55 protein-coding genes and 3 tRNA genes (1 of these 58 only partly in view) are annotated in these 57,671 nt (G+C 38.9%); 28 read left to right on the top strand and 30 right to left on the bottom strand.

Features of this window, described 5'->3' with window-relative positions; genetic code table 11:
• The 14 genes from AA974_RS04960 to uvrB all read left to right on the top strand — a co-directional run.
• Positions 1–700: the 3' portion of an energy transducer TonB gene (locus AA974_RS04960; protein WP_064433668.1), read on the top strand. It extends 86 nt beyond the left edge of the window; the window shows 700 of its 786 coding nt (coding positions 87–786); its start codon lies beyond the left edge, outside the window; its stop codon occupies positions 698–700.
• Entirely contained in the window at positions 697–1,950 is a 1,254-nt protein-coding gene (gene tolB / locus AA974_RS04955; protein WP_064433667.1) for a Tol-Pal system protein TolB, read from the top strand. Before AA974_RS04960 ends, tolB begins: the two co-directional genes overlap by 4 nt.
• Before the next feature lie 65 nt (positions 1,951–2,015).
• Positions 2,016–2,555: an outer membrane protein Omp18 gene (locus AA974_RS04950; protein WP_064433666.1), complete on the top strand. Its 540-nt coding sequence runs from the start codon at positions 2,016–2,018 to the stop codon at positions 2,553–2,555.
• A 7-nt stretch (positions 2,556–2,562) separates the two neighbouring features.
• Positions 2,563–3,558, top strand: coding sequence for a hypothetical protein (locus AA974_RS04945; RefSeq protein ID WP_064433665.1), 996 nt, complete (start codon positions 2,563–2,565; stop codon positions 3,556–3,558).
• On the top strand, positions 3,545–4,102 hold the full coding sequence (locus tag AA974_RS04940) for an FKBP-type peptidyl-prolyl cis-trans isomerase (RefSeq protein ID WP_052920053.1): 558 nt from the start codon (positions 3,545–3,547) through the stop codon (positions 4,100–4,102). The genes AA974_RS04945 and AA974_RS04940 overlap by 14 nt, the downstream gene beginning before the upstream one ends.
• Positions 4,103–4,134: 32 nt before the next feature.
• Entirely contained in the window at positions 4,135–4,341 is a 207-nt protein-coding gene (locus AA974_RS04935; RefSeq protein WP_001088955.1) for a hypothetical protein, read from the top strand.
• A 63-nt stretch (positions 4,342–4,404) separates the two neighbouring features.
• On the top strand, positions 4,405–4,608 hold the full coding sequence (locus AA974_RS04930) for a flagellar biosynthesis anti-sigma factor FlgM (RefSeq protein ID WP_001895838.1): 204 nt from the start codon (positions 4,405–4,407) through the stop codon (positions 4,606–4,608).
• Positions 4,609–4,748: 140 nt separating this feature from the next.
• Entirely contained in the window at positions 4,749–5,705 is a 957-nt protein-coding gene (gene dcm / locus AA974_RS04925) for a DNA cytosine methyltransferase (protein WP_196207221.1), read from the top strand.
• Between the two features lie 131 nt (positions 5,706–5,836).
• The gene (locus tag AA974_RS04920) at positions 5,837–6,271 is read left to right on the top strand and encodes a hypothetical protein (RefSeq protein ID WP_064433664.1); all 435 of its coding nucleotides are present in this window, start codon (positions 5,837–5,839) and stop codon (positions 6,269–6,271) included.
• Position 6,272: 1 nt separating this feature from the next.
• Complete coding sequence (flgK, locus tag AA974_RS04915; protein WP_064433663.1) at positions 6,273–8,093, top strand: flagellar hook-associated protein FlgK; 1,821 nt, start codon at positions 6,273–6,275, stop codon at positions 8,091–8,093.
• Between the two features lie 199 nt (positions 8,094–8,292).
• Positions 8,293–9,996, top strand: coding sequence for a gamma-glutamyltransferase (ggt, locus tag AA974_RS04910; protein ID WP_064433662.1), 1,704 nt, complete (start codon positions 8,293–8,295; stop codon positions 9,994–9,996).
• A 268-nt stretch (positions 9,997–10,264) separates the two neighbouring features.
• Complete coding sequence (locus tag AA974_RS04905) at positions 10,265–11,035, top strand: tetratricopeptide repeat protein (RefSeq protein WP_064433661.1); 771 nt, start codon at positions 10,265–10,267, stop codon at positions 11,033–11,035.
• A gap of 376 nt (positions 11,036–11,411) precedes the next feature.
• The gene (locus AA974_RS08240; RefSeq protein WP_154815444.1) at positions 11,412–11,567 is read left to right on the top strand and encodes a hypothetical protein; all 156 of its coding nucleotides are present in this window, start codon (positions 11,412–11,414) and stop codon (positions 11,565–11,567) included.
• A 224-nt stretch (positions 11,568–11,791) separates the two neighbouring features.
• On the top strand, positions 11,792–13,768 hold the full coding sequence (uvrB, locus tag AA974_RS04900) for an excinuclease ABC subunit UvrB (RefSeq protein ID WP_064434071.1): 1,977 nt from the start codon (positions 11,792–11,794) through the stop codon (positions 13,766–13,768).
• A 10-nt stretch (positions 13,769–13,778) separates the two neighbouring features.
• Here uvrB and AA974_RS04895 read toward each other — a convergent pair whose 3' ends face one another.
• The 6 genes from AA974_RS04895 to AA974_RS04870 form a co-directional block, all read right to left on the bottom strand.
• Complete coding sequence (locus tag AA974_RS04895) at positions 13,779–14,612, bottom strand: outer membrane protein (RefSeq protein WP_064433660.1); 834 nt, start codon at positions 14,610–14,612, stop codon at positions 13,779–13,781.
• Positions 14,613–14,683: 71 nt separating this feature from the next.
• Positions 14,684–16,006 carry an adenylosuccinate lyase gene (gene purB / locus AA974_RS04890; RefSeq protein ID WP_064433659.1) on the bottom strand — a complete coding sequence of 441 codons (1,323 nt, stop codon included), beginning with the start codon at positions 16,004–16,006 and terminating at the stop codon, positions 14,684–14,686.
• A 108-nt stretch (positions 16,007–16,114) separates the two neighbouring features.
• Entirely contained in the window at positions 16,115–17,059 is a 945-nt protein-coding gene (locus AA974_RS04885; protein WP_064433658.1) for a thiamine pyrophosphate-dependent enzyme, read from the bottom strand.
• A gap of 12 nt (positions 17,060–17,071) precedes the next feature.
• Positions 17,072–18,295 carry a 2-oxoacid:ferredoxin oxidoreductase subunit alpha gene (locus AA974_RS04880; RefSeq protein ID WP_064433657.1) on the bottom strand — a complete coding sequence of 408 codons (1,224 nt, stop codon included), beginning with the start codon at positions 18,293–18,295 and terminating at the stop codon, positions 17,072–17,074.
• A gap of 9 nt (positions 18,296–18,304) precedes the next feature.
• Entirely contained in the window at positions 18,305–18,697 is a 393-nt protein-coding gene (locus AA974_RS04875; protein WP_000656174.1) for a 4Fe-4S dicluster-binding protein, read from the bottom strand.
• A gap of 15 nt (positions 18,698–18,712) precedes the next feature.
• Positions 18,713–19,273 carry a pyruvate flavodoxin oxidoreductase subunit gamma gene (locus tag AA974_RS04870; RefSeq protein ID WP_000486455.1) on the bottom strand — a complete coding sequence of 187 codons (561 nt, stop codon included), beginning with the start codon at positions 19,271–19,273 and terminating at the stop codon, positions 18,713–18,715.
• A 72-nt stretch (positions 19,274–19,345) separates the two neighbouring features.
• Between AA974_RS04870 and AA974_RS08190 the strand changes: the two genes are divergently transcribed.
• Positions 19,346–19,468: a hypothetical protein gene (locus AA974_RS08190; protein ID WP_268864594.1), complete on the top strand. Its 123-nt coding sequence runs from the start codon at positions 19,346–19,348 to the stop codon at positions 19,466–19,468.
• Between the two features lie 93 nt (positions 19,469–19,561).
• On the top strand, positions 19,562–20,224 hold the full coding sequence (locus AA974_RS04865; protein WP_064433656.1) for an outer membrane protein: 663 nt from the start codon (positions 19,562–19,564) through the stop codon (positions 20,222–20,224).
• A 6-nt stretch (positions 20,225–20,230) separates the two neighbouring features.
• Here the strand turns inward: AA974_RS04865 and AA974_RS04860 are convergent, their stop codons facing one another.
• Positions 20,231–21,538 carry a hypothetical protein gene (locus AA974_RS04860; protein WP_064433655.1) on the bottom strand — a complete coding sequence of 436 codons (1,308 nt, stop codon included), beginning with the start codon at positions 21,536–21,538 and terminating at the stop codon, positions 20,231–20,233.
• A gap of 186 nt (positions 21,539–21,724) precedes the next feature.
• Between AA974_RS04860 and AA974_RS04855 the strand changes: the two genes are divergently transcribed.
• Positions 21,725–23,020, top strand: coding sequence for a glycosyltransferase family 8 protein (locus tag AA974_RS04855; protein ID WP_064433654.1), 1,296 nt, complete (start codon positions 21,725–21,727; stop codon positions 23,018–23,020).
• 11 nt (positions 23,021–23,031) lie between these two features.
• On the opposite strand, the gene AA974_RS04850 is transcribed toward AA974_RS04855, so the two are convergent.
• From AA974_RS04850 to AA974_RS04835, 4 genes are all read right to left on the bottom strand, one after another.
• Positions 23,032–24,078 (bottom strand): NAD(P)-dependent alcohol dehydrogenase, encoded by a 1,047-nt coding sequence (locus tag AA974_RS04850; RefSeq protein WP_064433653.1) that lies wholly within the window; start codon positions 24,076–24,078, stop codon positions 23,032–23,034.
• A 161-nt stretch (positions 24,079–24,239) separates the two neighbouring features.
• Positions 24,240–25,250, bottom strand: coding sequence for a glucokinase (locus AA974_RS04845; RefSeq protein ID WP_064433652.1), 1,011 nt, complete (start codon positions 25,248–25,250; stop codon positions 24,240–24,242).
• Positions 25,237–25,920: a 6-phosphogluconolactonase gene (gene pgl, locus AA974_RS04840; protein ID WP_064433651.1), complete on the bottom strand. Its 684-nt coding sequence runs from the start codon at positions 25,918–25,920 to the stop codon at positions 25,237–25,239. The genes AA974_RS04845 and pgl overlap by 14 nt, the downstream gene beginning before the upstream one ends.
• 10 nt (positions 25,921–25,930) lie before the next feature.
• Complete coding sequence (locus AA974_RS04835; protein WP_064433650.1) at positions 25,931–27,208, bottom strand: glucose-6-phosphate dehydrogenase; 1,278 nt, start codon at positions 27,206–27,208, stop codon at positions 25,931–25,933.
• A gap of 65 nt (positions 27,209–27,273) precedes the next feature.
• Here AA974_RS04835 and edd point away from each other — a divergent pair, with 65 nt between their 5' ends.
• The 3 genes from edd (at position 27,274) to hcpC (ending at position 30,688) form a co-directional block, all read left to right on the top strand.
• Complete coding sequence (edd, locus tag AA974_RS04830) at positions 27,274–29,094, top strand: phosphogluconate dehydratase (protein ID WP_064433649.1); 1,821 nt, start codon at positions 27,274–27,276, stop codon at positions 29,092–29,094.
• A 25-nt stretch (positions 29,095–29,119) separates the two neighbouring features.
• The gene (locus tag AA974_RS04825) at positions 29,120–29,746 is read left to right on the top strand and encodes a bifunctional 4-hydroxy-2-oxoglutarate aldolase/2-dehydro-3-deoxy-phosphogluconate aldolase (RefSeq protein ID WP_064433648.1); all 627 of its coding nucleotides are present in this window, start codon (positions 29,120–29,122) and stop codon (positions 29,744–29,746) included.
• A gap of 69 nt (positions 29,747–29,815) precedes the next feature.
• Positions 29,816–30,688 carry a Sel1-like repeat protein HcpC gene (gene hcpC, locus AA974_RS04820; protein ID WP_064433647.1) on the top strand — a complete coding sequence of 291 codons (873 nt, stop codon included), beginning with the start codon at positions 29,816–29,818 and terminating at the stop codon, positions 30,686–30,688.
• Between the two features lie 189 nt (positions 30,689–30,877).
• Here the strand turns inward: hcpC and AA974_RS04815 are convergent, their stop codons facing one another.
• The 4 genes from AA974_RS04815 to AA974_RS04800 all read right to left on the bottom strand — a co-directional run bounded on the left by AA974_RS04815 (position 30,878) and on the right by AA974_RS04800 (position 33,786).
• Positions 30,878–31,630 carry an SDR family oxidoreductase gene (locus tag AA974_RS04815; protein ID WP_064433646.1) on the bottom strand — a complete coding sequence of 251 codons (753 nt, stop codon included), beginning with the start codon at positions 31,628–31,630 and terminating at the stop codon, positions 30,878–30,880.
• Between the two features lie 20 nt (positions 31,631–31,650).
• The gene (locus tag AA974_RS04810) at positions 31,651–33,186 is read right to left on the bottom strand and encodes a hypothetical protein (RefSeq protein ID WP_064433645.1); all 1,536 of its coding nucleotides are present in this window, start codon (positions 33,184–33,186) and stop codon (positions 31,651–31,653) included.
• Between the two features lie 432 nt (positions 33,187–33,618).
• A tRNA-Ala gene (locus AA974_RS04805) sits at positions 33,619–33,694 on the bottom strand.
• Positions 33,695–33,709: 15 nt separating this feature from the next.
• A tRNA-Ile gene (locus AA974_RS04800) sits at positions 33,710–33,786 on the bottom strand.
• Between the two features lie 121 nt (positions 33,787–33,907).
• On the opposite strand from AA974_RS04800, the gene galE reads away from it, so the two are divergent.
• A complete protein-coding gene (galE, locus tag AA974_RS04795; RefSeq protein WP_064433644.1) occupies positions 33,908–34,942 on the top strand; it encodes a UDP-glucose 4-epimerase GalE in 1,035 nt (344 codons plus the stop codon).
• Here galE and truA read toward each other — a convergent pair.
• The 4 genes from truA to AA974_RS04775 are packed head-to-tail and all read right to left on the bottom strand — an operon-like array spanning position 34,936 to position 38,377.
• Positions 34,936–35,664, bottom strand: coding sequence for a tRNA pseudouridine(38-40) synthase TruA (gene truA / locus AA974_RS04790; protein ID WP_064433643.1), 729 nt, complete (start codon positions 35,662–35,664; stop codon positions 34,936–34,938). The two genes, galE and truA, sit on opposite strands and share 7 nt — an antisense overlap.
• The gene (locus AA974_RS04785; RefSeq protein WP_064433642.1) at positions 35,665–36,702 is read right to left on the bottom strand and encodes an LptF/LptG family permease; all 1,038 of its coding nucleotides are present in this window, start codon (positions 36,700–36,702) and stop codon (positions 35,665–35,667) included.
• Positions 36,703–36,712: 10 nt separating this feature from the next.
• Positions 36,713–37,342 (bottom strand): protein-L-isoaspartate O-methyltransferase, encoded by a 630-nt coding sequence (gene pcm / locus AA974_RS04780; protein WP_064433641.1) that lies wholly within the window; start codon positions 37,340–37,342, stop codon positions 36,713–36,715.
• Positions 37,343–37,351: 9 nt separating this feature from the next.
• Entirely contained in the window at positions 37,352–38,377 is a 1,026-nt protein-coding gene (locus AA974_RS04775; protein ID WP_033599963.1) for a ribonucleotide-diphosphate reductase subunit beta, read from the bottom strand.
• A 197-nt stretch (positions 38,378–38,574) separates the two neighbouring features.
• On the opposite strand from AA974_RS04775, the gene AA974_RS04770 reads away from it, so the two are divergent.
• Positions 38,575–38,659, top strand: a tRNA-Leu gene (locus AA974_RS04770).
• Between the two features lie 36 nt (positions 38,660–38,695).
• Here the strand turns inward: AA974_RS04770 and pseC are convergent.
• From pseC to accB, 6 genes are all read right to left on the bottom strand, one after another.
• Positions 38,696–39,823 carry a UDP-4-amino-4,6-dideoxy-N-acetyl-beta-L-altrosamine transaminase gene (gene pseC, locus AA974_RS04765; RefSeq protein WP_064433640.1) on the bottom strand — a complete coding sequence of 376 codons (1,128 nt, stop codon included), beginning with the start codon at positions 39,821–39,823 and terminating at the stop codon, positions 38,696–38,698.
• Positions 39,820–40,419 (bottom strand): hypothetical protein, encoded by a 600-nt coding sequence (locus AA974_RS04760; protein WP_064434070.1) that lies wholly within the window; start codon positions 40,417–40,419, stop codon positions 39,820–39,822. The genes pseC and AA974_RS04760 overlap by 4 nt, the downstream gene beginning before the upstream one ends.
• 88 nt (positions 40,420–40,507) lie before the next feature.
• A complete protein-coding gene (locus tag AA974_RS04755; RefSeq protein ID WP_064433639.1) occupies positions 40,508–41,056 on the bottom strand; it encodes a hypothetical protein in 549 nt (182 codons plus the stop codon).
• On the bottom strand, positions 41,056–42,018 hold the full coding sequence (locus AA974_RS04750) for a hypothetical protein (protein ID WP_064433638.1): 963 nt from the start codon (positions 42,016–42,018) through the stop codon (positions 41,056–41,058). Before AA974_RS04750 ends, AA974_RS04755 begins: the two co-directional genes overlap by 1 nt.
• A gap of 91 nt (positions 42,019–42,109) precedes the next feature.
• Entirely contained in the window at positions 42,110–43,477 is a 1,368-nt protein-coding gene (locus AA974_RS04745) for an acetyl-CoA carboxylase biotin carboxylase subunit (RefSeq protein ID WP_064433637.1), read from the bottom strand.
• A gap of 5 nt (positions 43,478–43,482) precedes the next feature.
• Positions 43,483–43,956 carry an acetyl-CoA carboxylase biotin carboxyl carrier protein gene (gene accB / locus AA974_RS04740; protein WP_064433636.1) on the bottom strand — a complete coding sequence of 158 codons (474 nt, stop codon included), beginning with the start codon at positions 43,954–43,956 and terminating at the stop codon, positions 43,483–43,485.
• A 134-nt stretch (positions 43,957–44,090) separates the two neighbouring features.
• Between accB and dcd the strand changes: the two genes are divergently transcribed.
• Both dcd and AA974_RS04730 read left to right on the top strand, forming a co-directional pair.
• Entirely contained in the window at positions 44,091–44,657 is a 567-nt protein-coding gene (gene dcd, locus AA974_RS04735) for a dCTP deaminase (RefSeq protein ID WP_064433635.1), read from the top strand.
• Between the two features lie 159 nt (positions 44,658–44,816).
• Positions 44,817–47,033 carry an outer membrane beta-barrel protein gene (locus AA974_RS04730; RefSeq protein ID WP_064433634.1) on the top strand — a complete coding sequence of 739 codons (2,217 nt, stop codon included), beginning with the start codon at positions 44,817–44,819 and terminating at the stop codon, positions 47,031–47,033.
• Positions 47,034–47,125: 92 nt separating this feature from the next.
• Here AA974_RS04730 and AA974_RS04725 read toward each other — a convergent pair whose 3' ends face one another.
• Both AA974_RS04725 and AA974_RS04720 read right to left on the bottom strand, forming a co-directional pair.
• Positions 47,126–47,806: a 16S rRNA (uracil(1498)-N(3))-methyltransferase gene (locus AA974_RS04725; protein WP_064433633.1), complete on the bottom strand. Its 681-nt coding sequence runs from the start codon at positions 47,804–47,806 to the stop codon at positions 47,126–47,128.
• Positions 47,807–48,238 (bottom strand): hypothetical protein, encoded by a 432-nt coding sequence (locus AA974_RS04720; protein WP_064433632.1) that lies wholly within the window; start codon positions 48,236–48,238, stop codon positions 47,807–47,809.
• Positions 48,239–48,293: 55 nt separating this feature from the next.
• Between AA974_RS04720 and hemH the strand changes: the two genes are divergently transcribed.
• The 4 genes from hemH (at position 48,294) to AA974_RS04700 (ending at position 54,188) form a co-directional block, all read left to right on the top strand.
• A complete protein-coding gene (gene hemH, locus AA974_RS04715; RefSeq protein WP_064433631.1) occupies positions 48,294–49,301 on the top strand; it encodes a ferrochelatase in 1,008 nt (335 codons plus the stop codon).
• Positions 49,302–49,415: 114 nt separating this feature from the next.
• A complete protein-coding gene (locus AA974_RS04710; RefSeq protein WP_064433630.1) occupies positions 49,416–50,081 on the top strand; it encodes a SoxW family protein in 666 nt (221 codons plus the stop codon).
• A gap of 9 nt (positions 50,082–50,090) precedes the next feature.
• Entirely contained in the window at positions 50,091–52,901 is a 2,811-nt protein-coding gene (gene ccsA, locus AA974_RS04705) for a cytochrome c biogenesis protein CcsA (RefSeq protein WP_064433629.1), read from the top strand.
• A 9-nt stretch (positions 52,902–52,910) separates the two neighbouring features.
• Positions 52,911–54,188: a glycosyltransferase family 10 domain-containing protein gene (locus AA974_RS04700; protein ID WP_064433628.1), complete on the top strand. Its 1,278-nt coding sequence runs from the start codon at positions 52,911–52,913 to the stop codon at positions 54,186–54,188.
• Positions 54,189–54,206: 18 nt separating this feature from the next.
• Here the strand turns inward: AA974_RS04700 and gdhA are convergent, their stop codons facing one another.
• The 3 genes from gdhA to AA974_RS04685 form a co-directional block, all read right to left on the bottom strand.
• Entirely contained in the window at positions 54,207–55,553 is a 1,347-nt protein-coding gene (gene gdhA, locus AA974_RS04695; RefSeq protein ID WP_064433627.1) for an NADP-specific glutamate dehydrogenase, read from the bottom strand.
• Positions 55,554–55,619: 66 nt separating this feature from the next.
• Positions 55,620–56,450: a peptide chain release factor N(5)-glutamine methyltransferase gene (locus AA974_RS04690; protein ID WP_064433626.1), complete on the bottom strand. Its 831-nt coding sequence runs from the start codon at positions 56,448–56,450 to the stop codon at positions 55,620–55,622.
• Positions 56,447–57,670, bottom strand: coding sequence for a M48 family metallopeptidase (locus tag AA974_RS04685; protein ID WP_064433625.1), 1,224 nt, complete (start codon positions 57,668–57,670; stop codon positions 56,447–56,449). The genes AA974_RS04690 and AA974_RS04685 overlap by 4 nt, the downstream gene beginning before the upstream one ends.
• Between the last annotated feature and the right edge of the window lies 1 nt (position 57,671).

Here is a 57,671-nt window from a genome sequence, read left to right as displayed (position 1 = left end):
GCACAATAAAGAAGCGGAGAAAATTCTTTTGGATTTGGGCAAAAAAAACGAACAAGTCATTGATTTGAATTTAGAAGATTTGCCAAGCGATGAAAAAAAAGATGAAAAAGTAGTTGAAAAAAATGCAACCGATAAGGAGGGCGATTTTATTGATCCTAAAGAACAAGAAGAAAGCCTTGAAAATATTTTCTCTTCACTCAATGATTTTCAAGAAAAGACAGACACAAACGCTCAAAAAGATGAGCAAAAAAATGAACAAGAAGAGCAAAGGCGTTTAAAAGAACGGCAACGCTTAAGAAAAAACCAAGAAAACCAAGAAATGTTGAAAGGTTTGCAACAGAATTTAGATCAATTCGCGCAAAAACTAGAAAGCGTTAAAAACAAGACTTTAGATTTGCAAATCCCTAAACAAGATGGGGTTGATGAAAAAGCCTATCAAGAGTGGTATGCTCAAATCTATCAGATTTTATATAAAGGTTGGAAAGGGGTTTTTTATCACAAGGCTTCAGTGAGCGTGCTGATTATGATCACTAAAGATGGAGAGTTTGATTATACCATTCTTAGCTACTCCGATTTTAAGGATTATAACAAGAGTGTGATGACCCTTTTAAATGATTTAAAGAAAGTGGATTTTCCCCCATATCCTGGAGGAAACATGATTTCTATTAAAGTTAATTTCACCACTAAGGAAGAACAATGAGGTATTTATGGCTTTTTTTAATATACACTATAGGGCTTTTTGCAACAGATAAAACACTAGATATTATTAAAACCATTCAAAAACTTCCCAAGATTGAAGTGCGCTACTCTATAGATAACGATGCCAATTACGCTTTAAAATTGCATGAAGTCTTGGCGAATGATTTAAAGACTAGTCAGCATTTTGATGTTTCTCAAAACAAGGATCAAGGCGCTATCAATTACGCAGAACTCAAGGATAAAAAAGTCCATCTTGTAGCACTTGTGGGTGTGGCGGTAGAAAACGGCAATAAAATTTCACGATTAAAGCTTTATGATGTGGATACAGAAACGCTCAAAAAGACTTTTGACTACCCCATTTTAAGTTCAGATTTATACCCTTTTGCAGCGCACAACATGGCCATTGTGGTGAATGATTATTTAAAAGCCCCTTCTATCGCTTGGATGAAGCGCCTTATTGTTTTTTCTAAATACATTGGACCAGGAATCACAAACATCGCATTAGCCGATTATACGATGCGCTATCAAAAAGAAATCATCAAAAACAACAGGCTCAATATTTTCCCTAAATGGGCGAACGCTGAGCAAACGGAGTTTTATTACACGCAGTATGGCGAAAGAGTGCCCATGATTTTAAAATATAACATTCAAAAAGCCACTCATGAGAATATCGCTAGCTCTCAAGGAATGGCTGTGGTCTCTAGCGTGAGTGCTGATGGCTCTAAAATTTTAATGTCTTTAGCCCCTGATGGCCAACCGGATGTGTATTTGTATGACACGCATAAAAAAACTAAAACCAAAATAACGCGCTATCCTGGGATAGATGTTTCAGGAGTGTTTTTAGAAGATGACAAGTCTATGGCTTTTGTTTCGGATAGATCAGGTTATCCTAACATTTATATGAAGAAATTGGGGTTAAAAGAGAGTGCGGAGCAACTCCTTTATGAAGGAAGAAGCAATGAATCCATTGACGCTTATAAAGATAGTATTGTGTATGTGAGCAGGGAAAATCTTAATGAATTTGGCAAAACGGTGTTTAATTTGAATCTGATCACTCTAAACAGCAAGTATATCCGTAGACTTACCGTGAATGGCTCTAACCAGATGCCTCGTTTTTCTATGGATGGGAGAAATATCATGTATATCAAAAAGACACCCCAAGAATACGCCATGGGGCTTATTTTACTAGACTATAATCAGAGTTTTTTATTCCCTTTAAAGAATGTGAAAATACAAGCCTTTGATTGGTAAGGTTAGATTAAGCGAATATGAGTTAATATTTACATTTATTAAATTTTATTCTTGGAGAATTTATAATGAAAAGATCTTCTGTATTGAGTTTCTTGGTAGCTTTTTTATTTATAGCTGGTTGTAAACACAACATGGATAAAGAAACCGTGGCTGGTGATGTGAGCACTAAAGCGGTTCAAAGTGCACCTGTTTCTACAGAGACAGTTCAAGAAAAACAAGAGCCTAAAGAGGAGCCAGCTCCAGTGGTTGAAGAAAAGCCGGCTGTTGAGAGTGGGACTATAATCGCTTCTATTCATTTTGATTTTGACAAGTATGAGATCAAAGAATCCGATCAAGAGACTCTAGATGAGATCGTGCAAAAAGCTAAAGAAAACCACATGCAAGTGCTTTTGGAAGGCAATACCGATGAGTTTGGTTCTAGCGAATACAACCAAGCACTTGGCGTTAAAAGGACTTTGAGCGTGAAAAACGCTTTAGTCATTAAAGGGGTAGAAAAAGATATGATCAAAACCATCAGTTTTGGTGAAACCAAGCCCAAATGTACCCAAAAAACTAGAGAATGCTACAAAGAAAACAGAAGAGTGGATGTCAAATTAGTGAAGTAATTCTAGGATGAAAAGGCTTTTTTTTATCCCTTTTGTCGCTCCCTTTTTTCTCAATGGGGAGCCTTCAGCGTTTGATTTGCAAAGCGGAGCGACCAAAAAAGAACTCAAGCAGTTGCAAGTCAATAGTAAGAATTTTTCTAATATTTTGACCAAGATCCATTCGCAAGTGGAGGCTAACACTCAAGCTCAAGAGGGTCTAAGGAGTGTTTATGAAGGGCAGGCTAATAAGATTAAGGATCTCAATAACGCTATTCTTTCCCAAGAGGAATCCTTGCGAGCCTTAAAAGCTTTGCAAGAAGTACAGGCTAACACGCTTAAGCAACAATCGCAAACTTTAGATGACTTGAGGAATGAGATTCACGCTAACCAGCAAGCTATCCAGCAGTTAGACAAGCAAAATAAAGAGATGAGTGAATTATTGACCAAGTTAAGCCAGGATTTGGTTTCACAAATCGCCTTAATCCAAAAAGCTCTCAAAGAACAAGAGGAAAAAGCTGAAAAGCCGCTCAAATCAAGCACTCCGGCTAATAAAAACCCCCCTTTGAAAGCCGAAGCCCCAAAAAATCAAGAGGGAAAAACTCAAGAAAAGGCGAAAGTTGAGTTTGATAAAGATTTGTCTAAGCAAAAAGAGATTTTTCAAGAAGCTCTGTCTTTTTTTAAAAATAAATCCTATGCAGAAGCCAAAGAGCGTTTGTTGTGGTTAGAAGCCAATAGTTACAGACTTTATTATGTGCGTTATGTGCTTGGAGAAGTGGCTTATGGAGAAAAGAGATATAAAGAAGCAATCAAGTATTACAAAGAGAGCGCTCTTTTAAATAAAAAAGCGTCTTACATGCCTGTGCTTTTGTGGCATACGGCATGGTCGTTTAAAAAAATCAAAGACGATCAAAACTATTATAAATTCTTAAATACTTTGCAACACTTGTATCCTTCAAGCGAACAAGCTAAAATGGCAAAAAAAATCTTAGAAAACAAGGAGAAACACCAGCATGCAAAACCATGATTTAGAGTCAATCAAACAAGCCGCTTTGATTGAATATGAAGTGAGAGAGCAAGGCTCTAGCGTTGTGCTAGACAGCAATATTTCTAAAGAGCCTTTAGAGTTTATTATAGGTGCTAATCAAATCATAGCAGGGTTAGAAAAAGCGGTATTAAAGGCTCAAATTGGCGAGTGGGAAGAGGTTGTTATCGCTCCAGAAGAAGCTTATGGGGTTTATGAAAGCAGCTATTTGCAAGAAGTCCCTAGAGATCAATTTGAAGGCATTGAATTAGAAAAAGGCATGAGCGTTTTTGGGCAAACTGAAGATCATCAAACCATTCAAGCCACCATCAAAGACTTTAGCAACACGCATGTGATGGTGGATTATAACCACCCGTTAGCCGGAAAAACTTTAGCGTTTCGTTTCAAGGTTTTAGGTTTTAGGGAAGTGAGCGAAGAAGAAATTTTAGCTTCACACCATGGCGGTGGGACAGGTTGCTGTGGCGGTCATGGGGGTCATGGTGGGAAGAAAGGTGGGGGCTGTGGTTGCTCATGCTCGCATGGGTAGTTAGGGTATAGGAGTATTTAAAAGGCAAGGTCATGAATAGTTCTAATCTCAAAAATTGGCTGTTCCCTACCATTTGCTTTTTTTTGTTTTGCTATATTTTAATTTTTTTGATGTTTTTTATGTTTAAAAGTTTACAATCGCAATCTTTTGGCTCTGTGGCAGAAACCGGGAAAAAACCCATCACCACCACCAAGAAATTTGGTAAGGAATTGCAAAAACAGATTTCAAAAATCCATTAACTTTTTTTCTTTTTTGCCGATACTTGCTGTAATGAGATGAATATCAAATCAAAGGATTTTACAATGATCAATGCCGTTTCTTCTCTTGCTCCGGTGCAATCTTTGGGGAATTACAAGCGTGTAGAAAAGAATGAAAAAGTTGAAAATAATGAAGCCACTCTTGATAGGGTAGCTGAAATCAAGCAAGCTATTGAAAATAACCAGTATAAAATCAACTTGCATGAGACTTCTCACAAAATGGCACAGGATTTATTGGGGATAAGCTAGGGGGTTTAAGGGCTTCATTTCTAGGGGGGGTTTATTCTGCCTGTCGTTTTGTTTTTCATTAAATTTTAGTTTTTTTATGTTTTGGAATGAGTTTGCCGCTAAATAGGGCGTGTTTTTAGTTGTATGTTAGGAATGGTTGATTGGGAATTTTAACTTTTATGGATTTTTGTTCTGGTATTGGTGGAGGCCGTTTGGGCTTGGAGCAATGCCATTTAAAATGCGTAGGGCATGCAGAAATCAATCATGAAGCCCTTAGAACTTATGAATTATTTTTTAAAGACACTCATAATTTTGGGGATTTGATGCGAATCAACTCTAATGATTTACCCGATTTTGATGCGCTCATTAGCGGTTTTCCTTGTCAAGCTTTTTCTATTAATGGTAAAAGAAAGGGCTTTGATGATACAAGAGGGACTATTATTTATGGGCTTATTCGCATTTTAAAAGTTAAACAGCCTAAATGTTTCTTGCTTGAAAATGTTAAGGGCTTAATCAACCATAAGCGACAAGAAACTTTTAAAACCATTATCAAAGCCTTGCAAGAAGCGGGCTATACAACTTATTATCAAATTTTAAACAGCGCTGATTTCCAATTAGCCCAAAAAAGAGAACGCCTTTATATCGTAGGGTTTAGGAAGGATTTGAAACACCCGTTTAATTTCCCTTTAGGTTTAGCCAATGATTATTATTTCAAGGATTTTTTAGACGCTGATAATGAATGCTATTTGGATACCAATAACGCTGCATTTCAGAAATATTTGCATAATAAATACAACCATAACCGGGTTTCTTTAGAGGATATCTTAACTTTAGAAAACGCCGTTTTAGACACAAGACAATCTGATTTAAGGTTGTATTTCAATGTTTTTCCTACTTTAAGGACAGGAAGGCATGGCTTGTTTTATATCCAAAAAGGCAAAATCAAAAAATTAAACGCAACTGAAAGCTTGCTTTTACAAGGATTTCCTAGGGATTTGATCGCTAAGATTAAAGGTAATCCTAACTTTAAAGAAAGCCATTTGCTATCCCAAGCGGGGAATGCCATGAGCGTGAATGTGATTGCTACTATCGCTAAAGAAATGTTAAAGGCGATTTAATAAGGGAGCTTTAAGGGGAGAATGATTTCAAAATACCTCACTATCCCCTTAAGAAATTGGGTTTTTATAATAAAATAAAATGGCATAGTATTTGCTTGAATACGGCTGAAACAAGAGCTAAAGGATTTGTTATGGTCGTTTTACATTCTCATTTAGAAAACGCGCTAAACCAATTGAAAGAATTGATTGATTTAACGGAGTGCGATATAAGAGACATTAAGCTCGCTAAACACACCGAAATTTTTGAAAGAAACCATCAAAAACAGCTAGCGATTCAAACTTTTGAAAAAGAAAAAGCAAATATAGATGTGCAAATGTTGTCTTTAAAAAATCAATTCCCTAATAAAGAAATGAGTGAATTATTAGACGAAAAAACGAGCGATTTTTTAAACCAAATGCGAGAGTCTTTGCTTGTTTTGAAAGAAAAAAACTTGATTTATTCGCGCATGGCGTTTGCGGTTTCTGAGTTTTATTCTTCTCTTATCCAACAAATCATTCCCCATGACACTTGCGACTATAAAGGCTCTAGACATGTGGGGAGTCATTTTTTAAGAGTGCAGGCGTAAAATGGGCGGGATTTTATCTTCACTCAACACTTCTTACACCGGCTTGCAAGCCCATCAGAGCATGGTGGATGTTACTGGGAATAATATTTCTAACGCTAGCGATGAGTTTTATAGCCGTCAGCGCGTGATCGCAAAGCCTCAAGAGGCTTACATGTATGGCACTAAAAATGTGAATATGGGCGTGGATGTAAAAGCTATTGAAAGGGTGCATGATGAGTTTGTTTTTTCTCGTTACACGAAGGCTCATTACGAAAACACTTATTACGATACAGAATTTTCGCATTTAAAAGAAGCGAGCGCGTATTTTCCGGACATTGATGAAGCGAGCCTTTTTACGGATTTGCAAGATTATTTTAATTCATGGAAAGAATTGTCTAAAAACGCCAAAGACTCCGCTCAAAAACAGGCTCTCGCTCAAAAAACAGAAGCTTTAACGCACAACATTAAAGACACCAGAGAAAGATTAACAGCCTTACAGCATAAGGCGAGTGAAGAATTAAAAAGCGTTATCAAAGAAGTCAATAGCCTGGGTTCTCAAATCGCTGAGATCAATAAACACATCAAAGAAGTGGAAAATAACAAGAGTTTAAAGCATGCGAATGAATTAAGGGATAAGCGAGATGAGTTGGAATTCCATTTGCGAGAGCTTTTAGGGGGGAATGTTTTTAAAAGCAGTATTAAAACCCATTCGCTCACAGATAAAGACTCAGCAGATTTTGATGAGAGCTATAACCTTAATATCGGGCATGGATTCAATATTATTGATGGATCTATTTTCCATCCTTTAGTGGTTAAAGAATCCGAAAATAAAGGGGGTTTGAACCAGATTTATTTTCAAAGCGATGATTTTAAGGTTACTAATATTACTGACAGGCTCAATCAGGGAAAAGTGGGGGCGTTATTGAATGTGTATAATGACGGCTCTAATGGGACTTTGAAGGGCAAATTGCAAGATTATATTGATTTGTTGGATTCTTTTGCTAGGGGCTTGATAGAATCCACTAATGCGATTTACGCTCAAAGCGCGAGTCATCATATTGAGGGCGAGCCTGTGGAGTTTAATAGCGATGAAGCCTTTAAAGACACTAACTACAATATCAAAAACGGCTCGTTTGACTTGATTGCTTACAACACCGATGGTAAAGAAATCGCTAGAAAAACCATTGCTATCACGCCCATTACAACCATGAACGATATTATCCAAGCCATTAACGCTAATACTGATGACAATCAAGACAATAACACCGAAAATGATTTTGATGATTATTTCACAGCGAGCTTTAACAATGAGACTAAAAAGTTTGTTATCCAGCCTAAAAACGCTTCGCAAGGGTTGTTTGTTTCTATGAAAGATAACGGCACGAATTTTATGGGAGCGTTAAAGCTCAACCCTTTTTTTCAAGGCGATGACGCTTCTAATATCAGTTTGAACAAAGAATACAAAAAAGAGCCTACCACTATCCGCCCATGGCTTGCCCCCATTAACGGGAATTTTGATGTGGCGAACATGATGCAGCAATTGCAATACGATAGCGTGGATTTTTATAACGACAAGTTTGACATTAAACAAATGAAAATCAGCGAGTTTTATCAATTTTTAACCGGTAAAATCAACACGGACGCTGAAAAATCAGGGCGTATCTTGGACACTAAAAAGAGCATGTTAGAGACCATTAAAAAAGAGCAACTTTCTATTTCGCAAGTGAGCGTGGATGAAGAAATGGTGAATTTAATCAAGTTTCAAAGCGGCTATGCGGCTAACGCTAAGGTCATTACCGCTATTGATCGGATGATAGACACTTTATTGGGGATTAAACAATAAGTTTTCTGCCAATAGCGTTTTTATCCAATAAGCCTTACTTAACTTATTTTTTAAACTCTGTTTATTTTAAAACTCAGAGTCTTTTTTATAACCAACATTCAAACGATGATGATTAATAGCTTTTATAAGCTATAAGCGAGAGGGTGCTTTGTAAAGCTTATGCTATAATAACAATTATTGTTGATTGAAAGGAAAATAGATGAGACGGAGTTTTTTAAAGACGATTGGCTTGGGTGTGATGGTGCTCTCTTTGGGTTTGTTGAGCCCTTTGAGTGCAGCGAGTTACCCCCCCATTAAAAACACTAAAGTAGGGTTAGCCCTTTCTAGCCACCCGCTAGCTAGTGAGATCGGGCAAAAGGTTTTAGAAGATGGGGGTAATGCGATTGATGCGGCTGTAGCGATAGGTTTTGCTCTAGCGGTCGTCCATCCTGCAGCAGGCAATATTGGTGGTGGGGGTTTTGCGGTTATCCATTTAGCTAATGGTGAAAATGTTGCCTTAGATTTTAGAGAAAAAGCCCCCTTAAAAGCCACTAAGAACATGTTTTTAGACAAGCAAGGCAATGTAGTCCCTAAACTCAGCGAAGATGGCTATTTGGCGGCTGGGGTTCCTGGAACGGTGGCGGGCATGGAAGCGATGTTGAAAAAATACGGCACCAAAAAACTATCGCAACTCATTGATCCTGCCATTAAATTGGCTGAAAATGGTTATGCGATTTCACAAAGACAAGCAGAAACCCTAAAAGAAGCAAGGGAGCGGTTTTTAAAATATAGCTCTAGCAAAAAGTATTTTTTTAAAAAAGGGCATCTTGATTATCAAGAAGGGGATTTGTTTGTCCAAAAAGATTTAGCCAAGACTTTAAATCAAATCAAAACGCTAGGCGCTAAGGGCTTTTATCAAGGGCAAGTCGCTGAGCTTATTGAGAAAGACATGAAAAAAAATGGAGGGATTATCACTAAAGAAGATTTAGCCAGTTATAATGTGAAATGGCGTAAACCTGTGGTAGGGAGTTATCGCGGGTATAAGATCATTTCTATGTCGCCACCAAGTTCAGGAGGCACGCATTTGATCCAGATTTTAAATGTCATGGAGAATGCGGATTTGAGCGCCCTTGGGTATGGGGCTTCTAAGAATATCCATATCGCTGCAGAAGCGATGCGTCAAGCTTATGCGGACAGATCGGTTTATATGGGAGACGCTGATTTTGTTTCAGTGCCGGTAGATAAATTGATTAATAAGGCGTATGCCAAAAAGATTTTTGACACTATCCAGCCAGATACGGTTACGCCAAGCTCTCAAATCAAACCAGGAATGGGGCAGTTGCATGAGGGGAGCAATACCACGCATTATTCTGTAGCGGACAGGTGGGGGAATGCAGTCAGCGTTACTTACACCATTAACGCTTCTTATGGGAGTGCTGCTAGTATTGATGGGGCAGGATTTTTATTGAACAATGAAATGGATGATTTTTCCATAAAGCCTGGGAATCCTAATCTCTATGGTTTAGTAGGGGGCGATGCGAATGCGATTGAAGCCAATAAGCGCCCTTTAAGCTCCATGTCGCCTACGATTGTGTTGAAAAACAATAAGGTTTTCATGGTGGTGGGAAGCCCTGGAGGGTCTAGGATTATCACTACGGTGTTGCAAGTGATTTCCAATGTCATTGATTATAATATGAATATTTCTGAAGCGGTCTCAGCCCCTAGATTCCACATGCAATGGCTTCCTGATGAATTAAGGATTGAAAAGTTTGGCATGCCCGCTGATGTGAAAGATAACCTCACTAAAATGGGCTATCAAATCGTTACTAAGCCGGTCATGGGCGATGTGAATGCGATCCAAGTTTTGCCTAAAACTAAAGGGAGCGTTTTCTATGGGGCAACGGATCCAAGGAAAGAATTTTAATTCTTTGTCATATACAGGCTTTTTAGCTCTCATCTTTCCCTATTTTTTTTGGGGGGGGGCTTTTTAGCGAGGAAATCTTAAATTTAGTTTTAAAATTCATAAAAATAGTGTAGAATTTCTCAATACAAGAGACGATATTCGATCTAAAATGGTGTATGCAAAAATGGAGTTTGAGAGTGTTTGCTGATTCTGGAACGCATGCAATTTGTTTTTTAAGATTGGTGGCTGTTGACATTATTTTGATCTTATTAATAGTAGAGGAGCAACAATGAGATACTCAAGTAAATTAGCCTTGAAAATTTGTTTAGTAGGTTTGTGTTTATTTAGCACTCTTGGGGCAGAACACCTTGGACAGAGAGGGAATTATATTTATAAAGGGGAGGAAGCCTATAATAATAAGGAATACGAGCGAGCGGCTTCTTTTTATAAGAGTGCTATTAAAAATGGCGAGCCGCTTGCTTATATTCTTTTGGGAATCATGTATGAAAATGGTAGGGGCGTTCCTAAAGATTACAAGAAAGCGGTTGAATATTTTCAAAAAGCTGTTGATAACGATATACCTAGAGGGTATAACAATTTAGGTGTGATGTATAAAGAGGGTAGGGGAGTTCCTAAAGATGAAAAGAAAGCCGTGGAGTATTTTAGAATAGCTACAGAGAAAGGCTATACTAACGCCTATATAAACTTAGGCATCATGTATATGGAGGGTAGGGGAGTTCCAAGCAACTATGTGAAAGCGACAGAGTACTTTAGAAAAGCGATGCATAAGGGTAATGTAGAAGCTTATATCCTTTTAGGGGATATTTATTATAGTGGGAATGATCAATTGGGTATTGATCCAGACAAAGATAAGGCTGTTGTTTATTATAAAATGGCGGCTGATATAAGTTCTTCTAGGGCTTATGAAGGGTTAGCAGAGTCTTATCGGTATGGGTTAGGTGTGGAAAAAGATAAGCAAAAAGCTGATGAATACATGCAAAAAGCATGTGATTTTGACATTGATAAAAATTGTAAGAAAAAGAACACTTCAAGCCGATAACTCTCAAACTTGGGCTTGATTGAAGGATTTTTTGTTTTATACTAAGTAGCGTGTTTTTTGAGCCATTGATTTGAAGCGATAGATTAAAGATATTGCATTTTTCATGGCTAAGTGGCTTTATACTAAAAACTTTAGCCAAAAAACATTGCTTGTTATAACTTTGCTTTGTTTGTCTCGCCTGAATATTCCCCTTGTCTTAACAAACCCCTAAATTTACAAACTCCAAACAATAGCCAAAGGTTTAGCGACCACTTTAAGCGGAGCGTTAAAGTATCAATGGACTAAATCCACCTTATAGACTTTATACCGCAACGCACCCAATCGCAGGCGTGGAATTACCCAAATCCTTGAACGAAGCCATGAATTAAAAACTAAAATGCGAGAATATGAAAGCTATTTTACTAATTTTAACGCTAGCATGCGCGCAAACGAGCAAGGAGTGATAAACACCCTAAACGCTAATGCGCAAAACATTAGAAGCGAGATTGAAAGGTTAGAAAACGGGATTACAGAAACCACAACCAGGCTTTAACGAGCTATCAAATCTTTTTAAAAGAAGCTAGAGGTAACGCTACAAATTAAATTAACGCTAACAAGACCGAAAGCCTTGAAACGATCAAAGACGCTAGAGAACAAGCTAAAAATGAAATTAGTGAAGCCAAAAAACAATCATTATCAAAACATTGATTTTTTTGAGATTGAATAAGGCGTGTTTAAAAACCACTATAATACCCCTAAAAAATGCGAGTTTTAAAGATGCCTTTATTTGATTTAAAAAGCCCTTATCCGCCAGCAGGCGATCAACCCCAAGCTATAGAAGCCTTAACGAAAAGCTTGAAAAATAACAACCATTATCAAACTTTAGTGGGGGTTACAGGAAGCGGTAAGACTTATACGATGGCTAATATCATTGCTCAAACCAATAAACCCGCTTTGATCATGAGCCATAATAAGACTTTATGCGCGCAGCTTTATAGCGAATTTAAGGCGTTTTTCCCACATAATAGGGTGGAGTATTTTATCTCCCACTTTGATTATTACCAGCCTGAAAGCTATATTCCTAGAAGGGATTTATTCATTGAAAAAGACAGCTCTATTAATGATGATTTAGAGCGTTTAAGATTGAGCGCGACCACCTCACTTTTAGGTTATGATGATGTGATCGTGATAGCGAGCGTTTCGGCTAATTATGGTTTGGGTAACCCTGAAGAATATTTAAAAGTCATGGAAAAAATCAAAGTGGGCGAGAAGCGCGCTTATAAGAGCTTTTTATTAAAGCTAGTAGAAATGGGTTATAGCCGTAATGAAGTGGTGTTTGATAGGGGGAGCTTTAGAGCGGCGGGGGAATGCGTGGATATTTTCCCCGCTTATAATGACGCTGAATTCATTAGGATTGAATTTTTTGGCGATGAGATAGAAAGGATTGCTGTCTTTGACGCTTTAGAAAAAAATGAAATCAAGCGCTTGGATTCTGTCATGCTTTATGCGGCCAGTCAGTTTGCCGTAGGGAGTGAGAGGTTGAATTTAGCGCTTAAAAGCATTGAAGATGAACTCGCTTTAAGATTGAAATTTTTTAAAGAGCAGGATAAAATGCTTGAATACAACCGCTTGAAACAACGCACCGAGCATGATTTAGAAATGATTAGCGCAACTGGTGTGTGTAAGGGCATTGAAAATTACGCGCGCCATTTTACAGGCAAAGCCCCTAATGAAACGCCTTTTTGTTTGTTTGATTATTTAGGGATATTTGAGCGGGAGTTTTTAGTCATTGTGGATGAAAGCCATGTGAGTTTGTCGCAGTTTGGGGGGATGTATGCAGGGGATATGAGCAGGAAAAGCGTTTTAGTGGAATATGGTTTTAGATTGCCTAGTGCTTTAGACAACCGCCCTTTAAAATTTGATGAATTTATCCATAAAAATTGCCAGTTCCTTTTTGTGTCCGCTACGCCCAATAAGCTAGAATTAGAGCTTTCTAAAAAGAATGTCGCTGAGCAAATCATTCGCCCTACAGGGCTTTTAGACCCTAAATTTGAAGTGCGAGACAGCGACAAGCAAGTCCAGGATTTATTTGATGAAATCAAGTTAGTGGTGGCTAGAGATGAAAGGGTGCTCATCACCACACTCACTAAAAAAATGGCAGAAGAATTGTGCAAATATTATGCTGAATGGGGCTTGAAAGCGCGTTACATGCATAGTGAAATTGATGCGATTGAACGAAATCACATTATCCGCTCTTTAAGGCTTAAAGAATTTGACATTTTAATAGGGATCAATCTTTTAAGAGAAGGGCTGGATTTGCCTGAAGTCTCTTTAGTAGCGATCATGGATGCGGATAAAGAAGGGTTTTTAAGGAGTGAAACAAGCCTCATTCAAACCATGGGGCGAGCCGCTAGAAACGCTAATGGCAAGGTTTTATTATACGCTAAAAAAACCACTCAAAGCATGCAAAAAGCCTTTGAAGTTACTAGCTACAGGCGCGCTAAGCAAGAAGAGTTTAATAAGCTTCATCATATTACTCCCAAAACCGTTACTCGCGCTTTAGAAGAGGAGTTGAAATTAAGAGACGATGAAATTAAAATCGCTAAAGCCTTAAAAAAGGACAAAATACCTAAAAGTGAAAGGGAAAAAATCATTAAAGAACTGGATAAAAAAATGCGAGAATGCGCGAAAAATTTGGATTTTGAAGAAGCGATGCGTTTGAGAGACGAAATCGCTAAATTAAGAACGCTTTAAAAACTATCGCTTAAAAACTATAAGTGTAGTTGAAATAAACCGAGTAATTGCACCTGAAATCAACTTGATACAACAAGCTGTTGATCCCGTATTCTAAAAATCGTAAAACCTTTAGGACATCTCCACTATTATTGCTAATGTTATTCATGGAATAATAATGGTTAAAATAATAAGTAGGGATTTTAATCCCAAAGCCAAATTGGTTGCGCTTATTCCCCAAACGAACCCCTAAATCCACCAAAAACTGGAAGCCATTTGGATCCACTTTCCCGCCAAAAGTGTCTTGAAGAAGCGTTTGATACAATAATTCATTGCTCAATTTCTTATACACTCCAGCAAAAGCAATCCCCAGATTGAACCCGGCAAAAAACTTATCCCCATTATAAGCGTTAAATAATAAATCCATATAAGAGCCGTAAGTGGAAATGATGATAGACTGCGATTCTTGAGCACCATAAAGAGAGGCGCTCAAATCATAAAATAGCCCCCACCTGAAGCCAAACCATTTCGTTTCTTCATGCTTGCCCACCCATTTATAGCCCGCTTGTACGCCAAGACCATTAGACACATACGAATTTTTAAAAACAGGGCTTAAGCCATCGCTGAAAAGGATTTGGGTTCTAGTGAAACGCTGGAATAGATTCAAATTGCTGTAGTTGTGCTGAACGCTTCCTAATTGATACCCAAGCCCCAGATAAAACGCCGATCTATCCGCATAGCGTTTGATGGGCAAAACCACCTTTTTATTAAAAAAAGTGTAATCCCCTTTAGTCAAAATGTCTTTAAAACCCTCTGCATTAAGTGCGCAAGAAAGCCCTAAAATTAAACATAACGCTCGCTTCAAAAAACCCCTTAATTTAAAACTTTAATTTTTTACCGCTTAATTTTATAGTTTTGTTTTTGTAAAAACGCGCCTTATTCAAACACCCTTTTAAAAATCGCCCCCACATTTTTAGTGTAATAACTATAATCAAAACATGCTTTGATTTCATCCTCGCTCAAATATTTTTTCAAGCGTTCATCGTTGAGTAGGGCGTTTAAAAACAAATTTTCATCAGCGTTTTTAAAAGCTCCTTGTTGCAAAACCTCCCATATTTTCATCGCATTTTCTTGCACGATGAGATAGCTTTCTTCTCTGCTCAAACCTTTTTTAGGCAATTCCAATAACACCCGTTGCGAAAAGACTAGCCCCCCACTCAAAGCTAAATTTTTAAGCATGTTTTTAGGATAAACCACCAAATTTTCAATCACGCTATTCAAGCGGCTGAGCATAAAATCGCTAGTGATGAACAGATCGGGCAATGCAAAACGCTCCACAGAGCTATGGCTCATGTCCCTTTCATGCCATAAGGCGACATTTTCTAGCATAGGGGTAGCAAAAGAGCGAATCACCCTGCAAAGCCCGGTGATATTCTCGCTCAATATGGGGTTTCTTTTGTGAGGCATCGCAGAGCTTCCTTTTTGCCCTGCTGAAAAAGCTTCTTCCACTTCATAGACTTCACTGCGTTGCAAATGGCGGATATTGACAGCGATTTTTTCACAACTGCTCGCTAAAAGAGCCAGATCGCATGCAAGCCTAGCGTAGCGGTCTCTTTGAATGACTTGATTATTGATATTGGCGGTTTTTAAGCCTAAAAATTTGCACGCTAATTCTTCTAATTCTAAGGGGGCGTGTGCGAAATTCCCCATAGCCCCACTGATCGCTCCCACGCTGATAAATTCCATCGTTAAATCTAAGGCTTTTAAATGCCGTTTGATTTCATCGGCAAAAAGGGCCAACACTAATCCAAAAGTAATGGGTTCGCCAAACACCCCATGGCTTCTGCCCACCATCAGCGTGTCTTTATGCTCTAAAGCCCTGTTTTTAAGGGTTTCATAGAGGTTTTTAACGCCTTTTTGAATGAGTTTTAAGCTTTTTGTCATCAATAGCGCCATAGCCGTATCAATGCAATCGCTAGAAGTGATCCCATAATGAAAAAAACGGGATTCTTCGCCCAGACTTTCAGCCACGCAAGTGGTGAAAGCGATTAAATCATGCTTAGTGGTTTTTTCAATTTCTTTGATGCGCTCAAGGTTGAATGCCGCCTTTGAGCAGATTTTTTCACAATCGCTATCTTGGATTTGCCCAAGCTTGTTCCACGCCCTAACGACAGCTTTTTCCACTTCTAAATAGGTTTCAAACTTGGTTTGCTCATTCCATAGGGCTTTCATTTCTTCATTCGCATAGCGTTCTAACACCGGCAAATCCTTAAAATCAAAATGGAATTTATGTTACTTAAAGGGGTTTAAAAAGTCAAGGGAGAAAATCACACAAGACGCAAAAAGCGCCTTGATTTAATGGAAGAGCTATACTTTAGCTTCTTCTCTGCGTTGCAAGTATTCCCAACGCTCATTCACATCTTTTTGCAATTCTTCAATAATGTGTTCGTTTTCTTTTTTGAAAAGGTGTTTGAAGCGCTTTTGAGCCCCTAAATAATCCTTTACAGGAATGATATTTCTTGGGCGGTAAGTGATTTTCAACTCCCTGCCATTAAAGATTTCAAATAGGGGGAACATCAAGCTATCCACAGCCATATCCGCTAATTCAATGGTTTTATTGGATTCAAATTTCCATTCAGTCGTGCATGGGCTAAGAGCGTTGATGAAGCAAGGCCCTTCAGTGTCTAGTGCGGTTTTAATCTTTTTATTCATGTCTTTCCATTTATTGGGCGAGAGTTGTGCCACATAAGGAACCCCATGGCTTGCCATGATATTGACGATGTCTTTTTTCTTTTCTTTTTTGCCAAAGCTAACCGATCCTGATGGCGTGGTAGAAGTGCTAGCCCCTAATGGTGTAGAGCCGCTTCTTTGGCCGCCGGTATTGGCGTAGTTTTCATTATCTAGGCAAATGTAAGTCATGTCATGCCCTCTTTCCATGCAACCGCTGATGAATTGAAAACCAATATCATAACTAGCCCCATCGCCCCCGAATGCCACAAATTTTGGTTTTTGACCTTGATAGCGGCCCTTATTCACGAGTGCTTTATACATCGCTTCCACCCCTGAAATCGCCGTAGAGCCATTTTCAAAACCAATATGAATCCAAGGCACATCCCATGAAGTGTGCGGATACACCGCCGAGCATACCTCTAAACAGCCGGTAGAATTGCCTAAAACAATAGGCCCATCTACAGCGTTTAAAACTTCGCGCACGATAATGCCATGCCCACAACCCGGACAAAGCAAGTGTGAGCCTTGAAATTTTTCAGCGCTTTGGCTAAAACCTTTGAGTGTTTTGACTTCTTTTACCATGATATTTCCTTTTTAAAAAAAGCTCATTTTAGGACCGCGCAAGCCTACGAATTGTTGGGTAGAGTGCGTGAGCGTGCCTTTAAGAGCGTCTTCATTGATTTCTTCAAAAATTTCACATAAATGCGCGATTGTCATATCCCTTTCGCCTAAACCATAGATATAGTTAGACACCACAGGGTGTTTAGTCCCTTGCGTTTGATACACCGTGCTCGTTACTTCATTAAACATCGCTCCCATAGCACCCGCTGGAGAGCTCTTGTCTAAAACCGCTAAAGCTTTAAGATTTTTCAAATCCTGCCCTAATTTTTCATAAGGGAAGGGGCGTAAGGAATGGATGGTAGCCGCACCGGCCTTAATGCCTTTTTTACGCATTTCTTTAGCCGCTACGATCGCTGATTCATAGGTAGTGCCTAATGCAAAGATAGCGATTTCAGCGTCTTCTAGCTGGAAAGTTTTAGTCAGATGGTATTGTCTGCCGGTGAGTTTAGCGAAATCATTGAACACTTCTTCAATCACAGAAGATGCGCTCATGATCGCATGGTGGAGTTGGGCTTTATGCTCATAATGCCATTCTTCTTCAGCTTGTGCGCCATAGCTTACCGGTTTATCAAAATCCAAAAGGGAATGTTTGGTTTGGTATTCGCCTACGAATTGATAAGCCACTTCATCGCTCAAAGGGCGGACATTCTGCACGGTGTGCGAGCATAAAAAGCCATCTTGATTGACAATAGTAGGCACGCGTACCTTCTGATGCTCTGCGATTCTAAACGCCATTAAAGTGAAATCATAAGCTTCTTGGGGGTTGCATGTGCATAAACTTATCCAACCAGAATCCCTGCTTAAATACATATCAGAATGATCGCCATGGATATTCAAAGGGGCTGCTAAAGCACGATTGACTAAATTCAAAACGATAGGCAAACGCATGCCAGAAGCCTGGTATAAAACCTCTACCATTAACGCTAAACCTTGAGAGCTAGTCGCAGTGCTGACCCTCCCGCCTGCAGCAGCAGCTCCCACGCATGCACTCATGGCGGCATGCTCAGATTCCACTAAAACAAATTCGCCATCAATATAGTCATTATCCTTAAACGAGCCATAATTCTGTACAATGGGCGTTGATGGGGTGATAGGATAGGCTGCGACGACATCAATTTGAGCCTGTCTTAAAGCGTTAGAGCTAGCGGTATTACCATCCCACACTTCTATCTCTTGTAATTCAATACTTCTTGCCATATCTTTTCCTTATGATTTTTTCTTTTCTTGTTTTTGCGGCCATTGAGTGAGAGCGGTAGCAGGCTCAATTTGTTCTTCAAACATCCATAGCGATTTAGGGTTGGTGGGGCAGACATCCACACACACGCCACAGCCTTTACAATGAGAATAATCCACGCCTTTTAATTTGCCCTCTCTTGAAAGAATAGCAGCGTCTGGGCAATAAACCCAACAATTAAAGCAATTGATGCAAATATTATTGTTATGCACAGGCTTAGCCACGCGCCAATGAGCCACTGAAGTGGTGAAGTAGCTTTGCTCGGTGTAATGGCGCTCATCATTGTGTTTTTCCATTTCGCTTTGCGCGTTTTTTTCAAAAGGGAAGAGCACCGCTCCCATTTCAAATTCATTCCAATCTTTCATCTTTGCTCCTTAATGTTATTGAACTTCTTCATAAGCTCTTTGGATAGCGAGCATGTTAGCGTCAATGACTTCTTGCGTGAGCTTTTTGCCTAAAACTTTCTTAAAAGCTTCTTTAAAAGCCCCGATTTCAAGCATGCCAGACACTTTCATCAACGCCCCTAGCATGGGCGTGTTAGGGATGGGGCGTTTTAAGGTTTCCATAGAGATTTTTAAACAATCCACTAAAAACACCTTACGGGTTTTCAGTTCAGGTTTTTTTTCAAACAATTCTTCTTTGTTAAGATAGCTAGTGATGATATAGGTTGTGTCTTCTTTTTCATTAGCGAAGATGTTTTCAATGAAAACCAAACCGGGATCAATCACCAGCACATAATCAGGTTGCATGAAGCGTTCATGGTTTAAAATAGGCTCATCATCAATGCGGTTATAAGCCATCATAGCAGCCCCCCTTTTAGCTGAACCATAAGAAGCGAACGCTTGCACTTCTTTGCCTGTTTTTGAAATCACATCAGCCAGCCCCTTAGCACCGGTGATAGCACCTTGGCCAGCTCGTGCATGCCATCTAATTTGAAACATGGTAGTATGTCTCCTTAATATCGTATAAAAATAAATTGAATATACCCAAATTATACAAGAAAAACCATTAATATGTCTTATAACAACACCTTTTTAAGAATTTTTACAGGAAAATGGGGGCATACCCACAAGCATTATGGCTATTTTATGGCTATTTATTCTAAAAAGATAGGCGTTCTCAATAAAAACCACTAATATTTATTTTAAACTTTGTTATTATTTAGGGTGTGATTTGATTTTAGTCTGTATGGGGCAAGTGTGGGGCAGGATAACATAAGGAATTGGGTTATGAATAAAACAATGGTTAAAATATTGATGGGCATGGCGTTATTATCATCGCTTCAAGCCACAGAGGCAGAGCTTGATGAAAAATCCAAAAAACCTAAATTTGCGGATAGGAATACATTTTATTTAGGGGTTGGGTATCAACTTAGCGCGATCAACACATCTTTTAGCACCGAGTCTGTAGATAAATCGTATTTCATGACCGGCAATGGCTTTGGTGTGGTGTTAGGGGGGAAATTTGTGGCTAAAACGCAAGCTGTAGAGCATGTGGGTTTTCGTTACGGGTTGTTTTATGATCAGACTTTTTCTTCTCACAAATCCTATATTTCTACCTATGGTTTAGAATTTAGCGGTTTGTGGGACGCTTTCAATTCGCCAAAGATGTTTTTAGGGTTAGAGTTTGGCTTAGGCATCGCTGGGGCGACTTACATGCCAGGAGGGGCTATGCATGGGATTATCGCTCAAAATTTAGGCAAAGAAAATTCGCTTTTCCAATTGCTTGTGAAAGTGGGTTTTCGTTTTGGCTTTTTCCACAATGAAATCACTTTCGGGTTGAAATTCCCTTTCATTCCTAACAAAAGAACTGAAATCATTGATGGCTTGAGCGCGACTACTCTATGGCACCGCTTACCGGTCGCTTATTTCAATTATATCTATAATTTTTAGATATAGTTATTTAGAGGTTTTAGATTTGACAAAATCAATCAACTCTCGTGTGTCTATGGTTAGGGTTAAGAATTGCTGATAAGTAGTGATCCACTTGCCCCCTTTTCCATACAAATGATACCCATCGCCCCCACCTAAAAAGTTAAAAAACGCATCCGCTCGCACGCTCACCCATTTATTTTTATAAACATAATAAAGCCCTATCATGTCAAAATTGGGGGCTCTATACCATGGCAGTCCGGTATAAAGGGATTGGCCATAAGTGGCATAAAAGTGCATTTGGGGTTTGTTGGAAAAATAGTATCTGTTAAAAATCCCAAAGCCCTTGTATTGCGCTTGAGCGTAAAATTCCCCCCCAAAGCTGTTATAAAATCGGGCGTTTTTACATTCGCTAGCATAACGCACGCAATAATGGGTTTGAGACGACTGCGTGCCAAAGGTCATAAAAATATTGTCCATATAAGGCATGAGATTTTTAAAATCCGCTTTAAGATAAGCGTGGTAATAGACTCTATCTAAAATAGTAGGGTTAGAGTATTTCCCTATTTCTCCGCCTTGTGGGTTATTTTTTTGACTGAAATAGGGGTAGCCATTAGGCCATTGTGGGGTTGCATCGCTTGGTTTTAAGTAGGAATTTCCGCCATAAGGGTAGTTATCTCCCATGCTATGAGAGCTAGCGTTATGAAAAATGACAAGCTGTCCCCCTAAACCCAAATACCCTTTAAGAAACTGAAATTCTGAAGAAACAAAATACAAGAATTGATCAAAATCGTAATTTTTCTTTTTGGGCTGGTTGTTCCAATTGCGCCCCCCATACCAATCAACAACGCCCTCAAACCACCCATTCCACCAGCGATTAGGATCATAAGCCGGCTTGAATTGAAACGCTCCTCCCCTAAAAGTAGGGTCTATAAACCAAAAAAGTTTTTTAAAAGCGCTTAAAGGGTAATACCCTATTTGATAGCTTCGTGGCACAATGCCTAAAAAAAACCTCAAATTTTTCCCTATGTATTGGTAATACATCGTAACCCCCCATGAATAAGGGAAATAACTATAATGCGTGTGTAAATTTTGAATGAACCACGCTCCAAACATCAAGGCCTGTCTTTTGTCTAATTGAACGCCAATTTGAGGCATGAGACGACCTTGCATTTTGGTTAGGCTATTCCAATAGGGGTTGTTGGCTGGGGCCACTAAATTGAAATTAAAGCTCATAAACTTCAAGTCATAGACAAAACTAGCCGCCTTGATTAAGGGTGGTATTAAAAAACTTGAAAATAACAACGCAAAAAGAGATTTTTTTAAGAAAATCAAATGAGAATACAGCCCCTTTCATCATCTTTTAACATTGCAGCATTTAAAATAGCCACACTTAAAGACAAGATACGATTTTAAATTAATTTTCATTAAAAACAACATAAAAACCCAAAACAGAACCCTTTCAAGTTTGGTTTTTTTTTTTTTGGATAAAATAGCTTTAAAAAAGGGTATTTAATTTTTATGACTCCAGCTTCAAGCCATTCTTTTAAAGAACAAGATTTTCATATCCCTATCGCTTTTGCTTTTGATAAGAATTACCTTATTCCTGCGGGCGCATGTATTTATTCCTTGTTGGAAAGCATCGCTAAAGCCAATAAAAAAATTCGTTACACCCTACACGCTTTAGTGGTGGGCTTGAATGAAGAAGATAAGGCAAAGCTTTACCAAATCGCAGAGTCTTTTAAAGAATTTGCTGCTTTAGAAGTGAAAGATATTGAACCTTTTTTAGACACTATCCCTAATCCTTTTGATGAGGATTTCACCAAGCGTTTTTCTAAAATGGTGTTAGTGAAGTATTTTCTAGCGGACTTGTTCCCCAAATATTCCAAAATGGTGTGGAGCGATGTGGATGTCATCTTTTGTAATGAATTTAGCGCTGATTTCTTAAACATTAAAGAAGATGATGAGAATTATTTTTATGGGGTTTTAGAAGTTGAAAAGCACCACATGATGGAAGGGTTTTTGTTTTGCAATTTAGATTACTGGCGCAAGAAGAATTTCACCTTAAGAATGCATAATCTTTTAAAGGGGAATGAGGCTAAAGAAGAGTTGGATTTTACAAAATGGTGTTGGCCTAACATGAAAGCTTTAGGGATTGAATATTGCGTTTTCCCTTGGTATTACACCATTAAAGATTTTTCTAACGCGTATTTAAACAAGAATTACAAGAAAACCATTTTAGGGGCACTTCAAAACCCTACCATTATCCACTATGACGCTTGGTTGGGGGCGGTGAAGCCTTGGGATTATCCTTTTGGTTTAAAAGCGGATTTATGGCTGAACGCTTTGACTAAAACCCCTTTTATGAGCGATTGGATTGATTCGATCGCTAGGGTGGAAATAGGCAGCGAAAAATGGCATCGTTACCACAGCATCGTTGCCTATCGCTACTACTTTCCCCTAGAAAAGACTGAAGAGCAGATCGCCCATGACGCGCTCAAGACTTTTTTAGATCATTATTTTTCGTGCATCCATGACGCAATCAAGCAGGAAAATCTCGAAATGTTCTTAAACCACTACTTCTCGCATGCCCATGCAGAGATTAAAGAAAACTCCCTTGAAGCGTTCTTGAACCACTACTTCTCGCATGTTCATAGACTCCCTAAAAACGCACAAAAGAAACTCTTTAGGGTGTTTGTCAAACACTGCATCCTCATGCCATTCAAGAGCCTTGTGGGTAAGACTCTGCGATTCTTAAAACTCCATGCACCAACCAAAAAAATCCTAATCCAACTCAAGCTCTTAAAAAAGAGCTAGAGCCAAAGCCTTTAATCAAACGATTTTTTCATATCAATCACATAGCGGAATTTCGCTTTCCCATGGGTTAGGTTGTGATAAGCGGTGTCAATATCCTTGCCTAAAATCAAATCCACTTCAGGGTAAATATGGTGTTTAATAGAAAAATCCATCATCTCTTGGGTTTCTTTAATGCCCCCAATCAATGAGCCATAAACCTTGCGATTGCCTAAAAAGATAAAATCAAAAACGCTGAGCGTTGGAGCGACTTCTACAGGGGGGAGTCCCACAAGGGCTAGATCGCCATTATAAGTTAAGAGCTTGAGGTAGTCTTTTAAGTCATAATGGGTAGGAATGGTTGAAATGATAAAATCCAATTCTTCTTTGCATTGTTTAGGGTCAGTGTAGAAATGTTTAGCCCCCATGCTTAAAGCGTCTTGCTTTTTGTGTTCATTTCTTGCAAAAACGCTCACTTCAGCCCCCATAGCCACAGCGTATTTAACCGCCATGCTTCCTAGCCCGCCAAACCCAGCGACGCCAACTTTTGTGCCTTTGGTAACTTTAGAAAATTTTAAGGGCGAATAAGTGGTGATGCCTGCGCAAAGCAAGGGGGCTACTTTTTCTAAAGGAGCGTTTTTATCCACGCTAATCACATAGTTTTCATCCACGACAATATTATTAGAGTATCCGCCCATGTGGGGTTCGTTGCCATGGAAAGAATCCAAACAATCGTAAGTGAATACCACTTTAGCACAAAATTGCTCTTGGTGTTCTTTACAGGGTTTACACGCTTTGCATGAATTGACAAAACAGCCCACGCCCACCACATCGCCAACCTTAAATTTCTTAACTTCCTTACCCACTTCTTTGATGATCCCAGCGATTTCATGCCCAGGAATCATAGGATAAATGCCTTCTTTCCATTCGCTATAAGCACTATGAATATCGCTATGGCAAATCCCTGCATAAAGAATGTCAATCAACACATCTTTAGGGCCTACAGCATGGCGGCTAAAATCATGGGGTTTGAAATGCCCGTCTTTAGAAAAAATAGCAAAACCTTTAGATTGAACTTTCATTAAAACTCCTTGTTTGATTAAAATACCGCTATTGTATCGTTTTTATGGTTTGCTTATATTTCTATAGGTTTAACTAATTTTATCATTGTTGGTTATATGGTATCGTTGTTTGGCGTGCTTTAAACACACCCCTTGTATAAGGCGCTTCTGTCTTAATACTGCTATATCTTATCATGCAGTAAATAATTCTCTAACGCAATGCCTGCCCCATCAAGTCCTGGAGTTTTTTTCAGCACGACATGTACAGGGATAGAAGCGAGAAACGCTCCCATGCGCCCTTTCGTTTCAAAACGCGCTCTAAAGGGCGAAGTTTTAAAATAATCAATGAATCGCGGGATAATCCCCCCACACAAATACACGCCCCCCCTAGCCCCCAAAGTGAGAGCCACATCAGCAGCGAGCGTGCCCAGCATGGAGCAAAAAGTGTCCAAGGTCAATCGGCATATAGGGTAATCCCCATTCAAAGCGCGTTCGCTAATGATTTGTGGGGTTAATTCAGCCTTGCTTAACTTCGCCACTTTTTCTAATCCTTTGCGTTTAGACAGGGCTTCATAAATCAACACCAAACCGCTCCCGCTCAAAAACCTTTCCGCGCTCACATGGTTGAATTTAGAGCGGGCGTATTGCCACACTAAAATTTCTAGATCATCAAAAGGGGCAAAGCTCACATGCCCCCCTTCACCGGGCAAGACTTTTAAAGAGCCATCGCTGTTTTGGATAAGAGTGCTTACCCCAAGCCCAGTTCCTGGCCCTAAAATCGCTTTAGGAGCGTTGATTTCGCACTTAATTCCGCCTATTTGAGCCAGATCGTTTTCTTGCATCGCGCTAATGGCATAGGCTTGCGCGACAAAATCATTGATGACAAGCAATTTTTTTAAATTCAAACATTGCCGTGTCGTTTCAATAGAAAAAGTCCAGTGGTTGTTAGTCATTTGGACAAAATCCCCCATAATGGGTGTAGCCACAGCAAAAGAGCCATAAATAGGGTGCAGTTTAAGGCTTTCTTTGCATTTAGAAAGGTAGAATCGCACCGCATCGCTCAAGCTTTCAAAATCTTCGCATGGCAAAACTTCAATGCATTCAATCTGTCGTGGGGCGACTTCTAAACCAAAGCGCGCGTTCGTGCCACCAATATCGGCTAATAGTCTTGGGTAAGTTTCAGTGTTTGGCATAAAACACCTCCGTGGTAACTTTTTTAGAATGTAAAATCCGAGCAATCGGCAGAGAATAGGGAGCGTTTTCTTTTAAAGCTTTTTCTAAAACTCCCCTTTTTTGCGCTCCGCTAATGCTTAAGAAAAGTTTTTCGCAATTTTCTAAGGCGTTAATAGACATGCTCAGGCGCTCATAAGGAGCGTTAGCTGGCTTAGTCAAGACGATATTTTCTTTTTCTTCGTTTAAAAAAGCACTCGTTTCAGGAAAAAGGCTAGCCGTATGCCCGTCAGTCCCCATGCCCAAAATGGCTAAATGGGGCTGTTTGAAATGCTGGTTAGCAAAATTAAAAAGCGCGTTTGTATCGCTAGAAATCTTTTCAGGCAAAAGCGGGATGAAAGAAGCTTTTAAGGCGTTATTTTGCAACAAGTAGTCGTGTAATAATTTGGTGTTGCTATCATCATGGCTTGTGTCTATAATGCGTTCATCCACCAAACTGATTAAACACTCATGCCATTTGAGATCTAAAACGCTCAATTTTTGCAACAAGCTAACGGGCGAACGGCCCCCAGAAAAAGCGATAGAAACCTGATGATGCTTTTTTAAGGCGGTGTTAAAAAATTCTTTAAAACGCTCTATTAAAACCTTGTGGCAATCTTGTAAATTTTCAAATTCAAACAATTGATAACCCATGAAATCCCTTTTATTGATAGAGTGGTTTTAAAAATTCTGATTCGTTTAGATTGTGGCTTTCATAGGAATATAAGGGCGTGGCGTTATTCATAAAACCTTCTATGAGCGTGTCAATAAAAACCCATGACGCTTCTAATTCCAACTGGTGGGCGAAATTATTGTGGTTATTTTGTATCGCATCATAGAGCAATTTAGCGTAGGGCTGTAAAAATTCTTGTTTGTGATGGGTTTCTAAAATAAGGGGGTTTTGATGATCTTTTAGGGTGAGGGTGATTTTATCTTGAGAGAGAAAAAATTCTAGCGTATTGACTGCATTAAAATGGATTTTCACGCTCGCTTGGTTGCGGGACATTTTTTTAGCGTGTTTAAGGTAGAAAGGCACGCCCTTAAATTTAGGCGTATCCAAAAAGGCTTTAATAGCGACAAAAGTCTCTGTCTGGCTCTCTTTATTGACCTTATTTTCATCTCTATAGCCTTGATATTGGGCCCGAACAACCTGTTTTTTAAAGTCTTTAGGGGGTTGTAAGGTTTTTAAAACTTTGATTTTTTCTTTTCTCAAATCCTTTAAATCGTTGGGTAAATCTGTAGCGATAAGGGATAGAATTTGCAAGAGATGGTTTTGAACCATATCCCTTAAAGCCCCGATTTTATCGTAAAATTCGCCCCTTTCTTCCACCCCTAAAGTCTCATACACGCAGATTTCAACCGCACTGATTTGATCCCATAAAATGTTTAAGATAGGGTTATTTAAGCGCAATTCAAGGATATTTTGAACGCCCTTTTTCCCTAAATAATGATCGATTCTAAAGATTTGTTCTTCTTTAAAAAAAGCGCTAATGCTTTGGAAAATCTCTCTACAAGTCTTTAAATCATGCCCTAAAGGCTTTTCTAAAATCAAGCGCGTATTAGCGTGATTGAGCGCGTTTTTGGCCAAATTTTGAGCGGTCGTTGTAAAAAAACCAGGAGAGATAGAAAAGTAGAAAATCAAGGGTTTATTTTTTGTAGCGGTTTTACTCAATTCTTCAAAGTCTTTAGGGTTATCCAAACGAACGCAAAAATAACTGATATGGGCTAAAAATTCCTTACCCTTTTCTCTTGAATGCAGTTGTGTCTTTTCGCAAAGAAGCGCTAAAAATTTTTCATTAGATAGATCCTTACGCCCAGATGCGATAATTTTAGAATCTTTTTTAAAACCATAATAGATATAAATTTCATAGAGCGAAACAAAGAGCTTTCGCATGGCTAAATCCCCAGTCGCACCAAAAAGAACCAGATCAAAATCTAACATCAATAACCCTTTTAGAGTGTTTTTGAGTTATTATTATATATTAAATCTTAATTAAAGGGGTGTTCATGCCTAAGCATTCTTTAGAACAAATCAAAGAAAAAATTACAGAGCGTAGCAAAAAAACCAGAGAGCTTTATTTAGAAAATATTTTTAACCCTAAAAACCAGCCCAAGATTGAGAGCTTGGGTTGTGCGAATATCGCACATGTTACAGCGAGCATGCCAGAGCATTTAAAAATACCTTTAGGTTCGCATAAAAGAAAGCATTTTGCGATTATCACGGCTTATAATGACATGCTTTCAGCCCACCAACCTTTTAAAAATTACCCTGACTTGATTAAAAAAGAGTTGCAAGAGCATAACGCTTATGCGAGTGTCGCTAGTGGCGTGCCAGCGATGTGTGATGGTATCACGCAGGGTTATGATGGCATGGAATTGAGCTTATTCAGCAGAGATGTGATCGCTTTAAGCACCGCCGTAGGGTTAAGCCATAATGTTTTTGACGGGGCGTTTTTTTTGGGCGTGTGCGATAAGATCGTGCCAGGCTTACTCATAGGAGCGTTAAGCTTTGGGAATTTAGCGAGCGTGTTTGTGCCAAGTGGGCCTATGGTGAGCGGGATAGAAAATTATAAAAAAGCCAAAGCGCGCCAAGATTTTGCAATGGGAAAGATCAACAGAGAAGAGCTTTTAAAAGTGGAAATGCAAAGCTATCATGATGTGGGCACTTGCACTTTTTATGGCACGGCTAATTCTAATCAAATGATGATGGAGTTTATGGGGTTGCATGTGGCTAATTCTAGCTTTATCAACCCTAACAACCCCTTGCGGAAGGTTTTAGTAGAAGAGAGCGCGAAAAGATTGGCGAGCGGGAAAGTTCTGCCTTTAGCCAAACTCATTGATGAAAAAAGCATTCTTAACGCTCTTATAGGCTTAATGGCAACAGGAGGTTCCACTAACCACACTTTACATTTAATCGCTATCGCTAGATCTTGTGGGGTGGTTCTCAATTGGGATGATTTTGACGCTGTTTCTAATCTCATACCCCTTTTAGCTAAAGTCTATCCTAACGGATCAGTGGATGTGAACGCTTTTGAAGCGTGTGGGGGCTTAGCGTTTGTGATCAAAGAATTGTTAAAAGAGGGGCTTTTATTTGAAGACACTCATACCATTATGGATACAGAAACGCAAAAAGGCATGCAAAATTACACCAAAACCCCCTTTTTAGAAAACGGCCAATTGGTGTATAAAGACGCTGTTAGTCATAGCCTGAATACGGACATTTTACGCCCTGTTAGCGAACCTTTTGCTGCTAATGGGGGGCTTAAAATCTTAAAGGGTAATTTAGGGCGGGCTGTGATTAAAATCTCAGCCATTAAAGATGAGCATAGGAAAGTTAAAGCCAGAGCGATTGTTTTTAAAACCCAAAGCGAATTTTTAGAACGCTTTAAAAATAAAGAATTAGAAAGGGACTTTGTGGCTGTCTTGCCTTTCCAAGGGCCTAAATCTAACGGCATGCCAGAATTGCACAAACTCACCACGAATTTAGGGGCTTTGCAGGATATGGGCTATAAGGTCGCACTTGTTACGGATGGGCGCATGAGCGGGGCGAGCGGGAAAGTGCCTAGTGCGATCCATTTAAGCCCTGAGGGAGCGTTAAATGGGGCGATCATTAAGATTAAAGATGGCGATTTGATAGAATTAGACGCTCCTAATAACGCTTTGAATGTGCTTGAAAAGGATTTTGAAAATAGAGGCATCAACCCCTTGTTTTTAGAAACCTTAGAAAATTTAGAAAAGCCTAGTTTTGGGTTGGGTAGGGAATTATTTACGAGTTTAAGATTGAATGTCAATACCGCTGAAGAGGGTGCTATGAGTTTTGGCATATAAGGTATAAAAATATAAAGGAGATAAAATGAAAGATAAAATAATAGAGATTTTACAAATTAGCCCCATTGTCCCTGTGGTGGTGGTTGAGAATATAAAAGACGCTGTGCCTTTAGCACAAAGCCTGATAGAGGGGGGTATTCAAATCATAGAAGTGACTTTGCGCTCCAACTGTGCTTTAGAGGCCATAGAGCTTATCGCTAAGAATGTGCCAAAAATGCGTGTGGGTGCTGGCACGATCCTAAATCCCACTCAATTAGAGCAAGCTCAAAATAGGGGGGCAGAGTTTTTGATTAGTCCGGGTCTTACAATAAAGCTTTTAGAATACGCAAAGAAAAAAAACATGCCTTTAATACCTGGGGTTTCTAGTAGCAGTGAAGTCATGCAAGCCTTAGAATTGGGCTATAGCGCTTTAAAATTTTTCCCGGCAGAGTATTGCGGGGGCGTTAAGCTTTTAAACGCTTTTAATGGTCCTTTTAAAGGGGTGAAATTTTGCCCTACTGGGGGGATTAGCGTGGATAACATGCGTTCTTATTTGGATTTAGAAAATGTTTTGTGCGTGGGGGGGAGCTGGCTTACCCCTAAAAATTTGATTCAAAACAAAGAGTGGGATAAAATCACAGAAATTTGCAAGCGAGCGTTAGCTTTAAGATAACAAAGAGATCATGGCATTTTGTATTTGCTTAATAACACTATAATAAAATTTTTAATAAGGAGATACATCATGTTAGGAAATGTCAAAAAGTCCCTTTTTAGGGTTTTGTGCTTGGGCGCGTTGTGTTTAGGGGGGCTAATGGCAGAGCAAGACCCTAAAGAGCTTGTGGGTTTGGGCACAAAGAGTTACAAAGAGCAAGATTTCACTCAAGCTAAGAAATATTTTGAAAAAGCTTGCGATTTGAAAGAAAATAGCGGGTGTTTTAATTTAGGGGTGCTTTATTATCAAGGGCAAGGAGTGGAAAAGAACTTGAAAAAAGCCGCTTCATTTTACGCTAAAGCTTGCGATTTGAATTACAGCAATGGGTGTCATCTATTAGGGAATTTATATTACAGCGGGCAGGGCGTGTCCCAAAACACCAATAAAGCCCTACAATACTATTCTAAAGCGTGCGATTTGAAATACGCTGAAGGGTGTGCGAGCTTAGGGGGGATTTATCATGATGGTAAAGTGGTAACTAGGGATTTTAAAAAATCGGTGGAATATTTTGCTAAAGCTTGCGATTTAAACGATGGCGATGGTTGCACGATATTAGGGAGCTTGTATGATGAAGGCAGAGGCACGCCTAAAGATTTGAAAAAAGCGCTCGCTTCGTATGACAAGGCTTGCGGTTTGAAAGACAGCCCGGGGTGCTTTAACGCAGGGAATATGTATCATCATGGCGATGGCGTGGCGAAGAATTTTAAAGAGGCTATCGCTCGTTATTCTAAAGCATGCGAATTGGAAAATGGCGGAGGGTGTTTCAACTTAGGGGCCATGCAATACAATGGCGAAGGCGTAACAAGGAATGAAAAACAAGCCATAGAGAACTTTAAAAAAGGCTGTAAATTAGGTGCTAAAGGGGCATGCGATATTCTCAAGCAGCTTAAGATCAAAGTTTAGTTTGAATAAGGCTTGATTAAACGGCTTTAAAAAGCGTTCTTTTGGGGGATTAGGGGAATTTTAGGGAGGATTGTTTCAAAATACTTCCTATTCTCTTAAGACAATGAGCCTAAAATAAAGTAACCAAAATCCCTTTTCTTGAAGATAAGTTAAAAAGTTGTTAAAGTTTGAATTTATTCTTAAAACCCCTTAAGGGTTTTTATGGGTAGGTAGGGGAGCGAAAGTTTGGCTTGTGGGCATGATTTCTATGCGGTTGATATTGACATGCAAGGGTTGTTCATAAATCCATAGCACGATGTTAGCAATATCTTGTGGTTTGAGGTAAATGGTGTTTTCATAGACGGATTGGGCTTTTATTTTATCGCCCTTAAAGCGCACCATGCTAAATTCGGTTTCGCCGCACAAACCGGGTTCAACATTACTCACTCTAATGTTAGTGCCGGCTAGATCCGCTCGCAAATTTAAAGAAAATTGTTTCACAAACGCCTTGCTCGCTCCATAGACATTCCCTCCAGGATAGGCGTAAGTGCCAGCGATAGAGCCAAGATTGATGATAGTCCCTTGGTTATGCTCTATCATAGAGGGCAAGATCAAACGAGTGAGATACAACAACCCCTTGATATTCGTGTCTATCATGATTTCCCAGTCGTCTAGCTCGCATTCATAAGCCTTGTTTAAGCCTAGCGCCAAGCCGGCGTTATTGATTAAAGCGTCAATGCGATTTGTCATGGAAAAAATAGTCTCTATCGCTCGCTTAGTTTCAAGCTTGTTTTTAAGATCAAAACACAAGGGAATGAAATGCTTGGGATAAGCGAGTTGCAATTTTTGTAAATTCTCTTTTCGCCTCCCTGTGCCAAAAACCACATGGTTTTTTTGTAAAAACGCTTTAGCGGTTTCTAGCCCAAACCCTGAAGTCGCCCCGCTAACTAAAATGTGTGCCATTTCTATCCTTTAAAATAGGGTTAAAAAAGCCCCTTAAGCCCTTTTTCAACCTTTTCTTTGAGCTTATCATCTTTAAGCAAATGGTCTAAACCTTTTTTAAGGGTGTCGTTTTTTAAGATTTCTTTCAAGCCTTGTTGCAGGTTTTGTTGGATGGCTTTTTCGTTTAAAATGAGGGAAAATTTTGGCTGGTGCATGTTGCCTTGAAGTTTCATTTTAAAAATGAATTTTAAAATTTCTGCATCCATGAGCATGTCCATTTGCTTGGTGTTTAAATCCAATAAGCCGTTATGGATTTTCAATTGGGTTTTGGGGCTTTTCATGCTGAGATCAGAGAGCAGGCGTTGCTGGTTGATCTGGCTTGTCAGATTGACATCGTTATAAATTTCTTTAGTAATATCAAATTTAGAAATGGAGTAGAGGAAATCGCTGAACGAATTTTTGAGGAATCTTGCGTTTTTTAGGCGGGCTTTCAATGCGCCTTGCTTAGCACTAAGGTCATAATCCAAATTAGCGTCTGCAACGGATTGGAAAAACTTAGGGTAATTGAATAAATCTAAGGCTTTTAAAGTGGAAATATTGGAAAAACGGGCTTTCAAATCTTTATTTAAAAGTGTGAAATCCAGCGTGCCGTCGAATAAATTTGAATGGCCGCTGACTTTTAAAAGTTTGGGGCTTTGCTCTATAGCGCCCTTTAGAGTCAAACTCCCTTTTAAGGGGTGGTTGATAATGTTTTGGAGTTTGGCTAGATTGGGTATTTCTAAAGTGTAGGGGGCGTTGAGTTTTAAAGCAGAGAAAAGGTATTCGCTTTTTAGAGCTGTAAAATTGGCTAAAGGGCTAGTCAAGGTGGTATCGCTGATGGCTTTGTTCTCTTTAAAGCCACTTGAGTGCGAGAGGTTGAAAACAAGCGTGTCTTTAAGGTTTAAATGAAAAATTTGATTGATTAGGGCGTTATTGATTAAAGCGTTATTGGCTGTTAGAAGCAAATGCCCTTCTAAAGGCTTTAGAGAGTTAAAACCCGCTTGTAAGGACACTCTTGCGTTCGCATAAGCGGGGCGGTTGAATAAATAAAGCAAATCTTCTAAACTAGCGTCTTTTGCGTTCAGGCTTAAGCGAGAAAGCTTGAAATCATCTAAAAGGGCGTTGTAGGCAGTGTGGGATTGAGCCACATTAGAGACGCCTTGAATCACAAGGGCTTTTCTAGGTCCTTTGATATTCCCAGAAGTGACAATAGCCCCCCTTAAAGGGTAGGGTATCCATTCTTTGAAAGAGCGTAAATTTTTAATATCTATATGGTAATTCAAATCCACGCTTTGCTTTAAAAGTGAAAAATCCCCCTTAAGAATGAGCGTAGAATCATCGTTGGCTTGAGCTTTAAAATCCAAAGAGTTGAATCTCAATTTAAAGGTTTTAACGCTCAAGTAGCGCTCGTTCGGGTTGATTTTTTTCTCTATATACGAAGCGACGATTTTGTTTCCCCATTCTGTAAAAAGGATGAGATAGGTTGTTAAAAGGCCGATTAAAAGAAGCGCAAGTATGGTATAAAGAAGTTTTTTCATGTTTGTTTGTCCTTGAAGCAAATTGAATGGAATATATTAGCTTGTTTTGTAAGGGTTTCTAACATTTTTTAAGCCTTAACGAAAGGCTTGAATTGAGCTGATAAAGAATCAAGCACTAAAAACCCACAATTTTCCCACAACACGCTTACAATCATTGAAAAACTCAATAACGGCGTAAAGCTTAGCAGCACATGAAGCCCTTTAGAGCAAATGTGAGCCAATAAAGGCAGAAAGGCAGAAAGTTATAGAACAAAAGAGATTTTGCGCAATTTAAAGAACAAAGTAAACAAAAAATCTCAATTTAATTCAATCTTCCATCAAGGCGTTTTTAAGTTAAAAGATTTGTGGCGTTAAACAGGGACGATCCAATCGTTTAGGATTTTCCCAACCAAGCATGATTGACAAAAAGAAAAAATTTAAGGAGAAAAACAATGGTGGAGAATAGCGGGATCGAACCGCTGACCTCCTGCGTGCAAAGCAGGCGCTCTCCCAGCTGAGCTAATTCCCCAAAGATTGTAAAAAATGGTGGGCTTAGGAGGAGTTGAACCTCCGACCTCACCCTTATCAGGGGTGCGCTCTAACCACCTGAGCTATAAGCCCTTAAAATTCATCAAAACTAAAGATAGGATTATAGGTTAAAATTTCTTAAAAAATCCTTAAATAATAAATGGGATTAAGATGTTATAATAACTCGTTATTTTTTCATTTCAAAAGGGGTTTTATGGCATTATTATTCACAGGGGCGTGCGGGTATATAGGCTCGCATACCGCAAGGGCGTTTTTAGAAAAAACCAAAGAAAACATCGTTATTGTAGATGATCTCAGCACCGGTTTTTTAGAACATCTCAAAGCGTTAGAGCATTACTACCCTAATAGGGTTGTGTTTGTTCAAGCCAATTTGAATGAAACGCAAAAATTGGACGCATTTTTGAATAAGCAGCAATTAAAAGATCCCATTGAAGCCATCTTGCACTTTGGGGCTAAAATCTCAGTAGAAGAATCCACGCGCTTGCCTTTAGAATACTACACCAACAACACGCTCAACACTTTAGAGTTTGTCAAACTTTGTTTAAAGCATGCAATCAAGCGTTTTATTTTTTCTTCTACGGCCGTGGTTTATGGCGAGTCTGATTCAAGTTTGAATGAAGAAAGCCCCTTAAACCCCATTAATCCTTATGGAGCGTCTAAAATGATGAGCGAAAGGATTTTGTCAGACACTTCTAAAATAGCGGATTTTAAATGCGTTATTTTGCGCTATTTCAATGTGGCTGGGGCATGCATGCGTAATGATTATTCCACCCCTTACACGCTGGGCCAGCGCACGCTCAACGCCACGCATTTAATCAAAATCGCATGCGAATGCGCAGTAGGAAAAAGGAAAAAAATGGGGATTTTTGGCACTAACTACCCCACAAGAGATGGCACTTGCATTAGGGACTATATCCATGTAGATGATTTGGCTAACGCGCATTTAGCGAGCTATCAAACCCTTTTAGAAAAAAATAAGAGCGAGATCTATAATGTCGGCTACAATCAAGGCCATAGCGTGAAAGAAGTGATTAACAAGGTTAAGGAAATCTCAAACAACGATTTTTTAGTGGAAATTTTAGACAAACGGCAGGGCGATCCAGCAAGCCTTATTGCCAATAACGCTAAAATCTTACAAAACACCCATTTCAAACCCCTTTATAACAACCTAGACACCATTATCAAAAGCGCTCTAGATTGGGAAGAACACCTTTTGAGATTTCAATAATACACCCTGTGCAAATACAAGCCATTAGCCATTACGGGCGTTCTTATAGTGGCTTTGATGTTATGGATTTGTGCTTGAATTTCAGCGAGCGTGATTTTTTCTAAGGAGTATTGGATGCACGCTTGAATGATCAAACGCACGCTAGAGCGTAAAAACGCATCGCCAACGATTTTAAACACCACGCACTCATGCCCTGCGATAAAGGTTTTATAAGCAAAAGCGTTAAAAATCGTGCGTTTAGGGTTGGTTGTCGCCCCGCCTTCTTTTTTAAACATGGAAAAATCATGCTTGCCTGTGAATTGCTTTAAAGCGGTGTTTAATGCATCTAGTGAGCCATAATCCCCACAAGCGATATAAGGCGCTAAAAAAGGCGTTTTTAAATCCTTCGTCAAAAGGTAACGATACGCTCTTTCTTGAGCGTCAAAACGCGCATGGAAGTTTTTTTCTTCTAATTTTTTTAAGACAATATGCGGGGCGAGTTTAGGGGCTAGATAGTAAAATAATTTAGCGGCATTCCAGTGTTTTTGAGCGTGAAAAGACAGCGTTTGGTTGTTCGCATGCACGCCTTTATCCGTGCGCCCAGCCGCAATCACAACGCTTTTAATCCCTAGCGCATTTAAAGCGCTCTCTATCTTATCTTGAACGCCGAGTTTGTTAGGCTGTTTGGCATAGCCTAAAAAATACGCCCCATCATAAGCGATAGTAGCCTTAAAACAACGCATTTAATAACGCTTTAAAATGAATTTTCTGAACAAAAAATAAGAAACAAACGCCCAAATAAAGGGGAAGAAAAAGGTCATCAAAAACAAATCCGTAGAAATCACATGCACCATTAAAAAATAAACCCCAACCGCTCCAAGGACATAAAAATAACTCCAATTCGTTTTGAATCGCGGGTTGGCGATGCCAAATAAGGGGATTAAAAACACGCTCGCTAAAGGGAACAATGAAACTAAAATCGCTTGAGAAAAACGGCGTTTTTGATTTTTATTAGCGTTTTTACCAAAGGCTTTTTTCCAATAACCTAAATAATCCGTACCTTGCAAATAAGCCGCATCATTAGAATTGAAAGACTTGAGCTTGTTGCGCAAATGCAATTCTTCAAAATCAACTTTACGCATTTTATCGCCTTGAGTGAAATACGCATGCCCTTTGTATAAGTTCAATTCAAATACGCCGTTTTGATTGTTGATATTGCCTTTTTGAGCCAGAATGAAGCTTTCTTGAGAGAGGCTTTTATTGGAAAAAAGCACTAAATTATCATAGGAATTGTTTTCAGCTTTATCCACATACACGAGCCAATCGCCTAATTTTTGCCCGAATTCACCCGCTCTGATGTTAATATCAATCTTGTCTTTTTTTTGACGCAAAAACCCGTAATAAGCGCTCTTAGAAGTGGGGATTAAAATAAGCGAAAACACTAATAGAATCGCACTCACGAACAAACTTAAAGGCACAAACGCTTTAGTCATTTTTTTAGGCGAAACCCCTAAAGAGAAAAACACTAACAATTCATGGTCATAGCTAAGTCTTGAAAGCCCTAAAGCGCAAGCCGCAAAAAAAGTGATCGGTAAAATAAAAAAAATGGTTCCAGGCAAGGAATACAAAAAGAGTTGCACCAGATCTAAAAAGCTCACTTTAATCACGAGCGTTACGCTTGCAATACTGATTAATAGCACGATAGAAGAGATAAAAAACAGCACTAAAAAGAAAGAGAAAAAGACCTGCGAAACCGCCATGAAAAGATAGTGTTTAATCATGCCTTAATCTTTATTGCACCCCATCTACAACAGGCACGAACAAGCATTTTTCTAACACTTTTTCAACGCGCAAGGTGGCATTTTGTTTCACAAACCGCTTGATCACTTGCTCGTTATTTTCTTGAATGGGCGCAACTAATATCCCACCTTCTTCAAGCTGATCAATAAGCGCTTGAGGGATATTTTTAGCGCAAGCAGAGAACAAAATCCTATCATAGGGGGCGTATTGATCCCAGCCCTTATTCCCATCAGCGAATTTAACATGAACATTGTTTAAGCCTAGAATTTTAAGGCGCAAACGCGCTTCTATATACAAGCTTTCAATCCTTTCAATGCTAAAAACGCGCCTGAAAATTTGAGACAGCACCGCCGCTTGATAGCCGCTCCCGCAGCCAATTTCTAGCACGCTATCCACTTGATCAATTTCTAAATATTGCGTCATTTTGGCCACGGTTAGGGGCGAAGAAATGTATTGTTGCGCTTGCATGGAAAGAGCGTTTAAAGTATAAGCAAAATGTTTAAAGGGGGCTGGCACAAAAACCTCCCTTTCAATGCTCTCCATAGCCTTTCTCACTTTGGGATGCAAATTGAAACGCTTATTGATTTCTTCACACATCAAATGGTTTTTAATACTATTCAAACAAGCCCCTTAAAAATCATCAAAACTCACGCTCCCTTTAGCGTAATTACTCACCCTAGCTTCAAAGAAGTTAGAGCGCTGCTCATTGAAACTTGAAAAGCTCTCTACCCATTTAATGGGGTGTTGGACGCCATAAACTTTAGCGATACCCACCTTACTCAAACGGCTATCCGCTAAAAACTGGATGTATTGCTCAATCAAGCTTGAAGTGAGTCCTAAAATCTTGCCTTGCGTGATATAATCCCCCCATGAAGCTTCAATTTCTACCGCTTTTTTAAACATTTCTATGACTTCATTAATCAATTGCGGCGTGAATAGATCCGCTCTTTCATTCCTTAAAGCGTTGATCATGTTTTGGAATAAAATCAAATGCGTTACCTCATCTCTTTGGATAAAACGAATCATTTGCGCTGATCCTAGCATTTTACCGCTCCTAGCCAAAGTGTAAAAATAGCTAAACCCGCTATAAAAATAAATCCCCTCTAAAATTTGGTTAGCAAAAAGTGCTTTGAGAATGTTTTCTTCTGTAGGGTTTTTGGCTAATTCCATATACACTTGCGCGATATAATCGTTCTTGCTTTTTAATTGCATATCGTTACGCCACATGTCATAAATTTCTTCAGTATTCGCACTTATGCTTTCCACCATCACCGCATACGCATGGCTGTGTAAGGCTTCTTCATAAGCTTGACGCACCAAACACAAATTGATTTCGGGACTGGTGATAAAGGGATTGACATTATCAATTAAATTATTGGTTTGCAAGCTATCCATAAAAATGAGTTGCGCTAAAGCTCTGTCATAGCCGATCTTTTCTTCTGCGCTTAATTTCAAATAATCTCTTTTGTCATCATTCATGCTCACTTCTTCAGCAAACCAGGTGTTGGCGAGCATCGTTTTCCACAAATGATCCGCCCATTGGTACTTGATTTTATTCAGATCAAACATGCTTGTAGGATTGCCCCCAAAAATCTTTCTTTCATTCACACTTTCTGTAGAATTGGGGTTGTAAATTTTCTTGCGTGAAACTTCCATTTTGTTCCTTAATTTCCTTAAAACTATCTAATAATATAGTCTCGTTAGAATACCTTAAAAGAATTTAAAACTCCCTAAAGCCAGAAAAAACTCCAAATTGTAAAAAACTCCAAATTTTCAGTATTTTTAAAGGATTAAAAAGCTAAAATACTGCTTCTTTATTTTCTACTTCTTATGCATGCGATTGCGTGCGGTGTGCGGAAGTGGCGAAATTGGTAGACGCACTAGACTTAGGATCTAGCGCCGCAAGGCATGAAGGTTCGATTCCTTTCTTCCGCACCATTCTTAATGATTAAAATTTGAAGCCCTAAATGAAACTTATTTTATCTTAAATCTCTCAAAAGTTTTTAAAACGCCATGAGCGATGTTTTGAACGCTCTTTAAATTTAAATTCGCATGACAAGGTAAGGAAATTTCAGCGCGATAAAAATCCTCCGCGCTTTTTAATGAGGCTATTTTAAAGAGCTGTTGATACAATTGGTATTGGTAAATGGGCTTGTAATGCACTTGGGCTAAAATGCCAAGCTTGTGCAAATTTTCTAAAATCAGTTTTTTGCATGTAAAAAATTTTTGGTGCATTAAAATAGGATAAAGGTGGTTAGAGCTTTTATGTTTTAACAAGGGGTGTAAAGGGGTGAAATAAGGGTTATCTTTAAAAATCCTGTCATAGGTTAGAGCGGCTTCTTCTCTTTTTTGCATTAAAAGGGGGGCTTTTTTAAGCTGGCTCAAACCCAAAGCACTTTGGATTTCATTCAAACGGAAGTTATGCCCTATGCTTTTGACTTCACCTTCAAAAAAATCTTTTTTGAGCATGCCATGAGAGCGAAACAATTTCATTTTTTCATACAATTCGCTATCGTTAGTAACGACCGCTCCCCCTTCAGCCGTAGTGATAGGTTTAATGGCATGGAAACTAAACACGCTCGCTAACGCAAAGCCTCCTACTTTTTTGTTTTGATATTCGCTTCCTAGAGCATGCGAGCTGTCAGAAAGAAAACTCAAAGAATGCTTTTTGCAAAGCTTTTGAATGCTTTCTGCTTCCACGCTTTTACCGGCATAATCCACGCTCATTATGGCTTTGGTTTTTTCGTTAATGAGCTTTTCTAGGGCTAATTCATCTATATTGCCATCGTTTTTAATTTCAGCAAATACGGGTTTGTAACCACTTTCTAAGAGCATGTTAGCCGTCGCTACAAAGCTTATAGGGGTGGTGATTATTTCATTACAATCAGCGTTAAAACCGCTAAAATTCCTATAGAGCGTTAAAAGGGCTGAAGTTGCGCTGTTAAACACTAACACATGCTTAACGCCCAAAAACTCGCACAAAGCCTCTTCAAATAAAAGAGAGCGTTTGCCTTGCGTGAGCTGTTTGGAATTTAAAACCTCTAAAACAGCCTTTTTATCTTCTTCATCTAAACAAGGCTCGCTATAAGCAAACTCTTTCAAGCGAGCAAGTCTTGCAAGCGAGATGGGGTGATCTTGCTTGTGTCATGGACATCTTGGAATTTTTGAGCGTTCAGTCTTGTTTTATCTAAGGTGTTGTATTCCTTGTTTAAATGATTCGTTTCAGCGAGCTGTTTTTTCCACTGGTGCAAAGAGTTTTGAATGTTTTCTTTCTCACTTTCTAATGATTTTGAAAATTTTTCCAAAGCCTTCGTGTCGTCAATGCCAATATTGCTAGGGAGTTTCAAACCATCATTGCCTGATTGTTGATTGAAAGAATCAATCGCTTTATCCAAACGGCTTTTGAAATGCTCAAAATCGCTTCGATCTTTTTCATTATTATGAGCGTAAGCTTTAGAAATCCCTACCAATTCCTTAGCGTCTTTATCCATGCCCTTTAAGCTTTTAAGACGGCTTTCTAAATTCCCTATAGCTATGTTATCCTGCTTAGCTTGTTTGGCTAATTTGATTTTTTCATCACTCTCTGAAAGATTTTGAATTTCCTTATTTTCTTCTTTTCTTGCGTGCGAACTAACCTTTTGGGTGTGGTAATCTCTCACCATCAAAGACGGGTTATAATTATTTGAAATCTTAGACATCTTATCCTCCACTTCATTGGATTTTCTTAAAGATAAGCAAACTCTATTCCTAAAAACATTTTGATCCACTCAATTCTATCTAAAAATATTAATCTAACCCTAAAACCCTTTCTAACTCTTTGATGAGATTTGTAATTTCTTTCAATTCTTTAATATTGAGAGTGAGCTTATAATTGACTTGATTATCAGGATTCATTGGAACCAATTGTTTTTTAAACTCATTTTGTTTCATAAAGTATTTTCTTTCTTTATGAATGTAATTGATTTCATTCTTTTTAAAAATTCTATAAAGCAATTTGTCTTCGCACACTCCTAAGCAAATCAAAAAATCATAGTTGTATCGTGGGTTTATACCATTGAACTGAAAAGTGTTGTTAGTTCTGCCTTTTCGTGCTGTTTTAACTTCAAAGGATACACCGCTTTTTGTCATAATATCGTATTCATCATGAATAATGCCATCATTGATTACTTCATCTATAGCGTTAAGCACACTTTTTAAAAACTCTTCACCAATCTGCCCTATAGCGTTGGCTTCAAAATCTCTAATTTTTGAAAAAATAGCGTTGTAACCTTGTCCTAAATTCAGTTCTTTATGTTTTTTTTCAATAATTTTTAAAAAAGTTTGCTCTAAGTCCATCAATCATCCTTTAAACTACCCAAATGATCATATAAGGCTTGAAAAATATGACTTTTTCCTAAATGATAGCAAGAATTAGTCGCTAAACTTGCGTATTTCGTCCAATCAATCTCTTTGAATAGTTTTTTTAATTTAGTGTTTAAAGCCTTGTCAGTGCTAGTAAATACCACAGCGATACCAGATTTATATTTAACTTCCTCAAAGTTCTCTACAATTTGTGTGTTTTTATAAAAAGTTGATGAAAGGTAAAAAGACGCTTTTTGATTAAAAATCCACTCTTTACCGCATTCTCTATTTTTAGCTAATGAAACCGTGAAAACCTTGATATACTCGCCAAAGGGTTCTTTATGGCGATTCTTATACCAAGAAAATTCACTTTTTTTGTTTTGATACTTTTTGCTCCAAATTTGAAACACGCAATGCACATCCACTTCTTTATTTTTAAAATCTATAAACGCATTTTTTTCTAAGCGTTCGCTATAAAGCAGATTTAAACCTTTCACACGATACTTAATGGAGCCTTTTCCTTGACTTTCAAAGAACATGGGCAGGATAAAACACACAAAATCACAATTTCTAGCATGGTTGATAAATTCTAACGCCATAACCCCACGATGCCCAAAAGGAGGGTTGCCCAAGCAAATCACTTTTTGATGCGTAGGCAATTTATAATTTAAAAAATCGCATTGAATAAATTCATCTCTTTTGGGTTCAATGTCTATACCAATGCGTCTATTTTTAGGAAACAAGTCATAAAACACCCCATCGCCTGCACTTGGCTCTAGAAAAATAAAGCTATCTAGATTTTCGTATTTTTTAATAACTTCATAAGCTTTTTGAAAGCATTTTAAAGCCACACTAGGCTTAGTGAAATACTGATCTAGAACATTGCTAGAATTTTCTTTCATCTCATTGCCATTGACATAGCATTTAGGGGTAACTTCTTTAAATAAGGTTTGCATGAAAAAACTTTACTATAAAATCATAAAATTTAACGCTGATTTTTTTGATCGTTTAAAATCCTTAAATAATGCTTAAGAAAATCCTTAAAACTTAAAAATTTTCTTCTAAATACTTCGTGTGGATTTTTGCTTGCCTAAAATCCGCATTTTCAAGCATTTCAAGGTGGAAAGGAATGGTCGTTTTAATGCCTTCTACTTTAAATTCCTTTAAAGCCCTTTTCATCTTAGCGATCGCTCTTTCTCTGTTTTCACCCCACACAATGAGCTTGCCAATCATAGAATCATAGTGTGTAGGCACGACATAATGGGCATGCGCATGCGAATCAAGGCGCACATTGACCCCACCAGGGGCGATCCATTCGGTGATTTTACCCGGGCTTGGGTAGAATTTTTTAGGATCTTCTGCAGTGATCCTGCATTCTATCGCATGCCCTTTGAGAGAAAAGCTTTCTTGCTTGGGCAATTCTTCGCCTTGAGCGATTTTAATCATCCATTCAATGAGGTTTAACCCGCTCACCATTTCGCTAACGGTGTGTTCCACTTGCAAACGGGTGTTCATCTCCATGAAATAAAAATCTTTCATGTTGGAATCGAGCAAAAATTCAAAAGTCCCAGCCCCCACATAGCCGATATATTTAGCGGCCTTGATTGCTGTTTCTAGCAAACGCTTACGAACGCTCTCTTCTAAAACCACTGCCGGAGTTTCTTCAATGAGCTTTTGCTGGCGTCTTTGCACTGAACAATCCCTTTCGCCCACATGAATGACATTGCCATGCTTATCGGCTAGAATTTGGACTTCAATGTGCTTAGGCTTGTTGATGAATTTTTCTAAATACACGCTCCCATCGCCAAACGCACTCAAAGCTTCTGTTTCTGCGGCTAAATAAAGGTTTTTAAGCTTGGATTTATCCCCTACGACACGCATTCCTCTCCCGCCCCCACCAGCGGCTGCTTTAATGATGACAGGGTAGCCGATTTTATCAGCGATTTCTTCAGCTTCTTGATAGCTTTTAAGCAACCCATCACTGCCCTCAATCACAGGCATACCGGCTTCTTTCATCACGCTTTTGGCTTTGGATTTATCGCTCATTAAAGCCATGACTTTCGCGCTCGGACCAATAAATTCTAAAGAATGGTGCGAGCAAATTTCTACAAAATTCTGGTTTTCACTCAAAAACCCATACCCAGGGAAAATCGCATCGGCTTCAAACAATTCCGCCGCGCTAATGATCGCAGGGATATTCAAGTAACTCTCGCTGGATTTTGCCCCCCCTATACACACTTTTGCGTTAGCTGTATTGAGATAGTGGGCGTCCTTATCAGCGATAGAATAAATGGCTATGGATTCTTTACCCATTTCTTGAATGGTTTGGATCGCTCTTAAAGCGATCTCGCCTCTATTAGCGATCAAAATGCGTGAAAGCTCTTTTTTTTCTACCTTTTTATTTTCTTTACTCATGGATTTTAAAGCTTTTCAACTTTGATGAGTTTCGTGCCGTATTCTACCGGTTGAGCGTCCCCCACTTCAACAGAAATCACCTTGCAAGGGTATTCCACTTCAATTTCATTCATGATTTTCATCGCTTCTACAATGCCCACGATTTGCCCTTTTTTAAGCGTATCGCCCGCTTTGACATAAGGCTCAGCCCCAGGTGATGGCGCATGATAAAAAGTGCCTACCATAGGCGAAAGCACGAAATCTTCTTTTTTATCCACAATAGGGGTGCATACCATAGGCACAGGAGTTTGGACACTTGGCATGCTCGCTTCTACCATAATGGGGGCTGGAGAATGGGTGGGACTTAATGCGTTTTTATGTTTCGTATAAGCGGATTCTTTATCCAAAACCAATTCAAAATGCTCACGCTTTAATTTCAAATGCCCTAAATCAGAAGCTTTAAATTCTTTGATCAACTCTTCAATTTCAGAAAGGTTCATAACGATCTATTCCTTATATATATTATTTTAAAAATATGCCACAAACGCATAATCTTACTAACCATAAGCGTTTTTAGCAAAAAATTATTGTTATAATAACATAATTATTAACAAACTTTAAAGGCTTTGTGCGTATGGGATTAAAAGCGGATTCTTGGATTAAAAAAATGAGTTTAGAGCATGGCATGATTAGTCCTTTTTGCGAAAAGCAAGTCGGTAAGAATGTGATTAGCTATGGTTTGAGCAGTTATGGGTATGATATTAGAGTGGGGAGTGAGTTCATGCTCTTTGATAACAAAAACGCTTTAATTGACCCTAAAAACTTTGACCCTAACAACGCGACTAAAATTGATGCGAGCCAAGAGGGTTTTTTTATCTTACCCGCTAATGCGTTCGCCCTAGCCCATACGATAGAGTATTTTAGAATGCCTAAAGACACCTTAGCGATTTGTTTAGGCAAAAGCACTTACGCTAGATGCGGGATTATTGTGAATGTCACGCCTTTTGAGCCGGAATTTGAAGGCTATATCACGATTGAAATTTCTAACACCACTAATTTACCGGCTAAAGTCTATGCCAATGAGGGGATCGCACAAGTGGTGTTTTTACAAGGCGATGAAGTGTGTGAGCAAAGCTATAAAGACAGAGGCGGTAAGTATCAAGGGCAAGTGGGCATCACTTTGCCTAAAATTTTAAAGTGATTTGAAGAAAGATAAAAGCGTTTATCCTTTGAGCGTTGTTTATTTTATTAATATAAACAATGCCGCAACTTCTCAAAAATGTATTATAATACGAAATTTCAGTTTTATTGGGTTACAAACTCTTTGAGAATAAAACGCTCAACCATTTAGGAAATGACCATGCTAAGATTCGTTAGTAAAACGGTTTGTTTGTCTTTAATCGGCTTGTTCAACCCTTTAGAAGCCTTTCAAAAACACCAAAAAGACGGCTTTTTTATAGAAGCCGGGTTTGAAACCGGGTTATTAGAAGGCACGCAAACTAAAGAAGAAGCAACAGCTCAAAACACCCAAAAAACCCCTAAAAACCCCCTAACCAACCCGCAAAGTAAAGAACAAAACAAAAGCGATACAGCCACCCCGCAAAGCGTCTATGGGAGATACTACATACTCCAAAGCACCATTTTAGAAAAAGCGACTGAGTTATTCACAGCGGCTAATATCAACGGCAACGGCTTAACTTTTTATTCTCAAAACCCTGTGTATGTGATGGCATACAATCAGCAAAACGCCGAGTTTGAAGGCTATGGCAATAACAGCGTGGTTGTGATACAAAATTTTCTGCCCTACAATTTAAATAATATTGAGTTGAGTTTTACAGACGCTCAAGGCAAGGTAGTCAATTTAGGCGTGATAGAGACTATCCCTAAAGATTCTCAAATCATTCTGCCTGCAAGCCTGTTTAATCATTTTTCAAACGATTCGCCATTCAACTCTGATGGCCTCCAACAACTCCAAACCACTACCACCCCCTTTTCTGACGCTAACACGCAGAGTTTGTTTGAAAAGCTCAGTCAAATCACGACCAATCTTCAAATGACTTATGAGAATACAGACCCATTTTCTAGCGGTAACAATGATCCTAGTGGCCCTCTTGCTTCTCCTAAACCTCATTATGAATGCCCTGGTTATAAAAAGAGTTGTCAAGTCGCTTCAGTGTCTTTCACCCTGCAAACCGCAGAAGAATTGACCAATTTAATGTTAGATATGATTGCGGTATTTGACTCTAAATCTTGGGAAGAAGCCGTTTTAAACGCCCCTTTCCAATTTGCTAACAGCCCATCAGAGTGCGGTATTGATTATCCTAAATGCGTGAATCCCTTTAATAACGGGCTTGTTGATCCTAAAGATGAAAAATACGTGCTAACCCCTCAAGAAGTTATCAATAGTTATAGAGTCGCTAATGAGCTTACGGTGAATCTCTTGAATGCGGCCAAGGGGTTTTTGGGGCTAGGATCCCAACTGGGTAGTGCAAATGCCCCCGGTGATAATGGCTTCAATCAAGGTGTTTTAGGGATAGCGCCTTTTGCCTTAAATCCTGAAATATTGTTTGGCAAAAATTTGAATAAAGTTGCTATTTTGGCATTAAGAGACATTATCCATGAATATGGCCATACTTTAGGTTATACCCATAATGGGAACATGACTTATCAAAGGGTTCGTTTGTGCCAAGAAGGGAACGGACCAGAAGTGCGGTGTGAAGGCGGGCATGAAGTGGAGAAAAACGGAAAAGAAGAGCTAGAATTTAGTAACGGGCATGAAGTGCGAGACCATGATGGTTATGACTATAATGTTTGCTCTCGTTTTGGTGGCAAAAATCAGCCCGCTTTCCCTAGCAATTACCCCAATTCCATTTATACTAATTGTGCTCAAGTCCCCGCTGGGCTTATAGGCGTTACCACCGCTGTTTGGCAACAGCTCATCAATCAAAACGCTCTGCCTATTAATTTCGCTAATTTGAGCAGCCAAGCCAACTATTTAGACGCCAGTTTGAACGCAAAAGCTTTTGTTAGCTCTATGTTTAATGCATTCAATCAAAGCTTTTTAACTTCTAGCTCCTCACCATCTTTTAGAAGCCCTATTTTAGGGGTTAATGTTAAAATAGGCTACCAACATTATTTCAATGACTATATAGGGTTAGCCTATTACGGCATCATCAAATATAATTACGCCCAAGCTAACGATGAAAAAATCCAGCAATTAAGCTATGGTGGGGGAATGGATGTGTTATTTGATTTTATCACCACTTATACCAATAAAAAGCAAGACAATCCAACTAAAAAAGTTTTTGCTTCCTCTTTTGGGGTGTTTGGGGGGTTAAGGGGCTTATACAATAGCTACTATGTTTCCAACCAAGTCAAAGGAAGCGGTAATGTAGATATAGTTACTGGGTTTAATTACCGCTACAAGCATTCTAAATATTCTGTAGGCATTAGCGTTCCTTTAATCCAAAGAGACATTAAAATCGCTTCTAACAATGGCATCTATGCGAACTCTGTTATTTTGAATGAGGGTGGCAGTCACTTTAAAGTGTTTTTTAATTACGGATGGGTGTTTTAGGGGTTAAAAATTGGCTTTAACTGAAGCTTTTTAGCAAAAAGTTAAGATCTTAAGTTTTTAAAATTTTGTTTTTAAAACTTTTGCGATACCCCCTAAACTTGCGCGACACTCGCCATAAACACGCATGCACTCTCAGATTTTAGCACCATGTCTAACGGGATGCGATAAATTTCACGCTCTTTAAAATACCCTCTTTCTTGTTCGCTAAAACCCCCTTCAGGCCCTATGATAACGCCTTTTTCAAAACCCGCGCTTGCAAGTAAGGTTTCGCCCTTAAAATCCAAAACACTCGCCTTTGGGTAGGCGTTTAGCATCTCTTTAGTGTTTGAAAACACTTCCAATTCCATTAAAGCGCTGCGGCCGCATTGCTCGCAAGAATGAATCAAAATCTTTTGAAAACGCTCTAATTTGGCGCTATCTATTTTTTCATTACGCTGGCTAAAATCCGCATAGAATAAACTCAACTTGCTCACGCCTAACTGATTTAAAAAGGGTAGAATTTTTTCAATGCTTTTGATTTCAATCACGCTTAAAATCAAATGCGTTTTTTTATGAGCCATAATCTCTAATACTTGTGCGCCCACCAGCCTTAAAAGGGCGTGTTTTTTAGTGATTTCTGCATGCTCATAGGTATATAAAAAGCCGTCTTTTAAGTTTCTTAAATCCAAACGACTCGTGCTTTTGATACGTCTTGAGCGGTATAAATGCGTATAACTCTCGCCTTCTATTTTTAAAACAGGCTCTTTGGCTAAAGGGTGATAGACAAAACGCATTCAAAGGCCCATTAACACAACAATAAGAATCGTTTCTAAAAAATACAGGATTTTAGCTTTTTTGATATACGCCTCCATCCTTTCTTTTTTAGTGATAGCGAATTTCACGCTTTTATGGCGTTTGATTTCTGCTATAAGCATCAACAACAGCCCTAAAAGCATGATAACAGCGCTAAAAGAAAATTCAAATTGTTGCATCGCCCAAATAAAAACCCCGCTCAAAAGAGCGATGCTTAAAAGAATGTAAATCGCTGGCATGACAAGATAGATTTTTTTGTTTAATTGGATAAAATTCTTTTCTTTAAAAAGGGTGTAAAGATTGATCATAAAGGCTAGGGCAAGCAAGGCGGCAAAAAAGGCATGGATAAGCAAGGATTGAGCCATCACAGAAGAATCTTGTGTATTTAATGCTTGCAAACTCATCTCTAACATTAACTTCTTTCTAACGATTTATTTTTTATTAATCGTTTTATTTTAGCATGCACTAATGGATTTAATCAATGAAAAGCTTAATAATTTAGAAAATAACGCCACAAAATCCCCTAAAGAAGCGGTCGTTCTTTTGAACATGGGAGGGCCTAACAGCCTTTATGAAGTGGGGGTGTTTTTAAAAAACATGTTTGATGACCCCTTTATCCTTACGATTAAAAACCATTTTATGCGTAAAATGGTGGGTAAAATGATCGTCAATAGCCGCATAGAAAAATCCAAAAAAATCTATGAGAAATTAGGAGGCAAATCCCCTTTAACGCCTATCACATTCGCCCTTACGGAGCGTTTGAACAAATTAGATCCTTCCCGTTTTTACACTTATGCGATGCGTTATACCCCTCCTTATGCGTCTATGGTCTTGCAAGATTTAGCCTTAAAAGAGGTAGAAAGCTTGGTGTTTTTTTCCATGTACCCGCAATATTCTAGCACCACCACCCTTTCTAGTTTCAATGACGCTTTTAACGCCCTCAAATCTTTAGAAACTTTCCGCCCTAAGGTGCAAGTAATTGAGCGTTTTTATGCCAGCAAAAAGCTTAATGAAATCATTTTAAACACGATTTTAAGTACCCTAAACAACCGCAAAAGCCAGGATTTTGTCTTAATCTTTTCCGTCCATGGCTTACCGAAAAGCATTATTGATGCAGGCGATACTTACCAGCAAGAATGCGAACATCATGTGAGCTTGTTAAAAGAGTTGGTGCAACAAAAAAATATCCCTTTTAAAGAAGTCTTACTCTCTTATCAATCCAAACTAGGGCCTATGAAATGGCTAGAGCCAAGCACTGAAGAATTGATAGAAAAGCACCGTAAGTCTCATATTATTATCTATCCTTTGGCTTTCACGATTGATAATTCTGAAACGCTCTATGAATTAGACATGCAATACCGCTTGATGGCAGAGCGCTTGGCGGTTAAAGAATATCTGGTTTGCCCATGCTTAAACGATTCCATAGAGTTTGCAAAATTCATTATTGAATTGGTTAAAAATCTTAAAGACGGATGAAATTTGCATAAAAAGCGATTATTTAGTAAAATACTGCGTTTTTAAATCCATTACTATGTTTTTAAATCCATTACTATGTTTTTAAATCCACAAATTACAAAATAAAGGTTTATTATGTTTTTAATCCCTCGTTTTTTAAAAAAAGGCTTAGGCGTTTTTTTACTTGTTTTGTTAGTTTTTAGCGCTTGCAAGTCCAACAATAAGGACAAATTAGATGAAAATCTTTTAAGCTCCGGTTCTCAAAGCTCCAAAGAATTAAATGATGAGCGAGACAACATAGACAAAAAGAGCTATGCTGGTTTAGAAGATGTTTTTTCAGACACCAAGTTTATTAGCCCTAATGATAAATACATGCTTTTAGTTTTTGGCCGTAATGGTTGCTCCTATTGTGAAAGGCTTAAAAAAGATCTCAAAAATGTCAAAGAATTGCGCAACTATGTCAAAGAGCATTTCAGTGCTTATTATATCAATATCAGCTACTCTAAAGAGCATAACTTCAAAGTGGGCACTAAAGATGATGAAAAAGAAATCAAAATGTCTACAGAAGAATTAGCGCAAATTTATGCCGTCCAATCCACTCCTACCATTGTTTTATCGGATCAAACAGGCAAAACCATCTATGAATTGCCCGGCTATATGCCTTCCACGCAATTTTTAGCGGTGTTAGAATTTATCGGCGGTGGGAAGTATCAAGACACGAAAAGCGATGAGGATTTCACTAAAAAATTAAAGGCTTATATCAAGTATAAAACCAACCTTTCTAAAAGCAAGTCTAGCTAGGAAAGTCTGATGAAGAATCTCAAAAGCCTGCTTTCTTTTTTGCTGGCTTCTTTTTGGGTCGCTATCCCTTTAATTGCGCTCTATGCCTTAGCGTGCGCGATAGCCACTTTTATAGAAAACGATTACGGCACGAGCGCGAGTAAGGCGATTGTGTATAACACCCCTTGGTTTAATTTCTTGCATGCGTATTTATTGGTGGTTTTAATAGGCACATTCATTAATTCTAAAGCCTTAGAGCGCAAAAGATACGCAAGCCTTTTTTTCCACAGCTCCTTGATTTTAATCATTTTAGGGGCAGCCATCACGCGCTTTTTTGGTGTAGAAGGGCTTATGCATGTGCGAGAAAACAGCACGCAAAGCTCTTTTGAAAGCGCGGACACTTATCTTAATATCACTCTTAATGACACCACTAAACTTTCTTTAAAAACGCCTTTAACCTTTTATTATTCCAAACGATTAAGACCCATTCATGCCACTTTAGATCACAAGCCTTTAATTTTAGAACCCTTAGAGATTTACAAGCAAAACGCCATTAAAAAAGATGACGCTGCTATTTTAGTGTTAAAAGCGACCTATAACGGCGTGAGCCGCAAATTCAATCTTATTAAAAACAACAGGAATGAAGGCATAGAAGAAAGCGAGATGTTTAAAGACGACAAGCTCTCTTTAAGTTTTGGATCCGCTTACATTGAATTGCCTTTTCAAATCAAACTGAAGCGTTTTGAATTAGAGCGCTATGCCGGCTCTATGAGCCCCTCATCTTACGCTTCAGAAGTGGAAGTTTTGACATTAGATAACACCTTAATCAAACCTTATAGGATTTTTATGAACCATGTTTTAGATTATGAAGGCTATCGCTTTTTCCAATCTTCCTATGACATGGATGAAAAAGGCACGATCCTTTCTGTCAATAAAGACCCGGGTAAAATCCCCACTTATTTAGGGTATGCGATGCTTATTTTGGGGGCTTTGTGGTTGCTTTTGGATAAAAACGGGCGTTTTTTAAAGCTTTCACGCTTTTTAAAATCCCAACAAGCCGCTAGTTTCTTGCTCGCTTTAATTTTAATCAGCCCTTTTACTTCCTCGTTCGCTAATGAGACTCCAATTGAGATGCATGGGGGCAAAAGTGCTCAAATAGAACGACAAAATGTAGAAAATTCCGCTAATAAAGAGGATTCTAAAAGCGCGATTTTAGAGCGTTTGAAACACTTAAGAGAGTATTCTAAAGATCATTTGAAAGCCTTTCAAAGGCTTCAAGTCCAGGATTTTGACGGGCGTATCAAACCCCTTGATACCATTAGCATTGAATATATCCATAAGATTTTAAAAAAAGATGATTTTCAAGGGCTAAATGCTATGCAAACGCTTTTAGGGATCATGTTTTTCCCCAATGATTGGCGCAGCGTTAAGATGATTTACACTTCTAATAAAGCCCTAAGAAAGCTTATCGGCACGCCTTTAGATGAGAGCCGTATCGCTTTTAGAGATGTGTTTGATAGCCGTGGGTATAAATTAAAAAATCTTGTTGAAGAAGTCAATCAAAAATCCCCCAATGCACGCAATGAGTTGGATAAAGATGTGTTAAAAGTAGATGAACGAATCAACTTAGTCTATACGCTTTTTAGCGCTCAATTTTTACGCATTTTCCCTAGCGATAAAACCACTGCTTGGCTCTCGCCCGTTGAAGCGATCAACAGTCCTAATAAAGAGATTTCAAGCGTGGCAACGGGGTTTTTAAAAAATATTTTTAGCGCCTTTGATGACGCTTTAAAAACCAATCAATGGGATAAAGTAGAAAAAACTCTAAAAGATTTAAGCATTTACCAACAAGAGCATGCCAAAAACCTCTATTTACCCTCTTCTAAAGTGGATTCTGAAATTTTTTTAAACCACACTAATTTTTTTAACAGCCTGACCTTGCCTTATATCTTTCTTGGGTTATTGCTTTTTATCGTGGTGATCAGTTCTCTTGTTAAAAACACGATTCCAAATATTTGGCTCACTAAAATCCTTTACATTGCTATCTTGCTTTGTGCGCTCGCTCATTCTATGGGGCTCATTTTGCGCTGGTATGTTAGTTCTCATTCGCCTTGGAGCAACGCTTATGAGTCCATGCTTTATATCGCATGGGCTTCTGTTATCGCAGGGTTTATTTTACGCTCCAAACTCGCGCTATCGGCTTCTAGCTTTTTAGCCGGTATCGCGCTCTTTGTGGCCCATTTAGGCTTTATGGACCCTCAAATTGGCCATTTAGTGCCGGTGTTAAAATCCTATTGGCTCAATATCCATGTTTCTGTCATCACCGCTAGTTATGGCTTTTTGGGCTTGTGTTTTGTGCTGGGGATTTTAAGTTTGGTTTTGTTTATTTTGCGCAAACAAGGGCGTTTCAATTTGGACAAAACCATTCTCTCCATTAGCGCTATCAATGAAATGAGCATGATTTTAGGCCTGTTCATGCTCACAGCTGGGAATTTCTTAGGCGGGGTGTGGGCGAATGAATCTTGGGGGCGCTATTGGGGGTGGGACCCTAAAGAAACTTGGGCGTTGATTTCTATTTGCGTCTATGTTTTAATCTTGCATTTGCGTTTTTTAGGCTCTCAAAATTGGCCCTTTATTTTAGCGAGCAGCAGCGTTTTGGGGTTTTATTCGGTTTTAATGACTTATTTTGGCGTGAATTACTACCTTTCTGGCTTGCACAGCTATGCCGCAGGCGATCCCTTGCCTATCCCCACTTTCTTATACTTTTTGGTAGCGATACCTTTTGCTCTCGTGATCTTGGCGTATTTCAAACGCCATTTGAGTTTGCCTAAATTGGTTTAAAGGATAACCATGTTCCAACCTTTACTAGACGCTTATACAGACAGCACCCATTTAGATGATACAACCCATAAACCCCCATTAAATATAGCCCTAGCCAATTGGTGGCCCTCAAAGAATAGCGAAAAAGAAGGATTCAGAGACTTCATTATTCATGTCATCTTAAAACAACGCTACACAATCACCCTCCACCAAAACCCCAACGAACCTTCAGATCTAGTCTTTGGCAACGCTTTGGGACAAGCCAGAAAAATCTTATCTTATCAAAACACCAAACGAGTGTTTTACACCGGTGAAAATGAAGCGCCTAATTTCAACCTCTTTGATTACGCTATAGGCTTTGATGAATTAGATTTCAACGATCGCTATTTGAGAATGCCTTTGTATTACGCCTATTTGCACTATAAAGCCATGCTTGTTCATGACACCACTGCGCCTTACAAGCTCAAACCTGACAGCCTTTATACTTTAACAAAACCCTCTCATAAATTTAAAGAAAACCACCCTAATTTATGTGCACTAATCCATAACGAGAGCGATCCTTTGAAAAGAGGGTTTGTCAGTTTTGTTGCAAGCAATCCTAACGCTCCCATTAGGAACGCTTTCTATGACGCTTTAAATTCTATTGAGCCAGTTACTGGGGGAGGGAGCGTGAAAAACACTCTAGGCTATAAGGTCAAAAACAAAAACGAGTTTTTAAGCCAATACAAATTCAACCTCTGTTTTGAAAACTCACAAGGCTATGGCTATGTAACCGAAAAAATCCTTGATGCGTATTTTAGCCATACTATCCCTATTTATTGGGGGAGTCCCAGCGTGGCGAAAGATTTTAACCCTAAAAGTTTTGTGAATGTGCATGATTTCAAAAACTTTGATGAAGCCATTGATCATATCAGATACTTGCACGCACACCAAAACGCTTATTTAGACATGCTCTATGAAAACCCTTTGAACACCCTTAACGGGAAAGCTGGTTTTCACCAGGATTTGAGTTTTCAAAAAATCCTAGATTTTTTCAAAACGATTTTAGAAAACGATACGATTTATCACAACCCTTCCGCTCTTTATCGTGATTTAAATGAGCCGTTAGTGTCTGTTGATGATTTGAGAGTTAATTACGATGATTTGAGAATTAATTACGATGATTTGAGAAGAGATCATGAACGCCTCTTATCAAAGGCTACCCCTCTTTTGGAGCTATCCCAGAACACCTCTTTTAAAATCTATCGCAAAGCTTATCAAAAGTCTTTACCCTTGTTGCGCACCATAAGGAGATGGGTTAAAAAATAGGTTTGCAAAACAAACCAATCAAACCCCTTGCGCTATCATCGCAGACGCTACTTTTCTAAAGCCGGCGATATTAGCCCCTAAAACAAAATTAGTAGGGTCTTTAAACTCTTTAGCGGTTTGAGAGACATTCTTATAAATCTCTTTCATAATGTGGTGTAACTTCGCATCCACCACTTCAAAACTCCAAGGGTGCATGCTCGCATTTTGCGCCATTTCCAAGCCGCTCACACTCACTCCCCCAGCATTAGCCGCCTTGCCTATGCCATAAGAAATCTTAGCCTGTAAAAACAATCCAATCGCTTCATTGCTTGAGGGCATGTTCGCCCCTTCAGCCACGCATTTGCACCCGTTAGAAAGGAGGGTTTTAGCGTCTAAAACGCTCAATTCATTCTCGGTCGCACTAGGAAAAGCCGCAAAACAAGGCACATGCCATACAGCATTCCCCCCTTTGGGGTAATTTTCTATGGGGGTGTATTTCGCATTGGTTTTTTCTGAAGCGTATTCTTTGATCCTCCCACGACGCACCTCTTTAATCTCTTTCAAAAGCTCTAAATCAATGCCGTCTTTATCATAAATCATGCCATTAGAATCGCTCGCAGTTACCGGTTTGGCTCCTATTTGAAGCAATTTTTCAATGGTATAAATAGCGACATTACCGCTCCCAGAAACGCTACAAACCTTACCCTCTAAAGAGCTGTTCCTTTCTTGCAACATTTCTTCAGCAAAATACACGCACCCATAGCCGGTAGCTTCTTTTCTGCACAAGCTCCCCCCATAAGTTAGCCCTTTACCGGTCAATACGCCCTCAAAACGATTGACTAATTTTTTGTATTGCCCAAACAGATAGCCAATCTCTCTTTCACCCACTCCAATATCCCCGGCTGGCACATCAGTCGTGGCTCCAATATGGCGGTATAATTCATTCATGAACGCCTGGCAAAAACGCATGATCTCATGTTCACTCTTCCCTTTAGGGTCAAAATCGCTCCCCCCCTTAGCGCCCCCCATAGCCAAAGTGGTGAGCGAATTTTTCAACACTTGCTCAAAGCCTAAAAACTTGATCACGCTTTCATTCACGCTAGGGTGGAATCTCAAACCCCCCTTATAAGGACCAATAGCTGAATTGAATTCAACCCTACATCCCCGATTGATTTGGATTTGATTGTTATCATCTAGCCAACACACCCTAAAAAAAATCTCCCTTTCAGGCTCAATCAAACGCTCTAAAATGGCATGCTTTTCATAACTTTTATCGCTGTCTAAAAGGGGTTTTAAAGAAGTGATAGCTTCATAGACGGCTTGATGGAACTCTTTTTGATAGGGGTATTTTTTCTGTAAAGATTGGAGAATTTTTTCAATATACATAAGCGACATCCTTTATTATTTTAAGTGTTTTTATTGTAACACTAAAAGGGTAATTAAATTTTAACTTTATCTTAAAAAACTTTTTAAAATGCCTATAAACCCCCTATCAAAGCCGCTCAAATCCTTGTAAAACTCCGCAAAATAACCGCAAAACTCCAAGCATTCTTTCAAGCTTTTTAACTGGTCATACCCCATTTCACAAGCCAAAAAAGGGATTTTTAACCCAGCGGCTAAAAAAATGATTTCTTTTAAGATTTCATCGCCTTTAACCCCCCCAAAAAGGGCTTCATGCGGTTCTTTGAGAACGGATTTTTCCAAAGGATAATCTCTAGCGATATAGGGCGGGTTAGAGACAAGCATTTGTATCGTTGGCATGCCATCCCAAAGGCGCGTTTTTTTTAAAAAAACACGCTCTTTTAGACAAAAGCGTTCAATATTTTTGGACGCCACTTCTAAAGCTTTTGGTGAAATATCGCTCGCATGAATGGAAAGTTTAGGGTTTTCTAAAGCCAAACTAACAGACACGCAAGCACTCCCTATGCCTATTTCGCCTATCTCTTTTAAATGGTATTGAGAAATAATATCAAGGGCTTTTTTGACCAAAATCTCCGTTTCAGGCCGTGGGATTAAAACATGCTCATTCACGAAAAAAGAGCGCCCATAAAAATCACAGCTTTTTAATAAATACTCTATGGGGCAGTCATCCAAGCGCTTTTCTACCAATTCAAAAAAACGCACCTCTTCTTCGTGGTTTAACTCTAAATAGGCATGCGCGTGCAAAAAAACCCTCTCTTTTTGCAAGACAAAGCCTAATAAAATTTCAGATTCTAAGCCCCCCCTAAAACCTTTTTGCGATAATTCTTTTTTAGATTTGTTTAGGGCTTGTGAAAGAGTCATTCAATTTCATAATCCAAAGCTTTCAAGCGCTCTAATAGCGGTGGGTGCGTGAAATGCAAGAAAACATAAAAAGGGTGCGAATGGGGGAACGCTTTATTTTCACTCACAATAGACACTAACGCTTTGGCTAAAACCTCTTTAGAGCTTAAACTCGCTCCAAACTTGTCCGCATTGTATTCATTCTTTCGGCTAAAAAACCCGATCAAAGGCATAGCGTAAAAAGAAAATACCGGCAAAAACAAGAGTAAAATCGCAATCAAACTCGCTGGTGTTTGTGAGACATTAAAGCCTTCAAAAACCAACGGTGGCAAATGAGCGATCAAAGCAAAAACAAGAGCGAGCAAACCTCCCATAATCCCTAAACTTTTCAACAAATCCTTATTTTTAAAATGCCCTAATTCATGCCCTAAAATGGCTAAAAGCCCTTCTGTCCCAACTTTAGAGATCAAAGTGTCAAACAACACCACCCGCTTGTTTTTACCCAAGCCCCCAAAATACGCATTCAAACGCCCATCCCTCTTGCTAGCGTCCATCACAAAAATGCCTTCGGATTTAAAACCCACTTTATCCATCATGCTTTCAATTTGACTTTCCAAATCCCTATTATTCAAGGGGGTGAATTGGTTGAAAAGCTGGGCGATTTTAGGGTAAAAAAGATTGGCCAAAATCATAAAAACAAACACGACAAAAAACGAGCTAATCTCCCAATGTTCCACATGTTCAATGATCATAATAAGAGTGTAAATCAACAACAATCCCACGCTTAAAGTGAGCAATAACCCTTTGAAAAAATCCTTAAAAAATAACGATAAGCTCACCTTAGAAAAGCCAAATTCCTTATCCAAATGCATGGTGGTGTAGTAGCTAATGGGTAAGGATAAAACGCTTTGAATCGCTAAAAACAACAAGGCAAACACCAAGTAACCTAGCGTTTCAGAAAGGTTTAAATAATGCATCAAATCTTCTAAATGCGTCAAACCAAAAAAGACCCAACCAGCAAAGATTATCCCATCTAAAATTTGAGAAATAATGGATAATTGCATTTTTCTAATAGCGTAATTTCCCGCTTCTTCATAATCCTTTTGGGGGAGTAAAACAGGCTTCTCGCAGAGCTTTTGACGGATAAATTTCAATTGCAAAATATCGCCTGCAATGTAAGGAGTCGTAAAAAAAAGCAAATAAAAAATACAGATTATCATATCTATCCATATGTCAAGCATG

The organism is Helicobacter pylori, assembly GCF_001653475.1.
In the GTDB taxonomy this organism is placed as follows: domain Bacteria; phylum Campylobacterota; class Campylobacteria; order Campylobacterales; family Helicobacteraceae; genus Helicobacter; species Helicobacter pylori_CM.
Note: the sequence above shows the minus strand (reverse complement) of the source record. Positions and strands in the feature narration are given on the sequence as shown.

What these genes read in the sequence shown, in the direction of transcription:
- AA974_RS04905 (WP_064433661.1), top strand. Translation starts at nt 10,265, where the DNA reads ATGAGATACTCAAGTAAATTAGCCTTGAAAATTTGTTTAGTAGGTTTG.
- AA974_RS04845 (WP_064433652.1), bottom strand. Translation starts at nt 25,250, where the DNA reads ATGCCAAACACTGAAACTTACCCAAGACTATTAGCCGATATTGGTGGC.
- AA974_RS04835 (WP_064433650.1), bottom strand. Translation starts at nt 27,208, where the DNA reads ATGTTAGATTTTGATCTGGTTCTTTTTGGTGCGACTGGGGATTTAGCC.
- ccsA (WP_064433629.1), top strand. Translation starts at nt 50,091, where the DNA reads ATGAAGAATCTCAAAAGCCTGCTTTCTTTTTTGCTGGCTTCTTTTTGG.
- tolB (WP_064433667.1), top strand. Translation starts at nt 697, where the DNA reads ATGAGGTATTTATGGCTTTTTTTAATATACACTATAGGGCTTTTTGCA.
- ggt (WP_064433662.1), top strand. Translation starts at nt 8,293, where the DNA reads ATGAGACGGAGTTTTTTAAAGACGATTGGCTTGGGTGTGATGGTGCTC.
- hcpC (WP_064433647.1), top strand. Translation starts at nt 29,816, where the DNA reads ATGTTAGGAAATGTCAAAAAGTCCCTTTTTAGGGTTTTGTGCTTGGGC.
- gdhA (WP_064433627.1), bottom strand. Translation starts at nt 55,553, where the DNA reads ATGTATATTGAAAAAATTCTCCAATCTTTACAGAAAAAATACCCCTAT.
- AA974_RS04855 (WP_064433654.1), top strand. Translation starts at nt 21,725, where the DNA reads ATGACTCCAGCTTCAAGCCATTCTTTTAAAGAACAAGATTTTCATATC.
- AA974_RS04850 (WP_064433653.1), bottom strand. Translation starts at nt 24,078, where the DNA reads ATGAAAGTTCAATCTAAAGGTTTTGCTATTTTTTCTAAAGACGGGCAT.
- AA974_RS04720 (WP_064433632.1), bottom strand. Translation starts at nt 48,238, where the DNA reads ATGTTAGAGATGAGTTTGCAAGCATTAAATACACAAGATTCTTCTGTG.
- truA (WP_064433643.1), bottom strand. Translation starts at nt 35,664, where the DNA reads ATGCGTTGTTTTAAGGCTACTATCGCTTATGATGGGGCGTATTTTTTA.
- AA974_RS04760 (WP_064434070.1), bottom strand. Translation starts at nt 40,419, where the DNA reads ATGTCTAAGATTTCAAATAATTATAACCCGTCTTTGATGGTGAGAGAT.
- uvrB (WP_064434071.1), top strand. Translation starts at nt 11,792, where the DNA reads ATGCCTTTATTTGATTTAAAAAGCCCTTATCCGCCAGCAGGCGATCAA.
- AA974_RS04880 (WP_064433657.1), bottom strand. Translation starts at nt 18,295, where the DNA reads ATGGCAAGAAGTATTGAATTACAAGAGATAGAAGTGTGGGATGGTAAT.
- dcd (WP_064433635.1), top strand. Translation starts at nt 44,091, where the DNA reads ATGGGATTAAAAGCGGATTCTTGGATTAAAAAAATGAGTTTAGAGCAT.
- AA974_RS04745 (WP_064433637.1), bottom strand. Translation starts at nt 43,477, where the DNA reads ATGAGTAAAGAAAATAAAAAGGTAGAAAAAAAAGAGCTTTCACGCATT.
- AA974_RS04785 (WP_064433642.1), bottom strand. Translation starts at nt 36,702, where the DNA reads ATGATTAAACACTATCTTTTCATGGCGGTTTCGCAGGTCTTTTTCTCT.
- AA974_RS04750 (WP_064433638.1), bottom strand. Translation starts at nt 42,018, where the DNA reads ATGCAAACCTTATTTAAAGAAGTTACCCCTAAATGCTATGTCAATGGC.
- edd (WP_064433649.1), top strand. Translation starts at nt 27,274, where the DNA reads ATGCCTAAGCATTCTTTAGAACAAATCAAAGAAAAAATTACAGAGCGT.
- AA974_RS04930 (WP_001895838.1), top strand. Translation starts at nt 4,405, where the DNA reads ATGATCAATGCCGTTTCTTCTCTTGCTCCGGTGCAATCTTTGGGGAAT.
- AA974_RS04710 (WP_064433630.1), top strand. Translation starts at nt 49,416, where the DNA reads ATGTTTTTAATCCCTCGTTTTTTAAAAAAAGGCTTAGGCGTTTTTTTA.
- AA974_RS04950 (WP_064433666.1), top strand. Translation starts at nt 2,016, where the DNA reads ATGAAAAGATCTTCTGTATTGAGTTTCTTGGTAGCTTTTTTATTTATA.
- AA974_RS08190 (WP_268864594.1), top strand. Translation starts at nt 19,346, where the DNA reads ATGTCTTATAACAACACCTTTTTAAGAATTTTTACAGGAAAATGGGGG.
- AA974_RS04730 (WP_064433634.1), top strand. Translation starts at nt 44,817, where the DNA reads ATGCTAAGATTCGTTAGTAAAACGGTTTGTTTGTCTTTAATCGGCTTG.
- hemH (WP_064433631.1), top strand. Translation starts at nt 48,294, where the DNA reads ATGGATTTAATCAATGAAAAGCTTAATAATTTAGAAAATAACGCCACA.
- AA974_RS08240 (WP_154815444.1), top strand. Translation starts at nt 11,412, where the DNA reads ATGCGAGAATATGAAAGCTATTTTACTAATTTTAACGCTAGCATGCGC.
- AA974_RS04825 (WP_064433648.1), top strand. Translation starts at nt 29,120, where the DNA reads ATGAAAGATAAAATAATAGAGATTTTACAAATTAGCCCCATTGTCCCT.
- AA974_RS04755 (WP_064433639.1), bottom strand. Translation starts at nt 41,056, where the DNA reads ATGGACTTAGAGCAAACTTTTTTAAAAATTATTGAAAAAAAACATAAA.
- AA974_RS04945 (WP_064433665.1), top strand. Translation starts at nt 2,563, where the DNA reads ATGAAAAGGCTTTTTTTTATCCCTTTTGTCGCTCCCTTTTTTCTCAAT.
- AA974_RS04865 (WP_064433656.1), top strand. Translation starts at nt 19,562, where the DNA reads ATGAATAAAACAATGGTTAAAATATTGATGGGCATGGCGTTATTATCA.
- accB (WP_064433636.1), bottom strand. Translation starts at nt 43,956, where the DNA reads ATGAACCTTTCTGAAATTGAAGAGTTGATCAAAGAATTTAAAGCTTCT.
- AA974_RS04885 (WP_064433658.1), bottom strand. Translation starts at nt 17,059, where the DNA reads ATGGTAAAAGAAGTCAAAACACTCAAAGGTTTTAGCCAAAGCGCTGAA.
- AA974_RS04685 (WP_064433625.1), bottom strand. Translation starts at nt 57,670, where the DNA reads ATGCTTGACATATGGATAGATATGATAATCTGTATTTTTTATTTGCTT.
- flgK (WP_064433663.1), top strand. Translation starts at nt 6,273, where the DNA reads ATGGGCGGGATTTTATCTTCACTCAACACTTCTTACACCGGCTTGCAA.
- AA974_RS04725 (WP_064433633.1), bottom strand. Translation starts at nt 47,806, where the DNA reads ATGCGTTTTGTCTATCACCCTTTAGCCAAAGAGCCTGTTTTAAAAATA.
- AA974_RS04700 (WP_064433628.1), top strand. Translation starts at nt 52,911, where the DNA reads ATGTTCCAACCTTTACTAGACGCTTATACAGACAGCACCCATTTAGAT.
- AA974_RS04810 (WP_064433645.1), bottom strand. Translation starts at nt 33,186, where the DNA reads ATGAAAAAACTTCTTTATACCATACTTGCGCTTCTTTTAATCGGCCTT.
- AA974_RS04870 (WP_000486455.1), bottom strand. Translation starts at nt 19,273, where the DNA reads ATGTTTCAAATTAGATGGCATGCACGAGCTGGCCAAGGTGCTATCACC.
- galE (WP_064433644.1), top strand. Translation starts at nt 33,908, where the DNA reads ATGGCATTATTATTCACAGGGGCGTGCGGGTATATAGGCTCGCATACC.
- AA974_RS04690 (WP_064433626.1), bottom strand. Translation starts at nt 56,450, where the DNA reads ATGACTCTTTCACAAGCCCTAAACAAATCTAAAAAAGAATTATCGCAA.
- AA974_RS04875 (WP_000656174.1), bottom strand. Translation starts at nt 18,697, where the DNA reads ATGAAAGATTGGAATGAATTTGAAATGGGAGCGGTGCTCTTCCCTTTT.
- AA974_RS04940 (WP_052920053.1), top strand. Translation starts at nt 3,545, where the DNA reads ATGCAAAACCATGATTTAGAGTCAATCAAACAAGCCGCTTTGATTGAA.
- AA974_RS04815 (WP_064433646.1), bottom strand. Translation starts at nt 31,630, where the DNA reads ATGGCACACATTTTAGTTAGCGGGGCGACTTCAGGGTTTGGGCTAGAA.
- AA974_RS04775 (WP_033599963.1), bottom strand. Translation starts at nt 38,377, where the DNA reads ATGGAAGTTTCACGCAAGAAAATTTACAACCCCAATTCTACAGAAAGT.
- pgl (WP_064433651.1), bottom strand. Translation starts at nt 25,920, where the DNA reads ATGGGTTATCAATTGTTTGAATTTGAAAATTTACAAGATTGCCACAAG.
- AA974_RS04920 (WP_064433664.1), top strand. Translation starts at nt 5,837, where the DNA reads ATGGTCGTTTTACATTCTCATTTAGAAAACGCGCTAAACCAATTGAAA.
- AA974_RS04935 (WP_001088955.1), top strand. Translation starts at nt 4,135, where the DNA reads ATGAATAGTTCTAATCTCAAAAATTGGCTGTTCCCTACCATTTGCTTT.